This is a genomic window from Devosia alba, assembly GCF_039938915.1.
GTDB classification, from domain to species: Bacteria; Pseudomonadota; Alphaproteobacteria; order Rhizobiales; family Devosiaceae; genus Devosia; species Devosia alba.
Map to the genome: position 1 here is coordinate 113,903 of NZ_JBDUUI010000007.1, position 56,299 is coordinate 170,201.

Here is a 56,299-nt window from a genome sequence, read left to right on the forward strand (position 1 = left end):
CCGCGCCCAAGGGCGTTGAGGCCGATATCGTGGCGCGCTCCTTCGTCAAGGTTGGCGACTATTACAAGCAGGGACTGCCGGACGCCGGGATTCCTGCCGATGCCAATCGCTCACACGCCCTGCTGCTGCACGCCGCCACCTATTTCGGTGATGCCGATGCACAATATCGCGTTGGCCTGCTGTATCTGCGGGAAGACGAACTGGGTGTAAACCCGTTGCAGAGCGCCCGTTGGTTTTCGCTGGCGGCCCGCAAGGGCCATTGTCCGGCCCAGGCCCAGCTCGGCGAATTGCTGTTCAACGGGGTTGAAGGGATCGCGGCCCAGCCAGTGGAAGGCTTGATGTGGCTGACGCTCGCCCAGGAGCGTTGCCTGGGCACGGCTGACGCTGGCTGGATCGATGAAAAACGCAATCACGCGCTGTCGCTGGCGGCCCCCGATGTGCAGAGCGAGGCCGCCGCACTGGCGCTCTCCATTGCGCCGCAATTCGCCGGCTTCTGATGGCATGGCGCTTGCCGCCTGCCAGCGCACCTGGAACCAGCGCACCTGGAACCAGCGCTTCTAGAAGCTGAACTGACCCTCAACCGGCACGTGGTCGCTCGGCCTGTCCCAGCCCCGGACATCCTTGTGGATGCGCACGTCGTCAAGCCGGTCGGCCGCCTGTGGCGAGAGCAGCAGATGGTCGATGCGAATGCCCGCATTGCGCCGCCATGCGCCGGCCTGAAAATCCCAGAACGTATAGACCTGCTCACTCGTGGTGGCCCGCAGCGCATCGGTCAGACCCATATTGGTCAGGGTGCGGAACCGCTCAAGGCTCTCGGGCCGGTACAGCGCATCGCCCCACCAGGCCTGGGGATCATGCGCATCGATCGGCGCCGGAATCAGATTGAAATCGCCCAGCAGCACAAACGGCTCTTCCAGCAACAGCCGTTCGGCGACATAAGCTTCGAGCCGCCGCATCCAGGCCAGCTTGTAGGGGAATTTCTCGCTATCGACCGGATTGCCGTTGGGCAGGTAGATGCCGCACACCCGCACCACGCCGGATACGACTGAAAATACCCCCTCGATCAGCCGCGCCTGCTCGTCGCTGTCATCGCCCGGCAGTCCGCGGCTCACCTCGTCAAAGGGCAGCAGCGACAGGATGGCCACGCCATTCCAGCTCTTCTGGCCATGGGTTTCCACATTGTAGCCCAGCGCCTCGATCTCGGCCCGGGGAAAGCCCTCATCGACCGATTTGATCTCCTGCAGCACCACGATGTCGGGCTTTTCCTGGCTCAGCCAGGTCAGCAGGATTTCGAGCCGGGCTTTGATGCCGTTGATGTTCCAGGTGGCGATGCGCATGAGAAGTCTCCGTTGCCGAACGCTACTTCTCCAGCGGGCAGGGGGCAACACTAGAGCGCGGCATAAACCGCGTTACGCACCGCGTCGACATAGGCGCCATCGACACCTGCCGGCGCGGTATTGCTCATCATCAGTACGGTCAGCTCCCGCGCCGGGTCGACAAACCAGGAATGGCCATAGATTCCGCCCCAGCCCAGCGTGCCGACGCTTTCGGGCGTCCCGGCCGCGACGGGATCAACGATGATGTCGGAAAAATAGCTGAACTTGCAGCCGGCCACCCGAAATACCTCTCCGGTCTGGGGGCTGGCGGCTAGCGCGAAGGTCTCGGGTTGGAGCAGGTCCGGGGCGCCGGCTCGGATATGATCGAAGAATCTGAACATGTCGTTGGGCGTGCCCACCATGCCGGCCCCGCCCGCCTGGAAAGCCTTGGGGTTGAAGGCCCGACAGGGCGAAAACAGCACTTCGGTACCATCTGCATTGCGATGCCGGTAGTGGTCGCCCATGGGCACCGGCCCGGTCGGCGTATTGGCGTAGTTGGTGGCAAGCCGGGCCTTGTCCTGCACGAAAAAGGCGGTGTCCATCATGCCCAGCGGGCGCGTCACATAGTGCGCCACGGCCTCTTCCAGCGTCCCGCCGGTCACTTTGGCGACCACGGCGCCCAGCACGTCGATGGCCACCGAGTATTCCCAGTGCGTGCCCGGCGCATAGCGCAGGTCCTGCGCCGCCAGCCGCGTGAAATTGGTTTTGTAGTCAAGGCTGTCATCGGCCAGGCCAGTCGCCACGCCGGTTTCGGGCGGATAATTATAGCTCAGCCCGGCCGTGTGGGTCAGCAGGTGGCGAATGAGGATGGTCGGGGTCCTCCCCTGATAGCGCGGGGTGAAGTAGGGCAGGTGATCGGCCACCGCATCCTCAAGCGACAGCTTGCCCGCGTCGCACAGCGCCAGGGCGGTCAGCGAAACCATGGGCTTGGTCAGCGAGGCCAGCCGGTAAATCGTGTCGAACCCAGCCTCTTCTGCCTTTTCCCGATCAGCCAGCCCGAAGCTGTGCCGATAGAGTGTCTGGCCAGCCTGCGCCACCAGGACGGCGCCGCCAACAAGCGTTCCCTTGGCAATGGCCGTGCTGGTGATTTCGTCGAGTCTGGTCTGCAAATCCATGGCGTGGCTCCGGTTTTTGCCCGGAGCATAGAGCGGCCAATAGCCGCTGCCTGCCTGGTATGGAAGTTTTCAGACCGCGAAGCTTGTGCCGCAGCCGCAAGAGGCCACTGCGTTGGGATTGCGGATTTCGAAGGCCTGGCCGATCAGATCGTCGACGAAGTCGATCTCCGATCCGCCCATGAATTCGAGACTCATCGAATCGATCAACACAACGGCGTCGCCCTTTTGCAGAACGGTGTCGTCGCTGCCGGGCTTTTCCTGTACGAGATTGTATTCGTACTGAAAACCGGAGCAGCCGCCACCAGCCACCGAAATGCGCAATACCGTCCCCTCGGCCTCCTTGGCCAGAATCCGCGACACACGTTTCGCGGCGCGGTCGGTCAGCACGACTTGGGTGGGGGCGAGGGCGATATCGGTCATAGGGATTCCCGTGCCGTTTGGTAATGTCATAACGGTCAGGCTAAAATAGTAACTCTGGACCGGAATGAAAAGGGCCTTGTCATCAACGATGAGCGATACCGCTGCCTACGCCTCCAAACCCGACCATTCGCTCGGCCGCATTGACGGCACCGGTCCCAGCCCTACCCGCAGCGAGTTCCAGCGCGACCGGGACCGCATCATCCATTCCACGGCATTTCGCCGGCTGCAGCACAAGACCCAGGTGTTCTTCGAGCATGACGGCAATCACTTCCGCAATCGGCTGACCCATACGCTCGAAGTCAGCCAGATGGCCCGCTCCATGGCCCGGGCGCTGCATCTCAATGAAGACCTCGCCGAAGCCATCGCCCTGTCGCATGATCTGGGGCACACCCCGTTCGGGCATGCCGGCGAGCGTGCGCTGCATGCGGCCATGGCCCCCTATGGCGGCTTTGACCACAATATCCAGGCCATGCGCGTCGTCACCCGGCTGGAAAACCGCTATGCCGAACATGACGGGCTCAATCTGACCTGGGAAACCCTGGAAGGCATTCTCAAGCATAATGGCCCGCTGACCAATCCTGATGGCACCCCCTATGGCAAATATGCCGAGGAAGGGCTGCCGAGCGGTCTCGACGACATTCCCGCCGTTGCCGATCTGCGCCTCTCGAGCTTTGCCTCGCTGGAAGCCCAGACTGCCGCCATTGCTGACGATATTGCCTATAATGCGCACGACATTGACGACGCCTTGCGCGCCGGCCTGCTGACCTTGCCCGATCTGCTGGAAGTTCCATTGGCTGGCCCCATCGTGCACGAGGTGCTCGCGCTCTATCCCCATGTCGCCCCGAAACGGCAGGCCCATGAGGTGCAGCGCCGCCTGATCACCCGCAGCATTGAAGATGTCATCGCCACCACTGCTGCCAATATCGCGGTGGCCGGTGTCCACTCGGCCGAGGATGTGCGAATGGCGGGCAAAACCCTGGTGGCCTTCTCGCCGCGCATTGCCGAGGCGGTGGCTGGGCTCAAGGCGTTTCTGTTTGCCCGGGTCTATCGCCATGAATCGGTGATGGTATCGGTGCGACAGAGCGAGCAACTGGTGAGCGAGCTGTTCGCGCGCTACATGGATAGCCGGGATCTGCCGGGCCGCTGGGGTGTGGCGGCACAGGCGGCATCCAGCGATTCCGAGCTGGCGCGCATCGTGGCCGATTTCATTGCCGGCATGACTGATCCCTATGCCCTGGACGAGCACGCCCGGCTGTTTGACGCTCGCCCGGATTTCCGTTAACCCCGGCGCACTTCAATAGTCAGGTCTATCATGGACGTTTTCGCTCTGTTTTCCGCGCGTGTCGCCAATGCGATGCATGTTCTCTACCCCGAAGTCGGTGCCGATCTACTGGCCCGCATCGTGGTCGAGCCGCCGCGCGATGCCGCCCATGGCGACCTCTCCACCAATGCCGCCATGGTCGTGGCCAAGCCGCTGGGCAAAAACCCGCGCGACATCGCCAATGCGCTGGTGGAACACTTCAAGCATGACAGCGACGTCGCCAGCGTGGAAGTGGCCGGGCCCGGCTTCATCAATTTCCGCCTTGAGGCGCCGATCTGGCATCAGGTGCTGCGCGCCATTGCCGAGCAGGGCGCCGATTATGGCCGGTCCACGCTAGGTGGCGGGGCGGCGGTCAATATCGAATATGTGTCGGCCAATCCGACCGGCCCCATGCATGTCGGCCATACCCGCGGCGCGGTGTTTGGCGACACGCTCGCATCGCTGATGGCCTATTCGGGCTATGAGGTGACGCGCGAGTATTACATTAATGACGCCGGCAGCCAGATCGACACCCTGGCCCGCTCCACCATGCTGCGCTACCGCGAAGCGCTGGGCGAAAGCATCGAAATCCCCTCCGGCTTCTATCCAGGCGACTATCTGGTGCCGGTTGGCGAGGCACTCAAGGCCGAATTTGGCGACAGTCTCTTGGGCAAGCCCGAGGCCGAAGCCCTGGCCATCGTCCGGGAGCGGGTGCTGGTGGCCATGCTTGAGCTGATCAAGAGCGACCTGGCCCTGCTGGGCATCCACCACGACGTCTTCTTTTCCGAGCGGCAATTGCACGGTCCGGGCGGCGATATCGAACTGACACTGGCCTGGCTGCGCGACAAGGGCATGATCTATGAGGGCCGCCTCGAAGCCCCCAAGGGCAAGACCCCCGAAGAATGGGAAGACCGCGAGCAGACGCTGTTCCGCGCCACCGACTTCGGCGATGATACTGACCGGGCCCTGATCAAGTCCGACGGCTCCTATACCTATTTTGCCGCCGACATTGCCTATCACCGCAACAAGTTTCTGCGCGGCTTCAACCACATGATCAATGTGCTGGGCGCCGACCATTCCGGCTACGTCAAGCGCCTGCAGGCTGCCACCAAGGCGGTCTCGCTCAACGCTGCCGATATGGATGTGCGGATCTGCCAACTGGTGCGCCTGCTCAAGAATGGCGAGCCGTTCAAGATGTCCAAGCGCTCCGGCGATCTGGTTACCCTGGCGGACGTGGTCGAGGAAGTTGGCGCTGATGCGACTCGCTTCATGCTGATGTATCGGCGCAATGACGCGTCGATGGATTTTGATTTCGCCCTGGTCAAAGAGCAGACCAAGGACAATCCAGTGTTTTATGTGCAGTATGCGCATGCCCGCGCTTATTCGATCTTCAAGACTGCGGCGCGCGAGCTGCCAGAGCTCGACTTTTCTGCTGCGGCATTGGCCGGTGCCGAGATCGAACGCATTGTTACGCCTGCAGAACTTGAGCTGGTGCGGGTGCTTGCGGCCTGGCCGCGCACGGTTACGGCGGCCGCTATTGCGCATGAGCCGCACCGTATTGCATTCTATGTGCATGAACTGGCAGCAGCCTTCCATAGCTTCTGGGCCAAGGGTAAGGATGATGTGCAGTTACGTTTTGTTAACCATGACGACCCAAAGCTGACATTTGCCCGACTCGCCTTGGTCGATGCTGTCCGTCAGGTTATTGTGAACGGCCTTGGCATTCTGGGTGTGTCCGCTCCGACGGAGCTTTCATAATTCGGGCGTAATACTGTGATGAATCGCGCAAAATTGCCCAAGATGGGCGCCGTTTCAGGAATTTAGAGGGCGCTGCTTTATGCTGGCGAAATCGTAACGAATGGCCGGAAAATCCGAAGCCGCAGACGACCTGATTGCTGAACTTGCCAAACTGATGGCGCAGGACGCCCAAGGTGACCGTGAGGCAAACCCGTCCAAACCGGCACCGGCGCAGTTTGTTCCTGTCCGCATTCCAGGTGACGCGGTGCCGAATGCACCCGGCAGTGCGCCAACGGCGTTCCTGCGCTCGCTGTCGGCTTCGACGGGCGATGCTTCCAATCCCAAGACTGGTGAGGATATTGCCGACACCGCCGCCAGGGCGCCCGCAGAGCCAATTGTGGCCCCGGCAGAGCCAGCGCCGGAAAGTGCGCCATTCCAGTTTGATTTCGGCATTCGCGGTGCCGCTTCGGCTGTCGCAGCTGAGGACGCTCCGGCCGCTGCCGCCGCGCCGCCGGCGCCGCCCGTGTCAGCCCCACAGGGCGACGAACATGACGCTATTGCCGATCTGATTTCTGCCGAGCTGTCGGCGGAACCAGCCGCCGTGTCGCCGGAATCAACGCCCCGGAACGTGCCCCAGACGCCGCCCGCGCCGGCTCAGCCGGCAAGCGCGGGCCCGGCTGTGATGGCCACAGCGGTCGCGGCCCACAACGGCGCCCCGTATGGGGAGAGCCCGGCTTCGTCACGGGTCGACCAGGACCGCTTCAGGGTGCCGCCAGTGTTTGGTCTTGGCTCGACGCCCGCCCGGCCCGCGTCGGGGACCCCCGCTGCACCAGCCGAACCCACGCTTGGCTTGCACCAGCCAGCGGCACCCAGCGTTGTGGTGCCGACCGACAGTGCCGATGATTCTCCCGGGACCGACCCGATCGACGAGATCGAAAGCCTGATTGGTCGCGCCATGCGCGTCGAATTCGATCTGCCGGCCGACGCGGCGCCACCAGCACCAGCATCGCCAGAGGCAACGACACCGAAGCCGGCGAGCCCGGCCCTGCGGAGCCTGGCAACGCCCACACTGCCGGCCGGTGAGGCCAGTGACGGGATGTCGGCAGCCGATCAGACAATTTTTGCCGCGGCCCATGCCACGGGCGCAAATCTGGGGTGGGTCAACGAGCCCGCAGATCAAACCGAAGCCGACTTGTACCCGGCTGCGCCGCGCCAGCGTCGCGGCCTCGGTGTGTCGCGCGCGCTGGCCGGTCCACTGGTGGCCATCACGCTGCTACTGGCCGCCGGTTTCGGCCTGTATTGGGTGCTTGGCTTGGGCAGCCGTGATGCTGGTCCAGCGCCACTGCTGACTGCCGACACCGAACCGGTCAAGGAAGTTGCACCGGTTGCTGCGGACGAAAGCAGCGCGCCGCAGTCGATTGTCTTTAATGAGATCAATGGCGTGACCCCGGGCGCCGATGAACAACTGGTTTCGCGCGATCAGAGCGATGTCAATGAAGTGACCCAGGAGGCCACTGCAGCGGTTGATTTGAGCGACGAAGGCCTGGCCAATCGCAAGGTTCGCACCGTCAAGGTCCGTCCAGACGGCACCATTGTCAGTGGCGACGACGGCGTCGCGGGCAGCGCCATTCTGCCAGTGGACCGCCCCAATGTGCCGGCAGTGCCGGGTGCTGCAACCAGCGCGCCCGAGCTGCTTGCCGATATTGCTGCCGTTGAACCAACGCCGGCTGCAACTGTCGCAGAGCCAACGGTCTCTCCGGTGGAGCCGGGCTCGACGGTCCCTGCCGTTGATCAGGCGGGCAATCTGATCGCCGGCAAGTCGGCGGTGGTGCCGCTGCTGCGCCCCGCCGGTCTCCGGCTGCCCAGCGGCTCGCCAGCCCCCGCCGAGGGTGCTGTTGCCACCGATGCCTCGGTTGCTCCCGTTGTTGCGGCGACGCCATCGCCGACCATTCCGGGCGCCACTGAAGTGCCGGCTCTGGCCGATAGCGCGCCCGCCTATGTGCAACTGGCGTCCCAGCGCAGCGAGGCCGATGCGCGCCAATCTGCCCAGAACATGGTGACCCGCTATGGTCCGCTGTTTGGTGGTGCCAATCTGGAAGTGCAGCGCGTCGATCTTGGGACCAAGGGCATCTATTACCGCGTGCGTGTCCCGGCCAATTCACTCGAAGAAGCCAATATGATCTGCACCAATGTCAAGGCGGCGGGCGGCGACTGCTTCACCCTGTGAGCGGGCGTCGTCTGGCCACCCATCGCTGAGGCGCAGCAGGGTTGACGCTCACCCGGACAGCGGCCAAGGATGGCGCGATGTTTCAGCAGCCCGGCGTGCTTTGATGAATTCTGCCCAGACCAACTGGTTTGACACGCCGGCCCCGCCCGCCGATGACGACATTCTGTTTGTCGATGTCGGCGGCTATGAAGGCCCGCTTGACCTGCTTCTTGATCTGGCGCGCCGTCAGAAGGTCGATCTGGCCGCCATCTCGATCCTCGCCCTGGCCGAGCAATATCTGCTGTTCATCGACAAGGTGCGCGAGAAGCGCATTGAAGTGGCCGCTGATTATCTGGTGATGGCGGCCTGGCTTGCCTATCTCAAGAGCCGCCTGATGGTGCCGCAGGTCGCCTCCGATGACGAACCCTCCGGCGAAATGCTGGCGGCGATGCTGCAGTTTCGGCTCAAGCGCCTCGAAGCCATGCGCGCGGTCGCCAGCCAATTGATGAATCGTCCGCGCCTCGGATTGCAGGTTTATGCCCGGGGCATGCCGGAGCCGATCCAGATTGACCGCAAGAGCTTGTGGGAGGCCTCGCTCTACGAGCTGCTCAGGGCCTATTCGGTCCAGCGCGAAAAGGGCGTCGTCACCGACTACACCCCCATCCAGCGCACGGTGTGGTCACTGCAGGACGCCCGCGACATCCTCCAGCGCCTGATCGGTGATAGTTTTGACTGGGTGCCGATGGATAGCTATCTGATTGACTATCTGGCGACGCCCACCGAGCGCGCCACCATTCGGGCCTCGACCTTTGCCTCGAGCCTTGAACTGGTGCGGCAGGGACAGATCGATATTCGCCAGAGCGAGACCTTTGGTCCGCTCTTCGTCCGCCGTCACCGGAGCAATCCGTCGTGAACGAACTGGCCGCCGACAGCCTCCAGCTTGATGAACGCCATTTGCGTGTGCTTGAAGCGGTGCTTTTCGCCTCGACGGAGCCGCTCGATGTGCACAGTCTGCTCACCTATGTGGGGGAAGGGGCAGATATCGCCAGCCTGCTCGTCACCCTGCAGCAGCGCTATGCCGGTCGCGGGGTGAACCTGGTACAGCGTGGCGACAAATGGGCGTTCCGCACCGCCGAAGACCTTGGTTTTCTGCTGCGACGCGAGGATGAGGAAACCCGGCCACTGTCGCGGGCGGCGCTCGAAACCCTCTCGATCATCGCCTATCACCAGCCCGCCACTCGCGCCGACATCGAAGCGGTTCGCGGCGTTGCCACGGGCGGGGGGACCATTGATCTGCTGATGGAGGCAGGCTGGATCCGCATGCGCGGGCGGCGCCGCACGCCGGGTCGACCGGTCACTTATGGCACCACCGACGCTTTTCTCGACCACTTTGGGCTGGAAAGCCTCGGCGATCTGCCGGGGCTGGAAGAGCTCAAGGGCGCCGGCCTGCTATCCAACCGTCTGCCGCCCTCCATGCAGATCCCGCTTCCCTTTGATGGCGCTCTGCGCGATGACGAGGATCCACTCGATCCCGATGATCAAGACGGCGAGGATGAAAGCGCCTGATGACTGAAGAACCAGCGGGCTGGGGGACGCGCGGTACCACCGGCGTCAGCTTCGCCGCCACGCTCGAATTCGATGCCGTTGACGTTCGCCTTGGGGGCAGGGCGGTGCTCAGCCAGTTCAGCCTGACCTTGCGGCCGGGTGAGATCGTCTGCCTGCTGGGCGAATCGGGTTCGGGCAAGTCCACCGCCCTGCGGGTTGCCGCCGGGATCCAGCCAGTCTCCGCCGGTGTCGTGCGCATCAATGGCGAAATCGTCTCGGCGCCCGGCATGACCGTGCCGGCTGATCGGCGCGGTATTGGCCTGATGTTTCAGGACTTTGCGCTGTTTCCCCACCTTACGGTGCTGCACAATGTGCTGTTCGGCCTGCGCAAGCTCGGTCGTAGCGCGGCCCTGGCGCAGGCGCGCGCGGCACTGCGCCGCGTGGGATTGGGGGATCGCGAAGCCGACTACCCGCACATGCTCTCGGGTGGCCAGCAGCAGCGCCTGGCACTGGCGCGCAGCGTGGCGCCGCGCCCCGGCGTGCTGCTGCTCGACGAGCCATTCTCCAGCCTTGACGCGCGCCTGCGTGAAACGGTGCGCGAGGAAACCCTGGCGGTGCTGCGCGAAACCAATGTGACCAGCCTGATCGTCACCCACGATCCCGAAGAGGCCATGGTGCTGGGCGATCGTGTCGCCCTGCTGCGGCACGGATGCATCGCCCAGATCGGCACCGGGGCAGAGATCTACAGCCGGCCCATCGACCTGAGTGCAGCGCGATTCTTCTCGCCGCTCAGCGAGATCGAGGCCGTGGTAAGCAGGGGCATGGTATCGACGCCACTTGGCGACATATTGACGCCCGATCTGGCCGATGGCACGGCCGTCACTGTCGCCATCCGCCCCGCCGGTGGGGCCCGTCTGAGCCGGACCGGGCCTGGTGCGCCCGGCCGGATCATCAGCAAGCGGGATGCTATCGGCGAAGACATCTGCGAGGTCACAGTGGCCGGCCTCGACGCGCCGCTGGGCGTCCGCCAGCCTGCCAGCACATCCCTGGCGGTTGGTCAGGATGTATACGTCACCCTCAATCGGGAACACGTTCTTGTGTTTCCCCGCGTTTGAACCTATTTCTGGCCTATATCTTCGCGTGTAACGCGTTCTGAGAAAAATCTAGGGAGTCCAATATGCACGCGCCAGGAATTTGGGGCATTCTCGTTGTTGCCGTCGTTGTCATCCTGCTGTTTGGCCGCGGCAAGATCTCCGGCATGATGGGCGAAGTGGCCTCGGGTATCAAAGCCTTCCAGAAGGGTATGAAAGACGACGACAAGCCAGTCGAGCGCGTCGCCACCACGACCGAGACTGCGCAGCCTGAGAAAAAGGACGTCTAGGAACGTTCGCCCGTCGCGCCTTTGCTTTGAGGAATAAACACTATGCTCGGCTTGGGCTGGACAGAAATGCTGGTGATCGGCGTCTTGGCGCTGATATTCATCGGGCCGAAAGACCTGCCTGTGGTGATGAATCGCCTTGGCAAGGTCTTGGGGCAGGTCAGGCGCCTGGGCACCGATTTCCAGCGCGAGATCAACAAGACCACCGGTCTGGACGAGGTGCGCAATCTGCGCAATTCGATCACCGCCCCGCTGAAAAAGACCAGCGATGAGATCCGCAAGGAATTCAACGCGATGACGCCAACGGGGGCGAAACCCTCGGGCGTCATCAAGCCGACCGATCCAGCGGCGGAAAGCGTCGTCGACGAAATCAAGGCAAAGGCCGGCATGAGCCAGCCGGCGGCGCGCCTGACCGCGGACGAAACCGCCAAGGCAGCAGGCTTCAAGCCCGCCGGTCCGGCGCCATCCGCGTCCTCGGCGACCTTTGGCAAGCCGGCCACGACTGCTGCCAAAAAGCCGGCTGCCAAAAAAGCGGAATCCAACAGGGCTCCCGCCAAGGCCAAGGCGGCGCCAACCAGTCCGGTAGTCACCAGTGAACTCGCGCCCATCGATGCGCCGGCTCCGGTGGCCAAAAAGCCGGCGGCGAAGAAAACTGCTAGCGCCCAAACGCGCAAGCCCGCTGCAGCCAAGCCCGCTGCAGCCAAGCCGGCTGCCGGCAAAGGAGCGGCAATTGGCGCGAATTCGGACAGCACGCCTGCCGCCACGACCAGCAAGCCGGCTCGCGCCGCTGCACCCAAGCCAGCACCCAAAAAGCGCCCGCCGGCCAAAGCCGTGCCAGCGACAGAAGCCGACAAGGCCGGGGACGAATAGACCATGGCCGATCCCAAGCAGATTGAAGACAAGGGCGCAGCGGCGCCAGATGAACTCGCCGGCAGCGAAGCGCCCCTGCTCGAGCACCTGGTCGAATTGCGCAAGCGCCTGATCTATTCGGCGATCACCATCGTAGTGCTGATGGCGTTCTGCTTTATCTTTGCCAGCACGATCTACGACTGGCTGCTGATCCCCTATAAACGGGCCGTTCCAAACGCCAGCCTGATCTTTACGGCGCCGCAGGAGCTGTTTTTCACCTATCTGAACGTGGCGCTGTTTGGCGCGATCTTCCTTGGTTTCCCGATTATCGCCAGCCAGATCTACATGTTTGTGGCGCCCGGGCTGTACAAGCATGAGCGCAAGGCCTTCATTCCCTATCTCGTCGCCACGCCCGTATTTTTCGTTGCCGGGGCGGCGCTGGTTTATCTGGTGGTGTTGCCGATGGCGCTGCACTTCTTTGCCGGCATGCAGACCGATGACATCCAGATGCTGACCAGCGTCAGTGAGTATCTTGGCCTCGCCATGCTGTTGATTCTGGCGTTCGGCATCTGCTTCCAGCTGCCCGTGGTGCTGACGCTGCTGGCCCAGATTGACCTGGTTCATGTCGACATGCTCAAGAAGGGCCGTCGCTATGCCATCGTCGCCATTCTGATCTTTGCCGCCTTTATCACCCCGCCTGATCCGATCTCCCAGCTTGGTCTTGCCCTGCCAATGTACCTGCTCTACGAACTCTCGATCATCTCCGTTCGGTTGGTCGAGCGCCGTCGCGCAGCGAGTCTGGCAGCGCAGGAAGCGGAACTCTCCGGCTCATCCTCCGAATAGACCCTCTGCCTTTCCGGGGCGGGGGGTAGATACCCCTCGTGACCTCGCAGGCGCGCCACGAGCCAAAGTCAGCCTGTACCAATCAGAGGCGGGCGGTGCCCGTAACAGCCATGTTCGATATCAAGTGGATCAGAGCCAACGCCGAAGCCTTCGACGCCGCTGTGTCGCGGCGCAAGGGGAGTGTCGCGAGCTCTGCTGATCTGCTCGCCATCGACAATCGTCGGCGCGATATCATCACCCGGCTCAACGAGGCGCAGGAGCAGCGCAATGCGCTGTCCAAGCAGATCGGTCAGGCCAAGGCGCAGAAGGACGAGGCCCGGGCGGCCGAACTGATGGCCGAAGTGGCCCGGCTCAAGGCGTTTATTCCGCAGGGCGAAGCCGATGAGCGCGCCGTCGAGGCTGAATTGCACGCCGCCCTCTCGGTGATCCCCAATCTGGTGTTTGATGATGTGCCGAGCGGCGCCGATGAAGCCGACAATGTCGAGTATTTCGGCCGCAATGGCACCGCCGAGACGGCCGCTTTGCAGCGCGCCCCCAAGCCCAGCTTCAGCTTTGCACCCAGGGAACACTACGACGTCGGCGTCGCTGCCCGCGAGATGGATTTTGAAACGGCGGCCAAGCTTTCCGGCAGCCGCTTCGTTGTGCTCAAGGGCCAAGTCGCCCGTCTCGAGCGGGCGCTTGGCCAGTTCATGCTCGACCTGCACACCACCGAGCATGGCTATCTCGAAGTCCAGCCACCGTTGCTGGTCAAGGACACCGCTCTCTACGGAACAGGCCAGTTGCCGAAGTTCTCAGAGGACTTATTCTCGACGAAACACAATGTATTCAGCGCGTTGATGTCCGAATTGGTTGATGAGGATGATTGGAAAAATATATGGCATGGTGATGCTAAGTTCAAAGACGATGCCAAGCAGGCGGAGTTCGATGCTGCAAAGTCGCAGGGTAGGATGTCGCTTGTTCGCCTGGGACCAGGGGACGCACCGGGCATTGAGATCAACCAGTCGCGCTTTCTAATTCCGACTGCTGAAGTTCCGCTCACTAACCTAGTCAGCGGGTTGATCGTTGACGAGCGCGAACTGCCGCTGCGCCTGACCGCATTGACGGCCTGCTTCCGCTCGGAAGCTGGTTCGGCTGGGCGCGACACGCGTGGCATGCTGCGCCAGCACCAGTTCAACAAGGTTGAAATGGTCTCGATTACCACGCCCGAAACCTCGGTGGACGAGCATGAGCGCATGCTTGGCTGTGCCGAGGCCGTGCTGCAGAAGCTGGGTCTGCACTATCGGGTGATGAATTTGTGCACCGGCGATGTCGGGTTCGGTGCCAAAAAGACCTATGACCTCGAAGTCTGGCTGCCGGGGCAGAATACCTATCGGGAGATTTCCTCGGTCTCGGTCTGTGGCGATTTCCAGGCGCGCCGCATGGAGGCCCGCTATCGTCCGGCTGGCGAAAAGCAGGCGCCGCGCTTTTTGCACACGCTCAATGGCTCGGGTACAGCCGTTGGCCGCTGTCTGATCGCCGTGCTGGAAAACTATCAGCAGGAAGATGGCTCGGTGCTGGTGCCCGAAGTGCTGCAGCCCTATATGGGTGGCCTCAAATCCATTGGCGGACAGGGATGAGCCTGCGCATCCTCATTACCAATGACGATGGCGTGGACGCGCCGGGCATTGCCATCATGGCCGATATTGCCCGCGCGCTCAGTGATGACGTCTGGATCGTCGCGCCCGATGGCAACCAGTCCGGGGCAGGGCACCGGCTCAGCTTCGGCACGGAGCTGACCATTGACCGGCGCGACGCCCGCACGTTTGCAGTGATCAACGGCTCGCCAGCCGATTGCGTCGTCGCGGGCATGACCCATCTGCTGGGCGACAAGCCTGCCGATGTGGTGCTGTCGGGCGTCAATGCCGGCCAGAATCTGGGCGATATCGTCAATTGTTCGGGCACTGCTGCCGGGGCCCGCGAAGGCGCCATGCAGGGGGCCATCGGCATCGCCATGAGCCAGGGCGTCGACTACGAGATCAGCCGGGATGTCGACTGGTCCAACGCCCGAACGCACGGCCTGGCCGCCGCGCGGGCCGTTATTGCAGCCGCCACGGGGCGCGGACACTACTACAACGTCAATTTCCCGTTCTGCGACCCGACTGCCACCAAAGGCATTGCAGTTGTGCCGCTGCAGCGCTTCTCGACTTCGCCGTTCCGCTATTATCCCAGTGACAATGCCGGCAAGTTCTTCGTCGCCATTCCTGAAACCCCGCTGCCGCTGGATCGCGATGCCGATTTCGAGAGCCTGCGCCGCGACGGCTATGTCACGGTCACGCCGCTCATGCTGCAGCAAACGGATATGGCCCTGGCCGCACAACTCAACGGCACACTCAAGCTGTAGCGGCAAGCCGCGCGTGCGGTTCTGCACCGTCTGCAAAGTTTAACCTTACCCAATCGAAAATCACGTCGTACCGATTTTGCTCAAATCGCATCGACTTTAAACTCGTCTTTACCTTACCGGCCTAGATTCAGTCTCGTGTTGAGTACCTGCGTACGAGTAAGCTGATGAGTATCCGCGTATCCCGTCGGGCGCCTAAGGGCGCCGTTGCGATGGCTGGCCTTCTGATTGCTGCCGTTGCCCTGTCCGGGTGTTCCAGTCTGGGTAGTCGTGCCTTTGGCGACCCCACCACGACCGGCTCGCTGCCACAGGCCGCTCCCCAATCCATCAATCAGCCCATGCCGGCTAGCCTTGGCGCACCACAGACTTTGGTGGCTGAATCCCAGTTTATCCCGCCGGCCAATATTGGTGGCGGCGTGGCGCAACCCCAGGCCATTCAGCCACTGTGGGGCCAGCCAACACAAACGGCATTCAGTCAGCCCGCCGCGCCGATGGCGGGCAGTGGCGCTGTGCCGACTGTTCAGTCGCAAAATCTGCCAGTTCTGAGTAATTCGCCCCAGGGATCCGTTCCAGCCATGCAAGCACAACCCGCTTTCGCTTCAGCGCCCATGCCGTCACCTGCTGCCCTTGGCAGCATGCCAACCAATAGCTCGATGCCTACGCTGGCCGCAGCCACTCCCGATGCGTCGGCGTCCGGTAGCGCCTTTACGCACACTATCGCCAGCGGTGAATCGCTCTACACCATTGCCCGTCGCTACGAAGTGACGACGCAGTCCTTGGTGCAGGCCAACAATCTGGCCTCGCCCGACAAGATCGTGGTGGGTCAGAAGGTCATCATTCCGGGCCGCTCCGATCTGCTCGCCAACAAGGCGCCGACTATCAAGCTTGCCTCCACCGACAGCACTGCCGCTGCGGCACCGGCCCAGCAGGTCTTGCCACAGGCGGCGCCCAATACGCTGCAGGCCAGCACAGCGCCAGCCGCTACGCCTGCGCCAGTTGCCGCCCAGCCAGTCGAAATTGCCAGTGCACCCGCAGCCGAGCCGGTCATGTCGGGCAGCGACAAGTTCCGCTGGCCCGTCAGCGGCCGCGTGCTGGTTGATTTTGCCGCATCCAAGGGCACTGGCATCAATATCGAGGCTGCCGAGGGCGCTGCCGTCAAGGCCGCCGAGAATGGCACGGTCATCTATGTCGGCTCAGGCGTTGAAGGTTACGGCAATCTGATCCTGATCCGTCACCCCAATGGCTATGTCTCGGCCTATGCCCATCTGGGCACGATGAATGTCGCCAAGGGCACCAATGTTGGTCGTGGCGATACCATTGGCGCCGCCGGCAAGACCGGCTCGGTGACCAAGCCACAGCTGCACTTCGAGCTGCGCAAGGGCGCTACCCCGGTTGATCCCGTGCCACTGCTCGCCAGCTAAGACACTTCGAAAATCCCCGTATAAGCCCCCGCCAGGTGCGGGGGCTTTGCCTTATGGGGCTGATTTGCCCATTTCGCCGGCCAGGCTGCGCACCAGCTGGATGGCAACACGCCCCGAGCGGGCGCCGCGCGTCGCCGCCCATTCGATGGCCCGCGCCTCCAGTGCAGCGTCGTCGATTTCGAGGCCGTAGTGGCCCGCATAGCCGCGAACCATGGTCAAAAAGGTCGGTTGATCGCAGTTGTGAAAGCCCAGCCACAGCCCGAACCGGTCGGACAACGACACCTTTTCCTCCACCGCCTCACCGGGATTGATCGCGGTCGACCGCTCATTCTCGATCATGTCGCGGGGCATCAGGTGGCGGCGGTTGGAGGTGGCGTAGAACAGCACATTGTCTGGCCGGCCCTCCAGCCCGCCATCGAGAATGGTCTTGAGCGATTTGTAGCTGGTCTCGCCATTGTCAAAACTCAGATCATCGCAGAACACGATGAACCGGGCGGGTTCGTCGGCAATGCGGCGCATCAGGGCCGGCAGGGTGTCGAGATCCTCGCGCGCGATCTCGATCAGCACCAGCCGCGTAAACCCGGCATTGCCGCGCGTGATGATGTCGCCGTGAATGGCCTTGACCAGGGAGCTCTTGCCCATGCCGCGCGCGCCCCACAGCAGCGCATTGTTGGCGCCGTGTCCGCGGGCGAACTGTTCGGTGTTGCGCAGCAGGATGTCCTGCACGGCGTCAATTCCCTTGAGCATGGCCAATGGCACGCGACTGACCTGGGGAACTGCAACCAGTTGTCCCGAATCGCCATCCCAGTGATAGGCATTGGCGGCGCCCAGTGCGGGCGCGTCAGTCTCGGTTGCAGGAGCCAACGCCTTCAATGCATTGGCAATTGCCTCGAGTTTGGCACTGATTTCGGCCAGGTATGCTTTGCTGTTCAACGCAGTCTATCCTCTCGTTCGGCGCGGCAATTTGGGGCACCCGGAATGCCTTTGCAATCAACGGGGCGCAAATGTATAGTCCGCCCGATTTTGACCGGGGCGCAAGTGCAACTGACCCCACATGCGTCCAGTGGCATTGTGCCGTGATTAACTTCGGCTGGCGCAGCCTCTCCCAAACCAAGAAAAAACCAAGGAAATCGCCATGTTCGTAACACCCGCATTCGCCCAGGCAGCAGGCGCCGCCGCTCCCGCAGGTGGCATCGGTGACATCTTCATCCAGCTCATGCCGATTCTGCTGCTGGTCGTGATCTTCTGGTTCCTCATCTTCCGCCCGCAGCAGAAGCGTCTGAAAGCCCAGCAGGCCATGCTGGCTGCCATTCGTCGCGGCGACACCGTCGTCACCACTGGCGGTATTGTCGGCAAGGTGACCAAGGCTGTTGACGGCGAAGATCTCGAAGTGGAAATTGCCACGGGTGTGAAGGTCAAGCTGGTGCGCGGCATGGTTGCTGACGTGCGCACCAAGGCCGAGCCGGTCAACGACAACAAGCCTGCCTAATAACTGCCTCCCGCATATCGCCGGAGCCTCATGGCTCCGGCTTTTTTCCTTTCAGGACGACATAAATGCAGTTCTCGCCGGCTCGTACCGCCATCATCATTGCTGTTACTCTGCTGGGCTTCCTGTTCGCCTTGCCGAGCTTTTTGCCGCAAGCCGCGCGGGACGCATGGCCGAGCTGGCTGCCGTCGCAAACCATCGTGTTGGGTCTCGATCTGCAGGGTGGTTCGCACCTTCTGCTCGAGGTCAATCAGGAGGGCATTGTCACCGAGCGGTTGGCGGACCTGCGTCGGGACGCCCGCAGCATACTGGCCAATGACAATGGCATCGGCAATCTGATCACCACCGATCCGGTGAGCCGCTCGATTTCCATCGAGCTGACCGACCCGACCCAGGCCGACGCCGCGCTGGCTGCCCTGCAAGGTCTGCAGAATGCCGTCGGCAATACGCTGTTCTCCAATTCAGGCGTGCAGGAACTCACCATCGAGCCGGTTGCCAATGGCCGGATCAGCATTGCGCTGACCCAGGACGGCATTGACGACCGCATGTCGGCGCTGGTGGCGCAGTCCATCGAAGTTATCCGCAACCGTATCGATGAGCTCGGTACGACCGAGCCAAGCATTCAGCGCCAGGGCAATAATCGCGTGCTGGTCCAGGTGCCCGGCTTTGGCGACTCCACCCGGCTCAAGGACATCATTTCGCGCACCGCGCGCCTGACGTTCCACATGGTCTATCCCGGCATGACCGCCGCTCAGGCGGAAACGCAGGGTCTGCCCGCCGGCACCATGATCCTGCCCAGTCAGGATGGCGGCAGCGAACTGCTCTATGAGGACATTGCCCTGGGCGGTGAATCGCTCGTGGATGCCCAGCCCAGCTATGATCAGCAACGCTCCATGCCGGTCGTCAGCTTCCGCTTTGACACGCGGGGCGCCATCACCTTTGGCCAGATCACCTCCGCCAATGTCGGCAAGCGCTTCGCCATCGTGCTGGACCATCAGGTCATTACGGCGCCCGTCATCCAGTCAGCCATTACCGGCGGCTCGGGTCAGATCAGCGGCAGCTTCACCACGGCGACGGCGAACGATCTTGCCGTGCTGCTGCGTGGTGGTGCGCTGCCGGCCAGTCTCGACATCGTCGAGGAACGCTCGGTCAGTGCCGGCCTTGGCGCCGACTCGATCCGCGCCGGCATCACCGCTGGTATCATCGGCGCCATTGCCGTAGTCGTGTTCATGGTGCTGGCCTATGGCCTGTTCGGTGTGTTCGCCAACATTGCCGTGCTGCTCAACGTGGTGCTGATCCTGGCCGCTCTCTCCATGCTCGGCGCTACGCTGACCTTGCCCGGCATCGCCGGTATCGTGCTGACCATCGGCATGGCTGTGGACGCCAACGTGCTGATCTTTGAACGAATCCGCGAAGAACTGGCGGCGGGACGCAGCAAGATATCGGCCATTGAAGCCGGGTTCCAGCGCGCCATGGGCACCATTTTGGACGCCAATGTCACCACGCTGATTGCCGCCATTGTGCTGTTCTATCTCGGCTCCGGCCCGGTGCAGGGCTTTGCCGTTACCCTGGCACTGGGCATCCTGACCACCTTGTTCACCGCCTATATGGTGACGCTGTTCATCGTCGGCCGCTGGTACAATTGGGTGCGCCCCAAGACCCTCAAGATCCAGCTCATCCGCCTGATCCCCGATGGCACCAAAATCTCGTTTATGGGCATTCGCAAATATGCGATCGCCTTTTCGATCATCACCTCGCTGCTGTCGCTGGGCTGGTTCGGCTATCACGGACTCAATCTGGGCATCGACTTCCGGGGTGGGTCTTCCATGGAGATTCAGGCCACGGACGGCACGGCTGATCCCGGCGCCATCCGTGAGGCGCTGTCGGCGCTCGATCTGGGCGAAATCCAGGTACAGGGCTTCGGCGAAGCCGATCGTTTGCTGGTCCGCGTGCAAACGCAGGATGGCGGACCATCTGCACAGCAGGAGGCCGTCGCCCAGATTCAGCAGACCATTGAAGCGGCCGGCTATGAAACGCGTGGTACTGAAACCGTCGGCCCGACCGTCTCGAGTGAACTGGCGCTGACCGGGGCGCTCGGCCTCGGCGTCGCCCTGGTCGGCATCCTGATCTATCTGTGGTTCCGCTTCGAATGGCAGTTCGCCGTCGGTGCTATCGTTTCGACCGCGCATGACGTCATTCTGACCATTGGCCTGTTCGCATTCGCCGGCCTGGAGTTCAACGCCTCCAGCATTGCGGCGATCCTGACCATTCTGGGCTACTCACTTAACGATACCGTGGTGATTTATGACCGTATTCGCGAATATCGCCTGAAGTACAAAAAGATCGGGCTGCCCGAGATCATCGATATATCGATCAATTCGACCTTGCCTCGCACCATCCTGACGGCGACCACGACCTTCCTGGCTCTGATGGCTCTGGTGGTGTTTGGCGGCGAGGTCATCCGCAGCTTCACCATTTCGATGGCCTGGGGTGTGTTTGTCGGTACCTATTCGTCAATCTTCATTGCTGCACCCATCTTGATCTACCTTGGTCTGACCACCCGGTTGGACCATGCCGGCGACGACAATGGCGATAAGCTGCCCAAACCGGCCGATGGTGCGTCGGTCTAAGGGTCAATCATGACAGAGGGTGCGCCGGGCCATTTCCCGCAGCAGGTGGGGATTGACGCCTATGGCAATGGCGGCTTTCGCTTTGCCGAGATGTCGCATCGCGGGTCGCTGCTGTGTCTGCCTGGCGGCATGTTGGGCTGGAGCGTGACGACAGCGGCTGAGATCACGCTGGAGAGCCTGGCACCCGTACTGGACTCCGCCGGTGATATCGACGTGCTGATGATCGGGTTGGGCCACGACATTGCCGGTCTGGCGCCCGAAATCAGGGCGGCACTGCGCGCGCAGGGGATCATCGTTGAGGCGATCACCACTGGCAGTGCGGTGCGCACCTACAATGTGCTGCTTGCCGAACATCGCGCCGTGGCGGCGGCATTGATAGCCGTCGACAAGGTTCGCTGAGATGAGCGCCGAGAGCTTTTCCCACGCCGCAGAGGCGCTGCGCAGCAGTGATCGCGACCGCTATCTGGCCACGCTGGTATTGAGCGGCGCACACCGCGATGCGGTTACCGCGCTCTATGCCTTCAATGCCGACGTCGCCTCAATCCGTGACCGCGTATCTGAACCGGCGCCCGGCGAAATGCGCCTGCAATGGTGGAGTGATGCGCTGGAGGGCAAGGAACACGGCGCTGTGCGGCAGAACCCGGTCGCCGATGCGCTGCTCGACACCATTGACCGCTACAGCATTCCCGCCGGTACCCTGTTGCGTCTGCTCGGCGCGCGGCGCTTTGACCTCTACAACGACCCCATGCCGGATCTGCAGAGCTTTGAGGGCTATGCCGGCGAAACCGTTTCCACGCTGTACCAGCTGGCCGCCATGATCCTCAATGATGGGGAGACTATCGAAACCGGAGACGCCGCCGGCCATCTCGGTGTCGCCCACGCCATGATCGGCCATTTGCGGGCATTTGGCCATTTTTCCGCGCAGGGCCGCATCATGTTGCCCTGGATGGTTTTCGAGGCCAATGGTGTGCGCGAGGGCGAGATTTTCACCGGGACGGAAAGCGAGGGGCTGGCCGCGGCCTTGGGGCAGATCAGCGAACTCGCTGCCGATCACCTCGCCAAGGCGGAGACGGCCATTGCCCAATTGCCTGGCCAGCTCAAGCCGGCTTTTGCGCCTCTTGCCGTTCTCAAGGCGCAGTACGACCTGCTGCAAAACCACGCCACCGGCCTGTTTGCCCCGGTGCCCGATGATGCCGATTGGCGCAAGATCACCCGGCTGACCTGGTGGAATTGGCGCAATCGCTAGAGGCGGTCCTGGCCAAAGGCGACGAAGTCGCCCGTCAACCGCCCGGCTGTGACGCCGGCGTAATCCAGCACAGCGTCCACCTTGATCCGGGCCACACCCTTGCGGGTCAGCATGGCCATGAATCTGTTCCAGTCCTCTCCCGGCGCTAGCGCCGAGCGGGCCGTAAAATCGCCGGCGATTGGCGCGAGGTAGTCCATGCTATTGCGCTGGATTACCACGCGGCTCGGATGGCCCAATGCGCTCAGCCGCACATGCAGCAGGCACCAGGCCGCCAGAATGGCGACGGCCGAGGCGCTGCCACCAAAGACAGTGTCGCGATGATTGATATTGGGCGCCAATGGCGCCCCCAGCACCACAGCATCCTCGGCAATCGACACCACCCGCACCGCCATCGCCTTCGAGAGGGGAATGTGGTCGTGCAGATAGTGTTCGAGCGCGACAGGGGTCATGCCCAAGCTTTCAGATCCTCAAGCGCCCTAGAGGTGATGGCCTTGCGCTTGGCTTGGGTTTTCTCCGGTCCGCGCCAGCGTCCGGCGCCCTCGGGCTTGGTGATGGTAACGGGCGGAAACAGACCGAAATTGATATTCATCGGCTGGAAGCTGCGCGCGCCGCTATAGCTGTCGGACTCGATGTGCCCCCCGGTGATGTGGGCGATCAGGGCACCCAGCGCCGTGGTATTGGGGGGCGTCGGCAGCGTCTGCCCTTGCGCCTCGGCAGCAGCAAGGCGGCCGGCGATCAGCCCGACGGCAGCGCTTTCCACATAGCCTTCCACGCCCGTGACCTGACCGGCAAAGCGGATTCGCGGATCGGCCTTCAGCTTGAGGTCTGGCCCCAACACCTTGGGTGAATTGAGGAAGGTGTTGCGATGCAACCCACCCAGCCGGGCAAACTGGGCGTTTTCGAGCCCGGGGATCATGCGCAGGATCTCTGCCTGCACGCCGTAGCGCATCTTGGTCTGGAACCCGACCATGTTCCACAACGTCCCCAGCGCATTATCCTGCCGCAACTGCACAATGGCATAGCTCTTGACCAGCGGATCGCGTGGATTGGTCAGGCCGACCGGCTTCATCGGCCCATGCCGCAGCGTCTCGACACCGCGCTCGGCCATCACTTCGATAGGCAGGCAGCCGTCGAAATAGGGGACCTTTTCCCAGTCCTTGAATTCGTGCAGCGGTGCCACCTTGAGTGCCTCGACAAAGGCCAGATACTGCTCCTTGTCCATGGGGCAGTTCAGGTAGTCGGCGCCGGTGCCACCCGGGCCGGCCTTGTCGTAGCGCGACTGCGCCCAGACAATGTCCATATTGATGCTGTCATAATGCACGATGGGCGCTATGGCGTCGAAAAATGCCAGCGCATCTTCGCCAGTCTTGGCCAGGATGGCCTCAGCCATTGCCGGCGAGGTCAGCGGGCCAGTGGCAATGATCACATTGCCCCAGTCTGCGGGCGGCAGGCCCGCCACTTCCTCACGCGCCATGGTGATGTTGGGGTGGCCTTCAATGGCTGCCGTCACTGCCGCCGAAAAGCCGTGCCGATCAACGCCCAGGGCGCCACCGGCTGGAATCTGGCTCTTGTCGGCGCAGGCCATGATGATCGAATTGCAGCGCCGCATCTCTTCGTGCAGCAGCCCCACGGCGTTCTGCTCGGCATCGTCCGAGCGGAAGCTGTTGGAGCATACGAGCTCGGCCAGGCTGTCGGTCTGGTGTGCGTCGGTGCCGCGAACGGGGCGCATTTCGTGCAGGATAACTTTGACGCCGGCCTGCGCGGCCTGCCATGCAGCTTCCGAGCCGGCAAGGCCGCCGCCAATGATATGAATAGGTTCTGATGTGGACATGAAAGCCAGATAGCAAGCGCCGCAGAACGGCGCAACCGATCTTGCGGTCTACCAGACGAGCGCTAGCATGGCGCAGGGAATTGGGGGACTGTCATTGAGTCGAAATCTCGTGCTGTGGGGGCGGGCAAGCTCTGCCAATGTGCAGAAGACGCTCTGGGCCCTGGAAGAACTTGGCCTGCCTTATAAGCACCACCTGGTGGGCGGCGCATTTGGCGGGCTGGATGATCCGCAATATCGGGTCCTGAACCCGAATGGGCTGGTGCCGACCCTGCAGGATGGTGATCTCACCGTGTGGGAGAGCCACGCGACCCTGCGCTATCTGGCGGGCGCGTACGGCCGGGATACCTTGTGGCGCCACGATCCGCGTGAGCGGGCCATTGTCGATCAATGGACCGATTGGACGGCCTCCACCTTCCAGCCAGGCTGGATCGCGGTGTTCTGGCTTCTGGTGCGCACGCCGCCCGAACAGCACGATGCCAAAGCCATCGCGGCGGCGCATGCCAGAACGGTTGCGGCGTTGCGCATCCTCGACGCGAACTTTGCGCATCGGGATTATGTCGCTGGGAACCGTCTGAGCTACGCCGATATCGCAGCCGGCGTGGCACTTTATCGCTGGTTTACCATGGACATAGATAGGCCAGCTATGCCGGGGATTGAGAACTGGTATCGGCGGTTGCAACAGCGGGAGGCGTTTCGGAAGGTGGTTATGGTCAGTTATGCAGAATTGGTCGGCAGGCTGGCATTCTAGAAAAGAAAAACACCCGCGTCTCAGAGAGATGCGGGTGTTTGGACTGGGTCGGTGGTAATATCTGTGAGGTAATTCTTACAGAGCACTGGCATGATCACGAGCAACGCGATTGATGTCGGTGCGCGAAATGCCCAGGTCGTTGAGCTGACGATTGTCGAGAGCGGCGAGTTCACGAACGGTCTGCTGGTAAGCGGCCCATTTCTTGAATGTTTTACGAATGTCCATCTGGAAGTCTCCTTGTGTTTGCAAGACTATATTTAGGGCAGGTGAGGTCGAATGAGCAGTGGGCTATTGGTCAAGTGAGCTATGCGTTTTTTGCTGGGCTCAGCGAATTGTGGTTACGAAAAGCTTAAGCCCTGCGCGGCGGCGATGGCCACTGGATATCCGCCTGGCGGCCATCGAAGAATGCGGGCAGCAAGAAAGGCTAGCGGTCGAACAGTGACCGGGTCATCTTGGAGAAGTCGGGGCCGGAGATCCCCAGTAAATCGGCATCACGCGTCGAGGGAACGTCCATTTCCCGCAACGTCTGCTTGATGTCGACCAGGCGCTTGATGCGCCAGACGGCTCGTACAAACATCGGAATATCCCCTTTGGCAGTCGGATTGACGAGCTCAAGATGGGATGGTTCGGGCGGAAGCGCCATACCCTTAACGTCAAGCGCTTCATGCACCAAACGCATGGCGTTTTCATAGTTTTGTCGTCATTGCCGCAATTGGCATCGCGGCGAGGCGCGTTTTTGACCCACTCACCGTTTTGTAACACTGTGCGCAACGGACGCCCGCAAAACCGGGCGTCGCGTTAGCAGATGCGTTAGCAATAATGTAGCCATTTGGCGCCTTGCGGTGAAGAAAACGCCTACTCCGCCGCCTCGGTGGCGAAATGGGGCCGACGCGACATGATGTCCTTGAGGAAGTGGCCAGTGTGCGAGCGCGCATTGGCCGCCACATCCTCGGGCGTGCCGATGGCCACAATCTCGCCGCCGCCATCGCCACCTTCCGGCCCCAGGTCGATGAGCCAGTCGGCGGTCTTGATCACTTCGAGGTTGTGCTCGATGACCACGACGGTATTGCCGCCATCGACCAGTTCGTGCAGCACGTCGAGCAGCTTGGCCACGTCGTGGAAGTGCAGGCCCGTCGTCGGCTCGTCCAGCATATAGAGGGTGCGCCCGGTGGCGCGCTTGGAGAGTTCCTTGGACAGTTTGACGCGCTGCGCCTCGCCACCCGAGAGCGTCGTCGCCGGCTGGCCAATCTTGACATAGCCCAGGCCGACGCGCTGCAGCGTGGCGAACTTGTCGCGAATGGTCGGCACCGCCGAAAAGAAGTCGACGCCTTCGTCGATGGTCATGTCCAGGATGTCGGAGATCGACTTGCCCTTGAACTGCACTTCGAGCGTTTCGCGGTTGTAGCGCTTGCCCTTGCAGACATCACAGGTGACGTAAACGTCGGGCAGGAAGTGCATTTCGATCTTGAGCAGGCCATCGCCCTGGCACTTCTCGCAGCGCCCGCCCTTGACGTTGAAGCTGAAGCGGCCGGGGCCATAGCCCCGGGTCTTGGCTTCGGGCAGCCCGGCAAACCATTCGCGCAGCGGCGTGAAGGCGCCGGTATAGGTGGCCGGGTTGGAGCGCGGTGTGCGGCCAATCGGGCTCTGGTCGATGTCGATGACCTTGTCGAGGAATTCCAGCCCCGTCAGCGATTCATGCGGGGCAGGGACCACGCGCGCGCCATTCAGACGGCGGGCAATGGCCTGGTACATGGTGTCGATCATCAGGGTGGACTTGCCGCCACCACTGACGCCGGTAATGGCGACGAACAGGCCGAGCGGCACATCGACCGACACATTCTTCAGATTATTGCCGGTGGCGCCCTTGATGCCGAGCGCCTTGCCGGGCGTGCCGACACGGCGTTCGGCCGGCATGGCAATGCCCATGCGGCCCGACAGATACTTGCCGGTCAGCGAGTCGGGGTGATTGAGAATGTCCTGGGGCGTACCCTCGGCGACGATATGGCCGCCATGCACACCGGCGCCGGGGCCGATATCGACCACATAGTCGGCGGTCATGATGGCGTCTTCGTCATGCTCGACCACGATCACCGTATTGCCGATATCGCGCAGGCGCTGCAGGGTTTCGAGCAGGCGGGCATTGTCGCGCTGGTGCAGGCCGATGGAGGGCTCGTCGAGCACGTAGAGCACGCCGGTCAGGCCCGAGCCGATCTGGCTGGCCAGCCGGATGCGCTGGCTTTCGCCGCCCGACAGCGTGCCCGAATTGCGCGCCAGGGTGAGATAGTCCAGGCCCACATCGATCAGGAAGTTCAGCCGCTCCCGGATTTCCTTGAGGATGCGCTCGCCGATCAGCTGCTGATTGGGGGTGAATTTGGCCGGCAGGGCGTCAAACCAGGCGGCGGCGCTGCGGATCGACTGTTCGGTGACCTGGCCAACGTGAAAACCATCAATCTTGACGGCCAGCGATTCCGGCTTCAGCCGATAGCCGCCACAGGCGATGCAGGGCTTGGCCGACATGTATTTTTCGATTTCTTCGCGCATGCCAGCGCTTTCGGTTTCCTTGTAGCGCCGCTCCAGATTGCCGATGACACCTTCAAAGGCCTTGGAGGTCTTGTACTGGCGCAGACCATCGTCATAGACGAAGTCGACCTGCTCGCGGCCGGTGCCATACAGCACCGCATGCTGCACCTCGAACGGCAGGTCGCTCCACGGCGTCTCGGTGGAGGCGCCGAACAGTTTCACCACCGCCGACAGCGTCTGAATGTAATAGGGCGCACTGGTCTTGGACCAGGGCAGGATGGCCCCGGCGCGGATCGACAGGCTGGAATCGGGCACGATCTGGTCGGCGTCGATCTTGCGCTCGGTGCCCAGGCCGTCACAGACCGGGCAGGCGCCAAAGGGATTGTTGAACGAGAACAGGCGCGGTTCGATCTCGGCAATGGTGAAGCCGGAGACCGGGCAGGCGAATTTTTCCGAAAACGTCTGCTGCCGTGCCGTGCCGTCTTCGTTCTGCTGGTCGGCAAATTCGATCAGCGCGATGCCATCGGTCAGCTTCAGCGCGGTTTCAAAGCTCTCGGCCAGCCGCCCGGCAATATCGGGCCCGATCACCAGGCGATCGACCACCACTTCAATGTCGTGCTTGAGCTTCTTGTCGAGGGCAGGGGCATCCTCGATTTCGTGATACTCGCCATCGATCTTGACGCGCTGGAAGCCCTTGCGCATCAGATCGGCCAGTTCCTTCTTGTATTCGCCCTTGCGACCGCGCGCGATGGGCGCCAGCAGATAGACCCGGGTGCCCTCGGGCAGCTCCAGCGTCTTGTCGACCATCTGGGTGACGGTCTGGCTCTCAATGGGCAGACCGGTGGCGGGCGAATAGGGCACGCCGACGCGGGCAAACAGCAGGCGCAGATAATCGTAGATCTCGGTGACCGTACCGACGGTGGAGCGCGGATTGCGGCTGGTGGTCTTCTGCTCGATGGAAATGGCCGGGCTGAGGCCCTCGATGTGCTCGACATCGGGCTTCTGCATCATTTCGAGGAACTGGCGGGCATAGGCTGACAGCGACTCCACATAGCGGCGCTGCCCTTCGGCATAGATGGTGTCAAAGGCCAGCGAGGACTTGCCCGAACCACTGAGGCCCGTCATGACGATCAGGCTGTCGCGCGGCAACTTGAGGTCGATGCCCTTGAGATTGTGCTCGCGGGCACCGCGCACGATGATCTCTCGGTTCAGGCTGGGCTTTGGCGTCATCAATCAAGTCCATGGCTCGGTGCGCCAGAGTGTTGGCAGCACAGCGGTCAAACGGTCGTCGGCAGGGCGGGAAGCTCCAGAAAATAGGCATTGCGGGCCACTGCCGCAAGTTGGCTCCGCGCATGGCGGCCCGGCGCTGCAGTCACCTTAGCGTGTCCACTCCACCTTGCCAAAGCGGCATATAACACCCGGAACATAAGCGGAACAATACAGATTCGGTCAAGCGCGACATGCCGGTTCACGCCATGCCCGGCACCACCATGATGCCGAGCAGCATAACGGCAAAGAGCCGGAACGGTTGGTATAGTCCATGCACGATTTCCCATGAGCGGCTCTGCCATTGGGGCAGGGCTGCTGACAAGCTGTGTCAGCAGCGTGAGGCAAGGGGCATCTGCCTTGCTTTGGCCGCAAGTTCGCGCTCGGGCGCCAGCCATGTTAGGGTTTTGCCGTGGTCGCAATACTGCGGCCTTTACCGATACAGATCGGACTTTCATGCAAATTCCCGAATGGACGAAACCCGCACTTTACGGTGCGGCGACCGGTGCCGTCGCCCTTGCCATCATTGGCTTCAGCTGGGGTGGCTGGGTCACTGGCGGTAGCGCCCAAGAGCTTGCAGCCAAACAATCGGCGAGCGATGTCACCGCGGCCCTCACCCCCTATTGCGTGGAGCAGTCCACCAGCGACAGCAACCGCGTGGCGGTGATGGCCGAGCTGGGCAAAGCCTCGACCTATGCCTGACGCGGCATCATCGAAAAAGCGGGTTGGGCGACGCCTTTGGGCGCCGACGCGCCCAATCGTGACCTTGCCAACGCCTGCGCCCAGGCGCTCAAGCCAGCCTGATCCCGCGCCGTCAAGCGTCCCGCGCCGGCTGGCACGGGACGCTTGACAATTATCCGCAGCAGAACATAACATGAACCCAAGGCGCGATCGGCAAGCGGCAGTCGTTTCTTAGGTGTTTAAAACATGCTGTTCAGGCGCGCGCCCGGTCGGGCGAAGCGCTAGAACAGAGCGGCGTGCGGACTCCGATCAAGCAGCCGCGTCCGGGGTGGACTGGTCCGCAACCATCAGTAAGTAAGCGTCCCGCGACCACGCAGACCGGGACTGAATTGAAAAAGGAATGAGCGATGGCAGGCAGTGTCAACAAGGTGATCCTGGTCGGCAATCTTGGCGCCGATCCAGAAGTGCGGAATTTGCCCAGTGGCGGCAAGGTGGTCAATCTGTCGATCGCCACCTCCGAGAACTGGAAAGACAAGAATACCGGCGAGCGCCGCGAAAAGACCGAATGGCACCGCGTGGTGATTTTCTCGGAAGGTCTGGCCCGGGTCGCCGAGAGCTATCTCAAGAAGGGTTCCAAGGTCTATATCGAGGGCCAGTTGCAGACCCGCAAATGGCAGGATCAGTCGGGCGCTGACAAATACAGCACCGAGATCGTGCTGCAGGGTTTCAACTCCAACATGACGCTGCTTGATGGTCGTGGCGACAGCGGCGGCGGCGGCGGCGACGATGGTGGCGGCTTCCGAGGCACCGGTGGTGGCGCCGGTGGCGGTGGGGCCCGTCGGCCGCAGGCCAACGCCCCGGCCTTCGAGCCCGGCGGCATGGACGACGATATTCCGTTCTAGGGCGTATCACCGTTTCGCAGAGACGGCGAAATCGCTCTAGGTCTTTGACGGTCGTCTTTCGAGTGCGACAGTGGAGCCATTGCGGGGCCCATTCGCTCCGGCCTTCGCCGCCGAGCAAAATATATCAAAGGGGTCGCATCAGCGGCCCCTTTGCCCGTTCTGGTCAACCAGATCAGTCGGCGTGCCGGCGCATCGTATTGCGCCCGGCCGCCTTGGCCGCATAGAGCGCGATATCGGCTTTGCGGAACAGGTCTTCGGGCGAACCGCCGGTGTTCAGGGCTACCCCAACCGAGGCGCTCAGCGTTATGGTCTGCCCGTTGCGCAGATACGGCCCGCCCACCGCATGCACGATGCACTGGCCCAAGGCGTCGAGATCGGCCACACCATGATCGCCGGCTGGCAATACGGCAAATTCGTCGCCGCCAATGCGGGCCACCAATGCGGCGCCCTGACAGCAGGCGACCAGCCGCGCCGCAGCCTCCTTGAGGCAGTCGTCGCCCACGGCGTGGCCATGGGTGTCATTGATCTGCTTGAAGCCATCGAGGTCGATCAACAGCAGGCTCGTGACGGGGGCACCATGGGTGACGCCGCTCAGGTCGGCGAGCTGGTTCTGGAACTGGCTGCGATTGGCCAGTCCGGTCATCACATCGGTTTCGGCCAGATAGCGGGTCCGGTCGGCGAGCAGTTTTTCTTCGGTGATGTCCTGCTTCATGCCGAAAATGCGCCGGGCCACGCCATCGTGCGCCTCGACCGAGCCGGTCAGCCGCATCCAACGGCGTGTGCCCTTGGCAGTGATGATTTCCGCGTCGACGCAGAAATCGCTGCACTCGGCGATAGCCTTGGCGCGCGCCGCTTCCATGGCGATGCGGGATGCCGCCGTGTAGCACTCGACGGTTGCAGCACGCTCGAGGGGTGCGCCGCGCGGCAGCTCGAACAGATCATAGACACTGTCGGTCCAGGTCAGGCTGTTATCGGCCAGATCGCAGGCCCAGACGCCGATTCTCGCGGTCTGGGAGGCGAGATTGAACATCTCGCGTTCCTGTTCCTGTTCGCTCCGCAGCACCGTGATCTGTCGGGCCTGGCGAGCGATGGTGGCCGCACTGGTGACGTCAATGGCCAGGGCCGCCAGCCGATAGGCCATGGCCGGGCTGCGGGGTTGACGATCGACCAGGCTCAGCAGCAGCGGGGCGCCGGGGTCGCCGGCAGGCAGGATCAGGCCGGCATAAAAACGCGCCACAGGGGCGGCAGCGTCCAGGCTGGTGGTGTCGGCAATGATCAGCGGTCCCGTGTGGCGCAGGGTCTGCAGTTGCAGCGGCTGCAGGTCGGTCAGCAGGTCTGTCGCGCCAGCTGCCGCCAGCACCCGCAATCTGTCCGCGTCAACCCGGGTCAGGCTGGCGCTTTCGACGCCAAGCAGCACCCGCAGCCGGTGCAGGGTCGACAGCAGCGGATCGGGGGGCGCGGTCTCCGTCTGGGACGGGGCCCATCGCGCATGAATGGCGTGCTGACTGGTCAATAGGGGGACTCGGTGTTCAGGACCGCGTCAACTTAGCCAGCGCCCGTTAACACTTCTTCGTCTTTGCGATGAAAATGCGCGGCTGTACCCTTTATCGGCTGAACGGCACGTCAGCGCGCAGGCTGTCGCCATTCTCCACATAGATCACTTCAAACACCACATTGATGGCGTCGCGCGCCAGATTGATCTGGGCGGTGATCGCCAGTTCCTTGCCCTCTTCATCCTGGTCGCGTTCGCGCAGATTGAAGATCAGCCCATTGCCGCGCTTCTGGCCGATGGCTACGCCGGTAAAGGTGGCGTTGGAACTCATCACCGCCTCGTAGCGCTTGCTGGCGGCGATATAGGCCATGGTGCCCGCGACCGAGAGCTGGGTGCCGGCCAGGCTGCAGCGGCCGCTGTAATTGACCTTGTCCTGATTGCCTGGCTTGAGCGACAGGCGGCACAGGACGGTTTCGGTATTGGCGCCCACCAGCACGCCGCGCCCGCGCCAATCGCCCAGATAGGATTGCAGCAGGGCCAGTTCGGCCGGCCCGGCATAGGCGGGGGCGGCGGCCGCACCACCCATGGCCAGCAGGCCGATGGCGGCAATCGCCCGGGTCAGCTGATAAAAACCGTTCATCGCGTCACATCTCCAGTTGAAGCATGGCCCGGCCATGCGGGGGGCGCAAACCGATGCGGCGCAGCTCTGGTGGCGCGCTGCCGGCCAGAATCATGCCGCCCTCAATGTAGCTGCGCCCGCCATTTGCTCGCAAGCGGCAGTCAGCCCGGTGGCAGCAGGCGGCCCGTGCGCGTATCGCCGGCGGGATCATCGGGTGTGGCGTCGTGGTCGGCGGTGCGGACCCGAATCCTGGCCAGCGGCTGAAAGAAGCGCGCCCCGGCCACCAGAATGGCCGGCAGCATGAACAGATCCCCGATCAGCGCCAGCGCCAGTGACAGCACGAACAGCCGGCCGAACAGCGCCACCTGCGGCAGATCGGAATATGCCACGATGGCCGTGCCGACGCACAGGATCACCGTGGTGGCGACGATGGCCCCGCCAATGCGCTCAAGGGTGTTCCTGATCGCGCCGATATGGTCGCGATACTCCTCGCGCCGCCCATGCACATAGTGGCTGAGGAAATGGATGGTGTCGTTGACGGCAATGCCAAAGGCGATGGTCAGCGCAATCACCGTGGTCAATTGCAGCCCGGCCCCGCTGACCCACAGATAGGCCTCGGTGCCCAGGATCGGGAACAGATTGGGGACAATCGAGGCCATCGCCACCCGCAGCGAACCGAAGGCGAAGCCGATCAGCGCGATATTGAGGATGACGCTGACCGCCAGCGAGGCCTGCAGCGAGCGAACAATGTCATCGGTGGCAAAGGTGGTCAGCACGCGAAAGCCGCCGATCTCGGCCCCGGCAATGCCGGCCGCCAGCAGCTCGGCATCGATCCGCGCCACCATCGCCTTGAGCGCGTCGCTCTGGATGATGGTGGGCATGAAGCCGGTCACCAGGCCCTGCGTGCCGTCATCGGTGACGAAGCGCCGCTTCATGAAGGGGCCGATGGAATCCAGCACCTCCTCGCGACTGAACCCGCTATCGGTGTAATTGGACATGCTGGCCACCGAGATGACCTTGTTCTCACCCAGTTCGGCCTCGACGATCGCGTGCACGCGGCGCAGCGTCTCGATGTCCCGGGCGCCGACATTGGGATCATTGTCGCGCAGCGGCACCCGCACATAGAGCGGCGCCACCCCGCCCACGCCCTGATCGATTTCCGCCGCTGCACTGAGCGCATTGGAATCGGTGGCCATGAAATCCTCAAACGAGAACCGTGGCTGGATCAGGAAATACGGCACCACCAGCAGCAGCACCAGCAGCGCCGACAGCACGGTGATCGGCCGCCCGAAGCGGGCCGCCAGGAACCAGGCCAGCGGCACGGGGGCATTGAGGGCAAAACTGGGGGGCCTGGGCAGCCTGAAGCCGAGGTGCAGCGCCGCCTTGAGCAGCAGCGGCATGACGGTCATCAGGCAGACGAACATGATGGCGCTGCCCACGGCGCCGGCTATGGCGAACTCCTGCACGCCCTGGCCGGGCGAAAAATACAGTGAGGCGAAGGCCACCAGCGTGGTCAGCGTGGTCAGCGCCGTGGCCGGGCCGACCAGCTTGAGCGTGGCATCGACCGCCTTGTGCGGTTCCATGCCATCGCGCCAATAGGCCAGCCAGTTGAAGATGAAGAACATCGACTCGGCAAACGCCATCACCAGCACCAGCGTGGTGACGATAATGGTCAGAAACGAGAATGAGCCGAACAGCATTAGCACCGTGCCCATCGACCACATCACCGCGACGAACGGGGTGGCCGCGACCAGCAGCGCCCCAGTGAGCGAGCGCAGCGCCAACAGCGCAATCACCGCGCCCAGGGCAAAGCCGTAAACGGTGAACTTGATCTGGTCATCAACCGCCGCATTGAGCATTTCGGAGGTCCAGATCGGCGGCCCGGTCAGCTCGATCTCGAGGTCGCCGCCCTCGTAATAGGCCAGCATGTCGCGCAGGCTGGCCAGCATGGCCTTGGTGCCGTCGCCCCGGGTCATCGCCTGATTGGGGAACATGATCAGCACCATGCCGGTCAGGTCCGGGTTGATCAGATTGCGCATCATCGGATCGTTCTGCTGCAGATCGGTCAGCGCCAGCGCGACCTCGTCAACATCGGTCATCCCCTCGGGCACCGCCGGCATCGAGCCGCCATTGCCGACCGGCTTGCGCAGCGAGAACGGCGACATGGTGCCGACGGCGAACTCGTTGAGCTCGAGATCAAAGGCCAGTTCGCGCACCTTTTCCAGCGTGGCCGGCTCGGTCAGCGTGGGCGAGCTGACCAGCAGATAGATGTCGTTCTCGAACGTACCAAAGGTGTCCGACAGCCGCTCATAGGCGTCGTAGTAATGGCCGGAATCGGCATAGACCCGCAGCAAATTGCCATCGACATTGGCCCGCGGCAATTGGGTGAAGCAGAGCAGGGTGAACGCCAGGGCGACCAGGGCCATGATGCGGGGAAAGCGCAGCGTGGTCAGCCCGATATGCTCAAAGCCGAAGCCAATCGAGCGATCGTGCACGACCCGCGCCCACAGGCGACGGCGCAAAGACCCTTCAGACACCGTGCAACTCTCCCCAACGCGCTCCCTGTGGTGATTGGTACGGGGTTGCAGGAGAGGCGTCCAGCAGCGCGAGCACCGCTTGGTCCGGCTTGCACAGCTGGTTGCGGGTCTGCGGGCGAGACTGCCCGAGCGACTGCGCTGCAGGCAGGGCGGATAACGGGCGCTGTCTCAGCCAGAGGCCGTGCTGGCGGATCCGCGCCGGGGGCGACGGTTGGGCGGGGGGGAGTGCCGCAATTGTGCGACCCCTTCACCCCCACACCTGCTCCCGCAGCGTGCGGGAGGGCTTAGCCGAGGGCGGCGCGGTTGGCCGCGAGGAAGTCGGCCAGGGCCTGCGGCTTGCGGCCGGAGAAGCGCTCCACCGTGTTGGTCGAGACGGCGTGGTAGCCCTCGGCGGCATCGAGGTCGAAGGCCACCAGCAATTGCGCCATGAAGCTGGGGACGCCCGCTGCGGCAAGGCCACCAAGCAGTTGTTCGCCGCTCAAACCCACCCGTGCCACCGGCTTGCCGGTCAGCTGGGTATAGAGAGCGGCGAGTTCTTCCTGGGTCACCGGCGCCGGACCGGTGACGTCATAGACTTCTTTGCCGGTGGCCCCCAGCAGGGCACCGGCAGCGGTGCGGGCGGCGTCGGCGCGGGTGACGTAGTTGCGCCCGGCACCGGCAGTGGCGTCGAACAACTGGCCGCTCGCCAGTGCCGATGCCGCGCCGAAAATCGTCATGTCGGCATAGATATTGTTGCGCAGCAGGGTGAAATCGAGGCCGGCGGCAGCGATGGCCTGCTCGGTCCAGAAATGGTCGGCAATGCCGCCGCCGCTGGCATTGGGGCGCGGGTTGGGCGCGGAGGTATAGACCATGTGCTGCACGCCAGCGGCGGCGGCCGCCGCAACCGCCGCGCGCTGCTGAACCGTGCGGTTATCGGCGACAGTGCTGATGATGAGGGCCCGATCAACCCCGGCAAAGCCTGCTGCCATCGATGCCGCATCGTCAAAATCGAGGCGGCGGACTTCGACGCCGCGCGCGGCCAAATCCTCCAACTGGGACGGGTCACGGGTACCGGCCACGACGCGGGTTGCGCCGCGCTCCAGCAAATCCGCCACGGCAAGCCGGCCAAAATGCCCCGAGGCGCCGGTAACCAGCAGCGTCTTGTCCTTGAATTGCGTCATCTGCATCTCCTGATTGCCCCGCTTGAACTGATGGCCAGCGGAGAGTAAGTATCGAAAAGAGAGTGCTATCTAGTACACCCGCGACGGGTCGGAAAGGAGGCACCTTTGCCGCATAACGTCACCTGGAGGTAACCGCCATGTATGCAGTCGACGCAACTGCAGCCCTGTTCGTGCAGCGCTGGAACGAGGCCGCCGGCCTGCCGCTGGGCGATTGCCCGGTACGCGGCGTGCTGGACCGTATCAGCGACAAGTGGAGCATGCTGCTGGTGATGACGCTGGCCGACGCCCCCAAGCGTTTCAATCAACTGCGCCGCGAAGTGCCCGATATTTCCCAGAAGATGCTGACGCAGACGCTGCGGACCTTGCAGCGCGACGGCATGGTGGCGCGCCAGGTTTTCGACACCAAGCCGCCCGCTGTTGAATACCGGCTGACCCCGCTGGGCCAGTCCATCATCGTCCCGGTGGGATATCTGATCGACTGGGCCTCGAAGAACCATCCCCGGATCGATCAGGCAAGAGTGGCATTCGACGCGGCGGCCTAAGCCGCGCAACCGGCAAGCGCGGCGATCAGCAACAGCGAATTGCCCAGCAGATGTATGATCATGGACGCCATGAGGCTGCATCGCCCCAGTTGAGGCGCTGCAGCCCGATCGAGGCCAGCGGCTGGCGCTTAAGTTTCAGGATCACAAGGGCAAGCGCACCGACGGCCAGCCTGTTCCAGACCAGTGCCGCGGGCGGCCTCTGGATGAAGCTCCAGTCCACATCGAGCATGTCGACCTCCCGTCCTGCATTTCTGGATGGGTCAGGCGATGGTTACGCCCATCGCAGGGCTGCGACTGACATTGCTACAAACCTGCGGGCGATCATGCCAATTGCTTTACCACTTCTGCTGTTGTGACCCGCATCTGCCTCCCAAGCAGGGCAATGTAATGGTTTGGCAAGCCCTTGGGTTGAAGCTCGATACTGAGGTGCTGCGTATGAGGTGTCCCGATGAGATTGGTTCTCAGTCTGCTGATGTTGTTTATTGCAGCGCCCATCGTCGCCGACGAGTGGGAGGTGAGCCGGGTTCGCGGCGAGGTGAACCAACAGGTGAGCGGCAAGTGGCAAGCGATTGCCCGAGGTGATGTGATCGCTGATGATCGCTTGCTGCGAACGGGCAGCGATGGCCGCATCGGCTTGTCGCGTGGCGCCGAAACCATTGAATTGCAGGGCGATACCCAGATCCGGATCAAGGATGCTGGCGATGATTTAATGACTTCGGTGTTGCAGGACTTCGGCGCGGTATCGATCGACGTGGAACGCCGCAATGTCCAGCATTTCTCGGTGCAGACGCCGTTTCTTGCCGCAGTGGTCAAGGGAACGCGGTTTACAGTGCGCTCAGACCAGCGTGGCGCGAGCGTCGACGTCAGTCGCGGTGTGGTGCAGGTACAGGACACCATCAATGATCTGGTCAGCGACATCCGCCCCGGGCAGGAGGCAACGGTGACCACAGAGACTCCGCTGCTGGTTGATGGCATGGGCACCAAATCGGTGTGGAGCTTTGAGGGTGTCTCCGTCATCAACGGCACGACGACCGAAACTACCCTGTCCAATAATGGCCGCGGCAACGGCAATAGTGGCTCCAGCAATGCCGGTGGCAACGGCAAAGGCAATAGTGGCTCCAGCAATGCCGGTGGCAACGGCAAAGGCAATAGCGCGTCCAGCAATGCTGGTGGCAATGGTAACGGCAATAGCGTGTCCAGCAATGCTGGCGGCAATGGCAACGGCAATAGCGTGTCCAGCAATGCTGGCGGCAATGGCAACGGCAATAGCGCGTCCAGCAATGCCGGTGGCAATGGGAACGGCAATGGCAAGCCAAGGGGTTGAGCAAGGACCAGCGCCTCGCCGGTTTCTGTTGAGACCTGACCCAGGGGAAGAGGCCCGATGAGAGTCGCCGTGCGGATCGCCAGCCTGATCGTGCTGCTTGCCGGGCTATGGGGCGCCGTCGGGCTCGGCTGGTTCGCTACTGTCGACCAGGCCCTGCAGGGATGGCGTTTTGAAACGTCCTCACGGCCAGTCAGCGGCGACATGGTGCTGGTGGAGATTGACTCCGCGAGCCTGCAGGCTGTGGGCGTCTGGCCCTGGCCGCGCACTGTCCACGCCGAATTGCTCGATCGCCTGATGGCCTATGGGGCGCTCGATGTCGTGTTCGATGTTGATTTCAGTGCGGCGTCCACCCCCACCGCCGATGCGGCCTTTGCGGCGGCTTTGGAGCGGGCCGGGGGCTACGCTTATCTGGCGGCGTTCCAGCAGAACTCAACGGGCGGCGAAATCCTGCTCAACCGGCCCCTGCCACAGTTGGAGGCGCTTGCCCGGCCAGTGCTGGTCAATGTGGACGGCGACGGCACAAGCCTGCTGAAATCGGTTCCGGCCATGTTGTGGTCGATCCCCTCGGTGCCGTTGACCCTGGTGCCGGATTCCGAACTGGCCACCCCATCCATCATGATCGATTACAGTATTGATCTGTCTGCCATCCCCCGCCTGTCGGTGGCCGCCATTCTCGATGGCTCTGCAGATCCCGCCCTGCTGAATGGCAAGCAGGTGATCATCGGCGCCAGCGCCATCGAGTTGCGCGACTTTTTCCGGGTGCCGCGTTTCGGTGTCATCGAAGGCAGCATGGTGCAGATTGCGGCCACCGAAACGCTCAAGGCGAGGCGGGCACTGACCGATTGGGGCATTTACCCGGCAGGTCTGCTGGGTTTGCTGATGGCTTGCATCCTGGCGCTGACGCAGCGGCGATTTTCGCTGCCCCAGCAGGCCGCCGCTGCGCTGGTTGCCAGTCTCGTTGTCGAATGTGCAGCGTGGCTGGCGCTGAATCTGGCCGCCGTGGTGCTGGAGACGGTCCTGTTTCACGCCATTGTGGTCGGCGTGGTCGCCCTCGGTTTCCTTGACGAGCGGGCCCGGCGCTGGTGTCAGAGCAAGCGACAGCAGGCTCGACTGGCCTATCTGGCGCGCCATGACGAGGCCACCGGCGCCATGTCCCGCCATGCCTTTGTCGAGGCGGTCACTGCAGCGCCCACGAAAGGCGTGCTGGTGGTGGTCAGACTGCAGCGGCTGGACGGCATCAATGCCAGTCTTGGACATGAAGTGTTCAATCAGGTCGCGGGAGAAGTCGTGGCGCGCCTGACCCGCCTGCACAAAGCCCTGCCGGCGCGGCTGCACAGCGATGTCTTTGCCTTTGTTACCCGCCAGGGCCCCACGGGCAGCGCGATGAATCCAGCGATTGCCGAGGCCATGGCCAGGCTTGAACGGCCCTATGAAATTGCCGGGCACACCATCATGTTGAGCACCGTATTTGGCAGTGCCGCCCTGGACAGCCCGGACAACAGTGTCGATGCAGCGCTTCAGGACGCCGAAATCGCCTTGACGGTTGCGCAGTCCCGCCAACTGCCGACGGTGCACTACGAGGCCGCGCATGGCCACCAGATACGACACCGGCGCCTGCTCGACCTGGCCTTGCGACAGGCGCTGCAGCGCAACGAGTTCTTTCTGGTGTACCAGCCCCAGATTGAACTCAAATCGGGCAAGATGGTCGGGGTGGAAGCTCTGCTCCGCTGGCGTCACCCACAGCTTGGCCTGGTCTCGCCGGCCGAGTTCATCCCGCTGGCCGAAGAAACCGGCCTGATCGTGGAGATTGGCGACTGGATTCTGCACGAGGCTTGCCGAGAGCGCGCGCAATGGCACTGGCAGGGAAAGCTATCGGTGAATATTTCCGCCCTGCAAATCACGCGTGGCGATCTGCTGGGCTCGATCAAACAGGCCCTGCAGGCCTCCGGTCTGTCGCCACAGCGACTGGACATCGAGCTCACCGAGTCGGTCGATATCGCCTCTGACCCCGCAAACCTCGATATCCTGCACTAGATCAACGCCATGGGCATTACCATCTCCATCGATGATTTCGGGACCGGCTTTTCCTCGCTGAGCTATCTGACCAGCCTGCCGCTCGACATTATCAAGCTCGATCAGTCTTTCGTCCGCAGCCTGCCCAGTCCCAAAGCTGCGGTGGTTATCGAGACGACGGTGCTGATGGCCCATCGGCTCGGCAAGATCGTGGTCGCCGAGGGTGTGGAAACGGAGGAGCAGCGCGCCTTTCTCGAGGCGGTTGGCTGCGATATTGGCCAGGGCTATCTGTTCGGCCGACCCAGCCTGGCCAGCGCACTGGACCTGACGCTCAATTCTGCCGCCTGAAGCCGCGCCAAATCCGCGTCGGGAGCGCAGGGCGGCATGGGCGGGGCAGGCTTTTTACCCTGCCGGTTGATCGCAAAAGCCTCTCCACAGCTTCCCCGCGCGGCAAATTGGCAATTGCTGCCGGAATCGCCTATCAATCGGGTAACAAAACCAACATAGAATCACCCCAGTGACCGATACGACCGACAACGGAACTGGCGCGCTGCCGCCCTCCGATATTTCGCTGATTTCCATCACCGATGAAATGCGGAAATCCTATCTCGATTACGCCATGAGCGTGATCGTCAGCCGCGCGCTTCCCGATGTGCGCGACGGGCTTAAGCCGGTGCATCGCCGCATCCTGTTTTCGATGAGCGAGAACGGCTACGAGTACAACAAGCCCTATCGCAAATCGGCCCGTGTGGTCGGCGACGTGATCGGCAAATACCATCCGCATGGCGACCAGTCGGTCTATATGGCGCTGGTCCGCATGGCGCAGGACTTTTCCATGGGCCAATTGCTGGTGGAAGGGCAGGGCAATTTCGGCTCGGTCGACGGCGATATGCCCGCCGCCATGCGCTATACCGAAGTGCGGATGCAGCGGGTCACCAATTCGCTGCTCGACGATCTCGACAAGGACACCGTCGATTTCCGCGACAATTATGACGGCTCCGAGCACGAGCCAACGGTCCTGCCGGCGCGCTATCCCAATATGCTGGTCAATGGCGGCGGCGGCATTGCCGTGGGCATGGCCACCAATATTCCCACCCATAATCTGGGCGAGACCATCGACGCGGCGCTGCTGGTGCTCGACAATCCATCGGTCACCTTTGACGAACTGCTGGCCGTCATGCCGGGCCCGGATTTCCCGACCGCTGGCGTAATTCTGGGCCGGGCCGGCATCCGCTCGGCCTATGAGACCGGTCGTGGCTCGGTGATGATGCGCGGTCGCGTCGCCATCGAAGAGGTCCGCAAGGAGCGCGAAGCGCTGATCATAACGGAAATTCCCTATCAGGTGAACAAGGCCTCGATGGTGGAAAAGATTGCCGAACTGGTGCGCGACAAGCGCATTGAAGGCATTGCCGACATGCGCGACGAGTCCGACCGCAACGGCATGCGCGTGGTGGTGGAAATCAAGCGCGACGCGCTGCCCGAAGTGGTGCTCAACCAGCTCTATCGCTTCACCCAGCTGCAATCCTCGTTCGGCTGCAATTTCGTGGCGCTCAATGGCGGCAAGCCGCAGCTGATGAACCTGCGCGAAATGCTGCAGGCCTTCATCGATTTCCGCCACCAGGTGGTGACGCGCCGCGCCCGCTTCCTGCTCAACAAGGCCCGCGACCGCGCCCATATCCTGGTCGGTCTGGCCGTGGCCGTGGCCAATATCGACGAAGTCATTGCCCTGATCCGCACCGCGCCCGATCCGGCAACGGCGCGTGAGCAGCTGATGACCCGCCGCTGGCCCGCCCAGGACGTGGCGCCGCTGATCGCGCTGATCGATGATCCGCGCCACCGTATCAATGAAGATGGCACCTTCAACCTCTCCGAGGAGCAGGCCCGCGCCATTCTCGAACTGCGTCTGGCCCGCCTGACGGCGCTGGGTCGCGATGAAATCGGCGAGGAACTGAACGGTCTGGGCGCCCAGATCGAGGACTATCTCGATATCCTGCGCAGCCGCGAACGGGTGGTTGAAATCATCCGCCAGGAACTGACCGAGATCAAGGACCAGTTCGCCATTCCGCGCCGCACCGAAATCTCGGAATCGCTGGGCGATTTCGACGACGAGGACCTGATTGCCCGCGAAGACATGGTCGTGACCGTGAGCCACGAAGGTTATATCAAGCGCGTGCCGCTCTCGACCTATCGGGCCCAGGCCCGTGGCGGCAAGGGACGCTCGGGCATGGCCACGCGCGACGAGGATTTCGTCGCCCGGCTGTTCGTCGCCAATACCCATACCCCGGTGCTGTTCTTCACCAGCCGCGGCATTGCCTACAAGCTCAAGGTCTGGCGGCTGCCGCTGGCCCAGGCCAATGCGCGCGGCAAGGCACTGATCAACATCCTGCCGCTCGAGCAGGGCGAACGGCTGACCACCATCATGCCGCTGCCCGAGGACGAGAGCAGCTGGGCCAATCTCGACATCATGTTCGCCACCACGCGCGGCACGGTGCGCCGCAACTCGCTGGCTGACTTCATCGAAGTGCGCCAGAACGGCAAGATCGCCATGAAGCTCGACGAGGGCGACCAGATCGTCGGCGTCGAGACGGCGACGGTCAATGACGACGTGTTGCTGACCACGGCAATGGGCCAGGCGATCCGCTTCCGCACCGACGATGTACGGCTGTTCAAGGGTCGCGATTCGATGGGCGTGCGCGGCATCAATCTGGCCAAGGACGACGTGGTCATTTCCATGGCCATCATCAACCACTCCGATGCCAGCGCGGAAGAACGCGCCGCCTATCTCAAGATGAGCCGTGCCGTACGTGGCGAAGAGCAGAGCGACGAGACCAATGCGGACGAATCCGACGTGGTCGCCGGCGATCTGCCACAGGAACGCTACGCCCAGATGAGTGCCACCGAGCAGCTCATCCTGACCATTTCCGAAAACGGCTATGGCAAGCGCACCTCCAGCCACGAATACCGGATCACCGGACGCGGCGGCAAAGGCATCGTCGCCATGGCGGTCAACAAGCGCAACGGCCTGCTGGTGTCGAGTTTCCCCGTGGAAGACGATGACCAGATCATGCTGATCAGCGATGGCGGCCAGACCATTCGCCTGCCAGTGGGTGGCGACAAGCCGATCCGCATTGTCAGCCGCGGCAGCCAGGGTGTCATCGTGTTTGACACCGCCGAGGGCGAGAAGGTGATGTCGGTCGAGCACATCCGCGAGCCCGAAGCTATCGATGAGGACGAAGTGGCCGAGGCTGCCGAGGGGACTGATGGCGCTGTGCCGCCCCAGAGCGCCGACGACACCACGCCGCCCGAGGCGCCGGACGCTCCCGAAGCGCCCGATGAGCCGACCGAGGAGTAGTCCCGAGCGGCAACGAATGAGAACAGGGGCGCCCACGGCGCCCCTTGTCATTTCCGGTCCACAATGGCTTGCTGAGCTTTCCCAGGAGAGTCGGCCATGTTCAGCCTCACCACCCTCATTCCCTATCTTGGCGCCTGTTTCCTGCTGGCCATCGTGCAGGGGCCGACCGTCACGGTCATCGTTGCCAATGCGCTGGCGCGCGGCACCGGCGCGGGCCTTGCCATTGTCGCGGGCACCCAGGCGGGCTTCCTGGTGATGACGCTGGTCGTGGCCCTGGGCATGCAGGCGCTGGTGGCGTTCATGGGCTGGGCCTTCGACTGGATCAAGCTGCTCGGCGCCGCCTACCTGGTCTGGCTGGGCTGGAAGATGTGGCGCTCCGATGGTGATCTGGGCGCCGCCCGCGCCGAAAAGACCAAGTCGCGACGCGCCATGGCAGTCGAGGGTTTTCTCGTCATCCTCTCCAATCCAAAGGCACTGATTTTTCTCGGTGCCTTCCTGCCGCAATTTGTTGACGTGACGCAGCCCACCTTTCCCCAGGTGATGGCGCTGGGCCTGTTCTTCATGCTCGTCGCCGGCTCGACGGATGCGGTCTATGCCATCGTCGCCGGTCGCGCGCGCCACCTGCTCAGCGCTGGCCGCGTGCAAGCCATATCCCGCGTCTCGGGCCTTATCCTGATGGCCGGCGGCGTGTGGCTGGCGCTGCAGAAACGGGCCTGAACTGCTTAGGCGGCTGCCTGCCAACTACCAGCCTAGTGGCTTGCTTTGCTGATGGGGAGATAGCAACCGATGACGCAAGCGAAAGCCGAAGGTTACCGATCCCTGCTGGCGCTGCCAGCGCCCCGCCGCCTGGCGCTGGCCTGTGTCCCGGCGGATTTCGCCGACTGGCTCGACTACGCCGCCATCGTGGCGCTGCTGGTCTATGGTTGGGGGCAGGGGCCGGTCACACTGGCGCTGTTCGCGCTTGCGCTGAGCCTGCCCTATGTCATTATTGGCCCCCTGCTGGCCGTTTTGGTCGATCGCGCGCCGCTGCGTGGCGTGCTGTTCGCCACCAATCTCGGTCGCGCTCTGGTCACCCTCGCCTTCGCCTTTAGCGGTGATGCCGGAGTTTTGCTCGGGTTGGTATTCCTGCGCGGCTGCATCGACAGCGCCTTCACCCCAGCCCGGCAGGCCGCTATTCAGGCGACCACGCCGGTCTCGTTGCTCGGCCATGCGCAGGGACTGCATCAGGCGATCAACCAGACGTCCAAAATTGCCGGACCAGCCATCGGCGGCGCCTTGCTGGCCTTCTGGCCGGCGCAGAGCGTCTTCCTGTTCAATGGCGCGCTGTCGCTGCTGGCGGCAGCTATCATCCTGGGCGTCGCTGTGCCAGAACGCGCGACGGATGCTGAAGGGATGGAGCCCTTCGCCACGCGTTTACTGGCCGGACTTGCCGAATTCCGGCGCAGTCGTCGGCTGCTGATCGCGTTGATCTTTTCAGCCAGCGCCTATTTTTCTTTCTTCCTCTATGACGCACTGATTGCGTTATTGGCCGAGGGGCTTGGCTTTGACGCAACGGCTTTCGGCCTCTCCATCTCGGCGTCGGGGCTGGGGGGCCTGCTCGGCGCCTTGTTGGCCGGCCGCATAGCTGCCAGCCACCCCATGCGATCGATGGCGCTGGCCGCGACGGTGTCGGGCCTTGTCACCAGCACCATTGCGCTTATTGCCATGTTGGGTTTTGCCGTGCAGCTACCGGCATTTCTGCTTGTGCTGGGGTTCATTGGCGGCGCCACGGCCTTCATGCTGGTGCCCTATCGCACCATCGTGCAGGCCGAAGCGCCTGCTGACCGGATTGCCCGGGTATTTGCCAGTGGTGAGGCGGTGATTGTCACCGCCATGCTGTCGGCCCCGTTGATCGGCAGCGCCATCGCTTCCCGCTGGGGCACCCCGGCGGCGTTTCTCACCGGTGGTGTGTTGTTGATCTTGCTGGGCGGTGCCACCCTTGCCTCGACCCGGCGCCCGTGACAAAACCGCCCTAACAACAAGGGGAGCGCGGCGTGAGCAAGCTGGTGGGGTTTTATCCGGGGTCATTTGATCCGCTGACCAATGGGCATCTGGACGTCATCGAGCGCGCCTGCAAGCTGGTGGACACGCTGGTTGTCGCCGTTGGCGTCAATCCGGGCAAGAAGACGCCGCTGTTTGCCCATGCCGATCGGTTGCTGATTCTGGAGCAGGCGCTGGGCCCGGTCGGCAGGCGTACCGACACCGAATTCAAGATTGTCGATTTTGCCGGGCTGATGGTCAATGCCGCGCGCGAAAACGGCGCCACGCTGATCATTCGCGGGCTGCGCGACACCACCGACTACAATTATGAAATGCAGATGGTGGGCATGAACGCGCAGATGGCGCCGGACCTGCAGACGGTTTTCCTGCCCTCCAGCCCGCCGGTTCGGCATATCTCGGCCACATTGGTGCGGCAAATCGCTGAAATGGGCGGCGATATCTCCGCCTTCGTCCCGCAAATCGTTCTCAAGGCCCTGAAATAATCATGACCGCATTCACCCGTCGCCTATTCGGCGCGCTCGTTATCGGCGCCACCGCCCTGACCGCTGCTCCTGCCTTCGCCCAGTCCGGCGCGCCCCATCTGATGCTGACGCTGGAAGCCGGCGTGGTCGATATCGAGCTGCTGCCGGCCCTGGCGCCCAAGCATGTCGAGCGGATCATCGCGCTGACCGAGCAGGGTGCCTATGACGGCGTGGTGTTCCATCGCGTCATCGACGGCTTCATGGCCCAGACCGGCGACGTCAAGTTTGGCAAGACCGGCGCGGCCGATTTCGATCTGTCGCGCGCCGGCATGGGTGGCTCGGATCTGCCCGACGTCGAAGCCGAATTCAACGCCGAGAGCTTCCAGCCCGGCGCCGTTGGCGCGGCCCGCTCGCAGGACCCCAACTCGTTCAACTCCCAGTTCTTCGTGGTGACGGCGGATGCCAGCTTCCTTGATGGGCAATACACCGTGTTCGGCACGGTGATCAGCGGCATGGATCTGATCAATGGCCTGGAAAAGGGCCCCAAGGAACAGAACGGCGCGGTCGCGAACCCCGACAAGATCGTTGCCGCCAAGATTGAATATAAGTAAGCCGCTCCCCCACCTAACCTCCCCCTGAAGGGGGAGGGACCGCGCGGTGGGTTTGGCTCGATTGTGCCTCAAACTCGATCTGTCCCTCCCCATTCTGGGGGAAGATGGGAAGGGGCAGGCGATCGGCCGACCTTGCACCCGTCGCCCTTTGGCCTTACATGCGGGCCACAAATTTCCAACCGAAAGTTGCTGACACATGGCTGAATATGCGGATCCCGAAAACACCCTCGTCATTGAAACCACCCAGGGCGAAGTGGTTATCGCCATGCGGCCGGACTTGGCGCCAAACCATGTCGAGCACATCAAGAAGCTGGTACGGGAAGGCTTTTACGACGGCATCGTGTTTCACCGCGTGATCGAGGGCTTCATGGCCCAGACCGGCTGCCCCGACGGCCGCGGCACCGGTGGCTCGAAATACCCCAATCTGAAGCAGGAATTCAACGATGAGCCGCATGTGCGCGGCACCGCCTCGATGGCCCGCGCCCAGAGCCCGGACAGCGCCAATTCGCAGTTCTTCATCTGCTTCGGCGACACCCCGTTCCTCAACAAACAGTACACTGTATGGGGCCAGGTCATTGAAGGCATGGACAATGTCGACAAGATCAAGCGCGGCGAGCCGGTCAGCAATCCCGACAAGATGGTCTCGGTCAAGGTTGCCGCCGACATCGCCGCCTGAGCCCGACTCATCGCGTGAATGGCAGACCCCCGGGGCATGGGCCCCGGGGGTCTTTTTTTTGACTCGCTGTTGCCGGGCCGGGTAGGGAGCAGTGCTGCTGCTCCCCGGGGCGATGAGGGTCCGCCTGCCAGCACTCAAAGTCGACCGGGAAAGGCCCGGCTGCCGCCAATGGTGGGGCGCTAGTTGCGCGGGTACTTGTAAAAGCCTTCGCCAGTGGTGACGCCCAGCTTGCCCTTGTCGATGTAGTTTTCCTTGAGGTAGGCGGCGAAGTTCTCCTGGCCGCTGCCGGGTGTCGAGGACACGGCATAGGCGGTGTTCAGTCCGATAATGTCATAAATCTCAAACGGCCCCTTGGGTGATTTGGTGGCGATTTTCCAGGTTTTGTCGATCGCCTCGGGGGTGGCCACGCCCTTTACCAGCAGCTGGCCCGCTGCGGACAACAGGGGCACCAGCAGCGAATTGAGCACATAGCCCGGCTGCTCCTTGTGGATTTCGATCGGTACCATGCCGATGTCACGGGCGAACTCGACCACCGTCTGGAAGACCTCGGGCGAGGTATCCGGATGCCCCATGACCTCGGCGATATTGTTGCTCCAGATTTCATTGGCGAAGTGCAGGGCAAGGAACTTCTCGGGCCGGCCGGTGGATTGCGCCATGGCGCTGGGCAGCAATGTCGAGGAATTGCTGGCAAAGATGGCTTTGGCCGGCGCCACGGCACCAAGCTTGGCGTAAATCTCCCGCTTGAGCTCGATTTTCTCGGGCACAGCCTCAATGATCAGGTCGGCGTCTTTGGCCGCAGCGGCCAGATCGGTCACGAAGGTCAGGCGGGACCGGGCGGCCGCGATGGTGGACTGATCTGCCCCCTTCACATCGGCAAGGTAGCGCCCGGCAACATAGTCGAGAAAGGTCTTGGCCTTGACGACTGCCGCATCGCTGATGTCGTAGGCGGTGACCGAAAAGCCCTTATAGGCAGTCTGGAAGGCGATCTGCGCGCCCAGTACGCCTGTACCCAGCACGGTTACATTCTTGATGGTCATTTGTGGCTCCTTTGAATGGTCGTTGGTGCGTCGTCGGTGCGGCCTGTGTGACCGTTGTCGGGCTGGCCACCAGCCAGCGCCATGAAGAAGGCGAGCACCAAGCGCTCGCTGGACGTCTCGGTGTCTGCTGCGGACTGCACTGCCATACCGGTCCACAGGGCGTGCAGGCCCCTGGCCAGTTCGCGCGCGGGCAGCGCCGGGCTCAGGCCGTGGCGGCTCATCCCCGCACCGATGACGCCACCAAGTGCATCGAGATAGCTGCTGCGCGTTGTGTCGAAGCGGGCGGCAAATGCCGGGTCGCGCAGGGCGTGCACCTGCAGTTCCACCGATAGCAATGATCCGTCGGCGTCTGCAGCAAGTTCGGAAAAATGGGTGGCCAGAGCCTGGTTGAGCTCATCAAGGTTCCCTTTGGTCTTGGCATCGATCAGGGCATTGAGCTTGTCGATCTCAGCGGCCAGTTGCCGCTCCATCAGTGCTAGCAGCAACGCGTCCATATTATCGAAATTGGAGTAGAATGCGCCCTGGCTGTAGCCAGCCGCCTCGCAGACCGATCGGGTCGACAGGGCCGCAATGCCCCTGCGCACGGTCAGGCTTCTGGCGGCGTTCAGCAACTTCTCGCGTGTTTCGCGCTGGGCCTGTTTGCGGGCGGTGGCCATGAATGTCTCCTACCCTCTCAAATCTCACTTGAGATGCGAAGTTTCAAGGGCAGGGGTCGTGTATTTACGGCATGGCGGCATGACCAAGGCAGGCCGGATGGCATTGCCCTTGCGAATTTGCCTTGAAATGCTAGGCAGGACCGATGCTAGTTTCCGATTTCGATTTCGTGCTCCCCGAAGAACTGATTGCCCTGCATCCCGCCGAGCCGCGCGACAGTGCGCGACTGCTGCTGGTCGATCCAGTGGCCGGGCTGAGTGATCTGCACATCCCCGACCTCCTGACCCTGCTCAGGGCCGGGGACGTGCTGGTGGTCAACGATACCCGCGTGCTGCCCGCCGAACTGCATGGCAGTCGGATACGCGGGGAGTTCCGCGCCAATATCTCGTTCAACCTGCACAAGCGCGTCGACGCCACGCAGTGGAAGGCTTTTGCCCGCCCGGCAAAGAAGCTGGCCGTGGGCGATGTGCTCGAGCTGGGCAATGGTCAGGCCGATGCCCTGACGGCGCGGGTCGCCAGCAAGGGCGAGACCGGCGAAGTGACGCTGCAGTTTGATCTGGCCGGCGCGGCGCTGGACGAGGCCATCAAATCGCACGGCGCCATGCCGCTGCCGCCCTATATCGGGCTCAAGCGCGGCCTCGAGGAGCGCGACAAGGTCGACTATCAGACCGTCTATGCCGCCGAGGACGGCGCCGTGGCGGCGCCGACGGCGGGGCTGCATTTCACCGAGCAACTGCTGCAAAAAATCGCCGGTATGGGCGTCAGCATTGAGCGCGTCACGCTGCATGTCGGGGCCGGGACGTTTCTGCCGATGAAGGTGGACGATACCGAGGACCATGTCATGCACGCCGAATGGGGCGAGATCGACGCGGCAACGGTGGCGCGCATCAACGCTGCCCGCGCCGCCGGCGGACGGGTTGTCGCCGTGGGGACGACAAGTCTGCGCCTGCTCGAAAGCGCCGCGCGCGCGACGGGCACACTGGCGCCATTCTGCGGCGACACCGACATCTTCATCACCCCCGGCTACAAATTTGCCGCGGTCGACCTGCTGATGACCAATTTCCACCTGCCCAAATCGACCCTGTTCATGCTGGTCAGCGCCTTTGCCGGTTTTGACGTGATGAAGGCCGCCTATGCCCACGCGATACGTGACGGTTACCGGTTCTATTCCTATGGGGACAGCTCGCTGCTGATCCGGGCAACCTAGGACGGCATCGCAACGCCGCCCAGTTGTGTCCCCCGCACCAACCCGCTAGAACCCGCTCCATGAGCACGACCAGCAAACAAGTTACCTTTACCCTTTCGGCCACCGATGGCCTGGCGCGGCGGGGGCGGATTGATACGCCGCGCGGCGATATCCAGACCCCGGCCTTCATGCCCGTCGGCACGGCGGGCACGGTCAAGGCCATGTATCCCGAACAGGTGCGCGAGACCGGCGCCGATATCTTGCTGGGCAATACCTATCACCTGATGCTGCGGCCCGGCGCCGAGCGGGTGGCCAGCCAGGGCGGGCTGCATGACTTCATGGATTGGCAGCGGCCAATCCTGACCGATAGCGGCGGCTTTCAGGTGATGTCGCTGGCGCAATTGCGCAAGCTGACCGAGCACGGCGTTACCTTCAAATCCCATATTGACGGGTCGAGCCATGAGCTGACGCCGGAGCGCTCGATCGAGATCCAGACCCTGCTCGACAGCGATATCATCATGCAGCTCGACGAGTGCATCAAGCTGCCGGCCGAGCGCAAGGAAATCGAACGGGCCATGGAGTTGTCGCTGCGCTGGGCCGAGCGCTCCAAGGCGGCGTTCAACAACCAGCAGAACCGGGCGCTGTTCGGCATTGTGCAGGGCGGCGACGACGCCGATCTGCGCCTGCGTTCGGCCCAGGGACTGAAGTCGATCGGCTTTGACGGCTATGCCGTGGGGGGCCTGGCCGTCGGCGAGCCGCAGGACGTGATGTTTCGGGTGCTCGAAGAGATCACCCCCGAACTGCCGACCGACCGGCCGCGCTATCTGATGGGCGTGGGCAAGCCGGACGATATTCTGGGCGCCATCGGCCGGGGCATCGACATGTTCGACTGCGTCCACCCCACGCGTGCCGGCCGGCATGGCCATGTTTACAGCCGCTTTGGTGTCATCAATCTGAAGAATGCCCGGCATAGGGATGACCATCGGCCGATCGACGAGGCGTCGCCCAACCCCAATTGCCGCCGCTGGAGCCGCGCCTATTTGCATCATCTCGTTAAGACAGAAGAGATTTTGGGCGCAATGATCCTTTCCCAGATCAATCTGGCCTATTATCAAGAGCTGGTGCAGGGCTGTCGCGGTGCGATCGAAGGCGGCCGCTTTACCGATTATGCGGCAGAGACGCGCGCGGCCTGGGCCGCTGGCGATCTGCCGGTTCTCTGATTTCCTGAAGGGCTTCTTCGACATGGCTAAACCTGGACGCAAGGCAAGTTTTTCGAACCTGGGCAAGCACCGCAAGCGGCTCGAAGAGCAGCCGATGCGCGTGCAGTTCGCCGTCGACCCCAACCGCTTCAAGCGCTACTCGACCAGCGGCGCCGGCATCCTGCTCGATTATTCCAAGAACCGCATCGACGAAGACGCTATGGCCGCGCTGTTCGATCTGGCGCGCGCTGCCGGGGTCGAGGAACGGCGCGACCAGATGTGCGAAGGCGTGCACATCAACCTCACCGAAGACCGCGCCGTCATGCATATGGCGCTGCGCTATCAGGGCGATCAGCCGGTGCCGGTGGACGGCAAGGACGTCATGCCTGACGTGCGCGCCGTGCTGGCGGCGATGGAAAGCTACAGCAACGATATCCGCAGCGGCGCCATTCGCGGCCATGGCGGGGCCCAGTTCACCGATATCGTCAATATCGGCATTGGCGGCTCCGACCTCGGTCCGGCCATGGTGACCCTGGCGCTCGAACCCTATACGCGCGCCGATCTGCGGGCCCATTATGTGTCCAATGTCGATGGCGCCCATATCCATGACACGCTCAAGCGCCTCGACCCCAAGACCACGCTGTTCATCATCGCTTCCAAGACATTCAGCACCGACGAAACCATGACCAATGCCGGCACGGCGCGCGACTGGGTCGCCGATACGCTGGGCGAAGAGGCGGTGCCGAACCATTTCGCGGCGGTCTCGACCAATATCCCGGCCTGCGCCAAATTCGGCATCCGTGAAGACCGCATCTTTGGCTTCTGGGACTGGGTTGGCGGGCGCTATTCGGTATGGTCGGCCATTGGCCTGCCGATCGCCATTGCCGTGGGCTACGACAATTTTGCCCGCTTCCTCAAAGGCGCCGACGCCATGGACCGGCATTTCCTCAGCGCGCCGCTGGAGGAAAACCTGCCGGCAATCATGGCCGTGCTGGGCGTGTGGTATCGCAATGTCTGGGGCTTTTCGACCCATGCCGTGCTGCCCTATGACCAGCGGCTGGGCCGTTTTGCCGCCTATCTGCAGCAGCAGGACATGGAATCCAACGGCAAATCGGTCACCTTGGCCGGCAAGCCCGTCGGCTGGTCAACCGGTCCGATCGTCTGGGGCGAGCCCGGCACCAATGGCCAGCATGCCTTTTACCAGTTGATCCATCAGGGCACCGACGTGATCCCCTGCGACTTCCTGATTGCCGCCAAGCCACATGAAAGCCTGCCGCCGCACCATGACAAGCTGGTGGCCAATGTCCTGGCGCAGTCCGAGGCGCTGATGCTGGGCAAGACGGCCGAGGAAGTGGTCGCCGAACTCAAGGCGCAGAGCCTGAGCAAGGCCCAGATCAAAGAGCTGACACCGCACAAGCTATTCCCGGGCAATCGCCCGTCCAACACGCTGTTTTATGAGCAGCTGACGCCGGAAACGCTGGGGTCACTGGTGGCGCTCTATGAGCACAAGGTGTTCATCCAGGGCGTGATCTGGAACGTCAATTCCTATGATCAGTGGGGCGTGGAGCTGGGCAAGCAGCTGGCCAAGGCGCTGCTGCCCAAGGTGGAAGGCATTCAGAGCGGGGAAGGGCACGATAGCTCGACCCGGGGTCTGCTCGCCTATTATCTGGCCAACAAGGGCTGATCGCTTGACCATCACCACCGAAGAACAGCTTGAAAAGCTCAAGGCCATCGGCCGCATCTGCGCCCTGACCCGCGACGCCATGGCGTCGGCCATGCGTGTTGGCATGACAACCCTCGAGCTTGATGAGATCGGCCGCAAGCTGCTGACTGAACACGGCGCCTTGTCAGCCCCCGAAGTGACCTATGATTTCCCTGGCGCAACCTGCATTTCGGTCAATGAGGAAATCGCCCACGGCATTCCGGGCGATCGGGTGCTGGGCGCGGGTGACCTGGTCAATATCGACGTTTCCGCCGTCAAGGACGGCGTCTTTGCCGATTGTGGTTCATCCTTCATCCTGGGTGAGGGCGACCGGCGCCTGGTGACGCTGTGCCGCGACGGCAAAAAGGCCATGTGGGCCGGCATTCGCGCCGTCAAGGCCGGGGCGCCACTGGCCGATATCGGCACCGCCATCGGCCAGTTTGCCAAGAAGGGCGGCTATACGCTGATCAGCAATCTGGCCAGCCATGGCGTTGGCGACAGCCTGCACGACGAGCCCGGCGAGATTGCCACCTGGCCCGACAGGTCCGAGCGCCGGCGCATGACCGACGGGCTGGTATTCACCATCGAGCCGTTCCTGTCACTGGGTGGACGCATGGCCGATCAGAAGTCAGCCGACGATGAATGGACCCTCACCAGCAAGCCTTCGGCGCCTTGCGTGCAATATGAACACACGGTGGTGGCGACGCCACGCGGGGCCATTGTGGTGACACTGGCGGCTTAGGCTGGATACCCGGGTGATAACCGAATTGCCCTGGCCCCTTGAGGAAGGGGATGGTTTTCTGCGCCTTCCATGCTCCAGCGCCAATGGATGGCGCGAGACCTCCTCATCCGCCCTTCGGGCACCTTCTCCCGCAAGGGGAGCATGGAGAGAGCCGCAAGAGCGCCCTAAAGCCACACCAACAGCATCGGGCCCATCACCACCATGCCGACCGCCACAACATAGCGCAGATTGCCCAATTGGCGCAGGCTGGGCAGGCTGAGAAATGACGACAGCAGCAGAAAGCCGAGCAGGGCGATAAAGACCGGGGTAAGCGGCGTCAGATGGATGGCGGCGCCTTCGGTCAGTTGCAGATAAATCATGTGGCCGCCGACAAAGCCGAGCAGGGCCGTTATCACCACGGTGACGGCCTTGGCGGTAATCAGCAGGGCCATGTCGATGGTATGGGCCGTCAGCAGCAGCGCCAGGCCGGTGGCGGTGACATGCACGGCCGCCAGGGTGGGCAGGATCTGGTTGTGGGCCAGCAGGGGCACCATTTCCGGCGGCGCACTGAGCGGCAGCGAACCGATCATCGGCAGGTTGGCGCCATATTGGGCCAGCAGATAAATGATATAGAGCATCACCAGCGTGCTGGCGGCAAAGGTCACCAGCGTCGCGGCGAGGACCTTGAGCAGATCGATGGTATCCTGTGACACTGCAGGGGCCCGATCAGATGAAGGAAGAAAGCTTGGTATGCCGGGAGGGGGTCGAACCCTCGACCATTCGATTAAAAGTCGAATGCTCTACCACTGAGCTACCGGCACGCACCAAGAATGACGCCATGGGCGTCGCGGCGGAACATAGAGACGTGGCTTGCGCTGTCAACCGCAATTGCGAGGTTCTCAGTCGCCCAGCGGTGTTCCGGTATAGGGCATGGGTAGACATGAAATTGAAATCCGCTCCAGTCGAACACACAATGCGGTAGCCTCGGAGAGTTCGGCAATGGGACCGAGGACAATGCGCTTGTTGGCGTCAGTGTCGGTGTCGGCCAGAACCGGCGACAGGCCAAACAGCAAGGGCCCCAGCTTCATCGACAACTCGTTCCAGGCGCCGGGGGCCTGGTCGGCGGGCACGGCTGTGCCCAGCGCAATGCCGAAGGCCGAACTGTCTGGCTGGGACAGGCTGGCCGCCTCCAGTGGCTCAGGCAGAGCCTGAGTCTGATCGCTGGCCGGGGAAGCGGCGGCCATGGGCTGCTGGCGGATCATTACCGAACCGCCATCAGCATCGTAAACCAGCGCCTCGCCAATCGAGGCGGTTACCGCGGAGCGGTCAATCTGGGCGGTGTCGGGCAGCGCTTCGAGCAGGTGGGGCAGGCTGACCTCCAGCGCGCCCACCCGATGCTGGACGGCGTTGCCTTGCTGCTCGATCAGCGCAAAGCGGCTGGTCAACACAGTATTGTCGCGTTTGAGCTGCAGCGTCTGCGCGCGAAGATCGGCGACCTGCAGCCGCAGTTGATCCAGGGAGGCGCCTTCAATGCGGGTCTTGTGCAGCCCGCCCAAAATACCAGAAGGGATCGTGGCGGAAATATTGGCCCCCAGCACCGCAATAGCGCCGAACACCAGCGCCACGACGGCCCAGGTGGTCACGTCCGACTGCCGGAACTGTTCCGATGCCTTGGCCAATATCAAAAACCCCGAGAGCGCAGTCGAATCAGATATTGCGCAGTGATAGAACAATGGGGCCCTGCTTAGGGGTTCGCCAACTCTTGTTTGCCATAAATCTGTGCAGATGCGCAGGAATAGCCAGTGCGCAGTGGAGACTACCATGACCGAATTGCTGTCGATCATTCTGGCTGCTGGCGAAGGCACCCGCATGCGCTCGGCGCTGCCCAAGGTTTTGCATCCTGTTGGCGGGTTGCCGATTATCGGGCACGTTGCCCAAGCCGCGCGCGATGCCGGCTCAAGCCAGATTGCGCTGGTGACCGGGCCAAAGCACGAGGCCATTCGTGCGGCGGTGTCGGCCATGCAGCCCGATGTCGTGCATTTTGAGCAGACCGAGGCCAAGGGAACAGCCCATGCCGCCGCCATGGCGCGTGACCTGTTTGCCAAGGCGCAGGGCTATGTGGCGGTGGTCTATGGTGATCACCCGCGCCTGCGTGGCGAGAATTTCAGGGTTGTCCTCGATCGGCTTGATGCCGGTCTGGATGTGGCCATTCTCGGCTTTGAGCCCAAGGACCCCACCGGCTATGGCCGGTTCATCACTGATGGCGAGACCCTGCTGGCCATCCGCGAGCACAAGGACGCGACGGAAGAGGAGCGCGGCATCGGACTGTGCAATGCCTGCATTCTGGCGTTCCGCGCCGATGTGTTCCGCGAACTGATCGACAAGGTCGACAACAACAACGTCCAGAACGAGTACTATCTGGGCGATCTGGTCGGGCTGGCCAACAAGGCTGGCAAGAAGGTCGGTTTCGGTATTGCTCCGGAAGACGACGTAATCGGTGTCAATGACCGCAGCCAGCTGGCTCATGCCGAGGCCCTGTTTCAGGAGATGCGGCGTGACGATTTCATGAAGGCCGGCGTGACGCTCAAGGACCCCGGCAGCGTCTGGTTTTCCTATGACACCGAAATCGCCCAGGATGTGACCATTGAACCCAATGTGGTGTTTGGACCCGGCGTCAGGATCGAGAGCGGCGCGGTGATCCACGCCTTCAGCCATATCGAGGGGGCCCATGTCGGCCCCAACAGTTCGGTGGGGCCATTTGCGCGGTTGCGCCCCGGCACCAATCTGGCCGAGGGCGCCAAGATCGGCAATTTTGTCGAGATCAAGCAGGCCGAGATCGGCAAGGGCGCCAAGGTCAGCCACCTCAGCTATATCGGCGACGCGAGCATCGGCAGCGAGGTGAACATCGGCGCCGGGGTAATCACCGTCAATTATGATGGCTATAACAAGCACCGCACAAATGTCGGCGACAATGCCTTTATCGGCTCCAATAGTTCGCTCGTGGCGCCCCTTACCATTGGCACAAGCGCGCTGGTCGGCAGTGGCAGTGTGATCACCGAGGATGTGGAAGCTGATGCCCTGGCGCTGGGCCGCAGC

At 62.8% G+C, this 56,299-nt stretch carries 52 protein-coding genes, 1 tRNA gene and 1 pseudogene (2 of these 54 cut by a window edge); 34 read left to right on the plus strand and 20 right to left on the minus strand.

Going from position 1 to position 56,299, the window contains the following annotated elements:
- Window positions 1-497 carry the 3' portion of a tetratricopeptide repeat protein gene (locus tag ABFY71_RS11975; protein WP_347946218.1) on the plus strand. Its footprint begins 313 nt before the window's first position, so 497 of the gene's 810 nt are visible here — the last part of the coding sequence; the start codon falls outside the window, past its left edge; it ends in the stop codon at window positions 495-497.
- A 60-nt stretch (window positions 498-557) separates the two neighbouring features.
- On the opposite strand, the gene xth is transcribed toward ABFY71_RS11975, so the two are convergent.
- From xth to ABFY71_RS11990, 3 genes are all read right to left on the minus strand, one after another.
- Window positions 558-1,337: an exodeoxyribonuclease III gene (xth, locus tag ABFY71_RS11980; RefSeq protein ID WP_347946219.1), complete on the minus strand. Its 780-nt coding sequence runs from the start codon at window positions 1,335-1,337 to the stop codon at window positions 558-560.
- A 50-nt stretch (window positions 1,338-1,387) separates the two neighbouring features.
- Window positions 1,388-2,491, minus strand: coding sequence for a serine hydrolase domain-containing protein (locus tag ABFY71_RS11985; protein WP_347946220.1), 1,104 nt, complete (start codon window positions 2,489-2,491; stop codon window positions 1,388-1,390).
- Between the two features lie 69 nt (window positions 2,492-2,560).
- Window positions 2,561-2,911 carry a HesB/IscA family protein gene (locus ABFY71_RS11990; protein ID WP_347946221.1) on the minus strand — a complete coding sequence of 117 codons (351 nt, stop codon included), beginning with the start codon at window positions 2,909-2,911 and terminating at the stop codon, window positions 2,561-2,563.
- An 88-nt stretch (window positions 2,912-2,999) separates the two neighbouring features.
- Between ABFY71_RS11990 and ABFY71_RS11995 the strand changes: the two genes are divergently transcribed.
- From ABFY71_RS11995 to ABFY71_RS12050, 12 genes are all read left to right on the plus strand, one after another.
- The gene (locus tag ABFY71_RS11995) at window positions 3,000-4,193 is read left to right on the plus strand and encodes a deoxyguanosinetriphosphate triphosphohydrolase (RefSeq protein WP_431021531.1); all 1,194 of its coding nucleotides are present in this window, start codon (window positions 3,000-3,002) and stop codon (window positions 4,191-4,193) included.
- 30 nt (window positions 4,194-4,223) lie between these two features.
- Complete coding sequence (gene argS / locus ABFY71_RS12000; protein ID WP_347946223.1) at window positions 4,224-5,969, plus strand: arginine--tRNA ligase; 1,746 nt, start codon at window positions 4,224-4,226, stop codon at window positions 5,967-5,969.
- 100 nt (window positions 5,970-6,069) lie between these two features.
- The gene (locus tag ABFY71_RS12005) at window positions 6,070-8,175 is read left to right on the plus strand and encodes an SPOR domain-containing protein (RefSeq protein ID WP_347946224.1); all 2,106 of its coding nucleotides are present in this window, start codon (window positions 6,070-6,072) and stop codon (window positions 8,173-8,175) included.
- A gap of 103 nt (window positions 8,176-8,278) precedes the next feature.
- The gene (locus ABFY71_RS12010) at window positions 8,279-9,067 is read left to right on the plus strand and encodes a segregation and condensation protein A (protein ID WP_347946225.1); all 789 of its coding nucleotides are present in this window, start codon (window positions 8,279-8,281) and stop codon (window positions 9,065-9,067) included.
- Window positions 9,064-9,720, plus strand: coding sequence for an SMC-Scp complex subunit ScpB (gene scpB / locus ABFY71_RS12015; RefSeq protein ID WP_305576557.1), 657 nt, complete (start codon window positions 9,064-9,066; stop codon window positions 9,718-9,720). Before ABFY71_RS12010 ends, scpB begins: the two co-directional genes overlap by 4 nt.
- Window positions 9,720-10,814 carry an ABC transporter ATP-binding protein gene (locus ABFY71_RS12020; protein WP_347946226.1) on the plus strand — a complete coding sequence of 365 codons (1,095 nt, stop codon included), beginning with the start codon at window positions 9,720-9,722 and terminating at the stop codon, window positions 10,812-10,814. Before scpB ends, ABFY71_RS12020 begins: the two co-directional genes overlap by 1 nt.
- A gap of 62 nt (window positions 10,815-10,876) precedes the next feature.
- Complete coding sequence (tatA, locus tag ABFY71_RS12025) at window positions 10,877-11,080, plus strand: twin-arginine translocase TatA/TatE family subunit (protein WP_347946228.1); 204 nt, start codon at window positions 10,877-10,879, stop codon at window positions 11,078-11,080.
- Window positions 11,081-11,122: 42 nt separating this feature from the next.
- Window positions 11,123-11,947, plus strand: a complete 825-nt coding sequence (gene tatB / locus ABFY71_RS12030; protein WP_347946230.1) for a Sec-independent protein translocase protein TatB — start codon at window positions 11,123-11,125, stop codon at window positions 11,945-11,947.
- A 3-nt stretch (window positions 11,948-11,950) separates the two neighbouring features.
- Window positions 11,951-12,769: a twin-arginine translocase subunit TatC gene (tatC, locus tag ABFY71_RS12035; RefSeq protein WP_305576548.1), complete on the plus strand. Its 819-nt coding sequence runs from the start codon at window positions 11,951-11,953 to the stop codon at window positions 12,767-12,769.
- Window positions 12,770-12,879: 110 nt separating this feature from the next.
- The gene (gene serS / locus ABFY71_RS12040) at window positions 12,880-14,385 is read left to right on the plus strand and encodes a serine--tRNA ligase (protein WP_347946231.1); all 1,506 of its coding nucleotides are present in this window, start codon (window positions 12,880-12,882) and stop codon (window positions 14,383-14,385) included.
- Complete coding sequence (gene surE, locus ABFY71_RS12045) at window positions 14,382-15,149, plus strand: 5'/3'-nucleotidase SurE (protein ID WP_347946232.1); 768 nt, start codon at window positions 14,382-14,384, stop codon at window positions 15,147-15,149. Before serS ends, surE begins: the two co-directional genes overlap by 4 nt.
- A 209-nt stretch (window positions 15,150-15,358) precedes the next feature.
- Window positions 15,359-16,567, plus strand: coding sequence for a peptidoglycan DD-metalloendopeptidase family protein (locus tag ABFY71_RS12050; RefSeq protein ID WP_347946233.1), 1,209 nt, complete (start codon window positions 15,359-15,361; stop codon window positions 16,565-16,567).
- Between the two features lie 51 nt (window positions 16,568-16,618).
- On the opposite strand, the gene ABFY71_RS12055 is transcribed toward ABFY71_RS12050, so the two are convergent.
- The gene (locus ABFY71_RS12055) at window positions 16,619-17,500 is read right to left on the minus strand and encodes an ATP-binding protein (RefSeq protein WP_347946234.1); all 882 of its coding nucleotides are present in this window, start codon (window positions 17,498-17,500) and stop codon (window positions 16,619-16,621) included.
- A 202-nt stretch (window positions 17,501-17,702) separates the two neighbouring features.
- Between ABFY71_RS12055 and yajC the strand changes: the two genes are divergently transcribed.
- The 4 genes from yajC (at window position 17,703) to ABFY71_RS12075 (ending at window position 21,929) form a co-directional block, all read left to right on the plus strand.
- Entirely contained in the window at window positions 17,703-18,056 is a 354-nt protein-coding gene (yajC, locus tag ABFY71_RS12060) for a preprotein translocase subunit YajC (RefSeq protein ID WP_305576536.1), read from the plus strand.
- A gap of 65 nt (window positions 18,057-18,121) precedes the next feature.
- Window positions 18,122-20,683 carry a protein translocase subunit SecD gene (secD, locus tag ABFY71_RS12065; RefSeq protein WP_347946235.1) on the plus strand — a complete coding sequence of 854 codons (2,562 nt, stop codon included), beginning with the start codon at window positions 18,122-18,124 and terminating at the stop codon, window positions 20,681-20,683.
- 9 nt (window positions 20,684-20,692) lie between these two features.
- On the plus strand, window positions 20,693-21,082 hold the full coding sequence (locus ABFY71_RS12070; RefSeq protein ID WP_347946237.1) for an Mth938-like domain-containing protein: 390 nt from the start codon (window positions 20,693-20,695) through the stop codon (window positions 21,080-21,082).
- Window position 21,083: 1 nt separating this feature from the next.
- Window positions 21,084-21,929 carry a phytoene/squalene synthase family protein gene (locus tag ABFY71_RS12075; RefSeq protein WP_347946239.1) on the plus strand — a complete coding sequence of 282 codons (846 nt, stop codon included), beginning with the start codon at window positions 21,084-21,086 and terminating at the stop codon, window positions 21,927-21,929.
- Here the strand turns inward: ABFY71_RS12075 and ABFY71_RS12080 are convergent.
- Together ABFY71_RS12080 and trmFO are read right to left on the minus strand one after the other, a co-directional pair.
- Complete coding sequence (locus tag ABFY71_RS12080; RefSeq protein WP_347946240.1) at window positions 21,926-22,378, minus strand: YiiD C-terminal domain-containing protein; 453 nt, start codon at window positions 22,376-22,378, stop codon at window positions 21,926-21,928. The two genes, ABFY71_RS12075 and ABFY71_RS12080, sit on opposite strands and share 4 nt — an antisense overlap.
- Window positions 22,375-23,760 (minus strand): methylenetetrahydrofolate--tRNA-(uracil(54)-C(5))-methyltransferase (FADH(2)-oxidizing) TrmFO, encoded by a 1,386-nt coding sequence (gene trmFO / locus ABFY71_RS12085; protein ID WP_347946241.1) that lies wholly within the window; start codon window positions 23,758-23,760, stop codon window positions 22,375-22,377. The genes ABFY71_RS12080 and trmFO overlap by 4 nt, the downstream gene beginning before the upstream one ends.
- Before the next feature lie 67 nt (window positions 23,761-23,827).
- On the opposite strand from trmFO, the gene ABFY71_RS12090 reads away from it, so the two are divergent.
- Window positions 23,828-24,508, plus strand: coding sequence for a glutathione S-transferase family protein (locus ABFY71_RS12090; protein ID WP_347946242.1), 681 nt, complete (start codon window positions 23,828-23,830; stop codon window positions 24,506-24,508).
- 75 nt (window positions 24,509-24,583) lie between these two features.
- Here ABFY71_RS12090 and ABFY71_RS12095 read toward each other — a convergent pair whose 3' ends face one another.
- The 4 genes from ABFY71_RS12095 to ABFY71_RS12110 all read right to left on the minus strand — a co-directional run bounded on the left by ABFY71_RS12095 (window position 24,584) and on the right by ABFY71_RS12110 (window position 28,619).
- Complete coding sequence (locus tag ABFY71_RS12095) at window positions 24,584-24,733, minus strand: DUF1127 domain-containing protein (RefSeq protein ID WP_193335839.1); 150 nt, start codon at window positions 24,731-24,733, stop codon at window positions 24,584-24,586.
- Between the two features lie 199 nt (window positions 24,734-24,932).
- Window positions 24,933-25,187 carry a hypothetical protein gene (locus tag ABFY71_RS12100; protein ID WP_305576520.1) on the minus strand — a complete coding sequence of 85 codons (255 nt, stop codon included), beginning with the start codon at window positions 25,185-25,187 and terminating at the stop codon, window positions 24,933-24,935.
- A gap of 176 nt (window positions 25,188-25,363) precedes the next feature.
- Window positions 25,364-28,258 (minus strand): excinuclease ABC subunit UvrA, encoded by a 2,895-nt coding sequence (uvrA, locus tag ABFY71_RS12105; protein WP_347946244.1) that lies wholly within the window; start codon window positions 28,256-28,258, stop codon window positions 25,364-25,366.
- Between the two features lie 238 nt (window positions 28,259-28,496).
- On the minus strand, window positions 28,497-28,619 hold the full coding sequence (locus ABFY71_RS12110) for a hypothetical protein (RefSeq protein WP_347946245.1): 123 nt from the start codon (window positions 28,617-28,619) through the stop codon (window positions 28,497-28,499).
- Window positions 28,620-28,750: 131 nt separating this feature from the next.
- Between ABFY71_RS12110 and ABFY71_RS12115 the strand changes: the two genes are divergently transcribed.
- Together ABFY71_RS12115 and ssb are read left to right on the plus strand one after the other, a co-directional pair.
- Window positions 28,751-28,996, plus strand: coding sequence for a hypothetical protein (locus ABFY71_RS12115; protein ID WP_347946246.1), 246 nt, complete (start codon window positions 28,751-28,753; stop codon window positions 28,994-28,996).
- Between the two features lie 386 nt (window positions 28,997-29,382).
- On the plus strand, window positions 29,383-29,877 hold the full coding sequence (ssb, locus tag ABFY71_RS12120; RefSeq protein WP_347946247.1) for a single-stranded DNA-binding protein: 495 nt from the start codon (window positions 29,383-29,385) through the stop codon (window positions 29,875-29,877).
- 172 nt (window positions 29,878-30,049) lie between these two features.
- Here the strand turns inward: ssb and ABFY71_RS12125 are convergent, their stop codons facing one another.
- The 4 genes from ABFY71_RS12125 to ABFY71_RS12140 all read right to left on the minus strand — a co-directional run bounded on the left by ABFY71_RS12125 (window position 30,050) and on the right by ABFY71_RS12140 (window position 35,685).
- Window positions 30,050-31,390, minus strand: coding sequence for a diguanylate cyclase domain-containing protein (locus tag ABFY71_RS12125; protein WP_347946248.1), 1,341 nt, complete (start codon window positions 31,388-31,390; stop codon window positions 30,050-30,052).
- Window positions 31,391-31,481: 91 nt separating this feature from the next.
- Window positions 31,482-32,009 carry a hypothetical protein gene (locus ABFY71_RS12130; protein ID WP_305577841.1) on the minus strand — a complete coding sequence of 176 codons (528 nt, stop codon included), beginning with the start codon at window positions 32,007-32,009 and terminating at the stop codon, window positions 31,482-31,484.
- Window positions 32,010-32,149: 140 nt separating this feature from the next.
- Window positions 32,150-34,525: an efflux RND transporter permease subunit gene (locus ABFY71_RS12135; RefSeq protein WP_347946250.1), complete on the minus strand. Its 2,376-nt coding sequence runs from the start codon at window positions 34,523-34,525 to the stop codon at window positions 32,150-32,152.
- A 284-nt stretch (window positions 34,526-34,809) separates the two neighbouring features.
- Entirely contained in the window at window positions 34,810-35,685 is an 876-nt protein-coding gene (locus ABFY71_RS12140) for an NAD(P)H-binding protein (RefSeq protein WP_347946251.1), read from the minus strand.
- A 137-nt stretch (window positions 35,686-35,822) separates the two neighbouring features.
- On the opposite strand from ABFY71_RS12140, the gene ABFY71_RS12145 reads away from it, so the two are divergent.
- On the plus strand, window positions 35,823-36,227 hold the full coding sequence (locus ABFY71_RS12145; protein WP_305577847.1) for a winged helix-turn-helix transcriptional regulator: 405 nt from the start codon (window positions 35,823-35,825) through the stop codon (window positions 36,225-36,227).
- Between the two features lie 58 nt (window positions 36,228-36,285).
- Here the strand turns inward: ABFY71_RS12145 and ABFY71_RS12150 are convergent, their stop codons facing one another.
- Window positions 36,286-36,456: a hypothetical protein gene (locus tag ABFY71_RS12150; RefSeq protein ID WP_347946252.1), complete on the minus strand. Its 171-nt coding sequence runs from the start codon at window positions 36,454-36,456 to the stop codon at window positions 36,286-36,288.
- Between the two features lie 219 nt (window positions 36,457-36,675).
- Between ABFY71_RS12150 and ABFY71_RS12155 the strand changes: the two genes are divergently transcribed.
- The 8 genes and pseudogenes from ABFY71_RS12155 to ABFY71_RS12190 all read left to right on the plus strand — a co-directional run bounded on the left by ABFY71_RS12155 (window position 36,676) and on the right by ABFY71_RS12190 (window position 46,704).
- Window positions 36,676-37,551: a FecR domain-containing protein gene (locus tag ABFY71_RS12155; RefSeq protein WP_347946253.1), complete on the plus strand. Its 876-nt coding sequence runs from the start codon at window positions 36,676-36,678 to the stop codon at window positions 37,549-37,551.
- A 57-nt stretch (window positions 37,552-37,608) separates the two neighbouring features.
- A pseudogene (locus ABFY71_RS12160) lies at window positions 37,609-39,912 on the plus strand (putative bifunctional diguanylate cyclase/phosphodiesterase).
- Window positions 39,913-40,156: 244 nt separating this feature from the next.
- Window positions 40,157-42,916: a DNA gyrase subunit A gene (gyrA, locus tag ABFY71_RS12165; protein WP_431021532.1), complete on the plus strand. Its 2,760-nt coding sequence runs from the start codon at window positions 40,157-40,159 to the stop codon at window positions 42,914-42,916.
- Between the two features lie 96 nt (window positions 42,917-43,012).
- Window positions 43,013-43,633 (plus strand): LysE family translocator, encoded by a 621-nt coding sequence (locus ABFY71_RS12170; RefSeq protein WP_347946255.1) that lies wholly within the window; start codon window positions 43,013-43,015, stop codon window positions 43,631-43,633.
- Window positions 43,634-43,702: 69 nt separating this feature from the next.
- Window positions 43,703-44,917 carry an MFS transporter gene (locus tag ABFY71_RS12175; RefSeq protein WP_347946256.1) on the plus strand — a complete coding sequence of 405 codons (1,215 nt, stop codon included), beginning with the start codon at window positions 43,703-43,705 and terminating at the stop codon, window positions 44,915-44,917.
- Window positions 44,918-44,949: 32 nt separating this feature from the next.
- Complete coding sequence (gene coaD / locus ABFY71_RS12180) at window positions 44,950-45,438, plus strand: pantetheine-phosphate adenylyltransferase (protein WP_305577924.1); 489 nt, start codon at window positions 44,950-44,952, stop codon at window positions 45,436-45,438.
- A 2-nt stretch (window positions 45,439-45,440) separates the two neighbouring features.
- Window positions 45,441-46,028 carry a peptidylprolyl isomerase gene (locus ABFY71_RS12185; protein WP_347946258.1) on the plus strand — a complete coding sequence of 196 codons (588 nt, stop codon included), beginning with the start codon at window positions 45,441-45,443 and terminating at the stop codon, window positions 46,026-46,028.
- Between the two features lie 196 nt (window positions 46,029-46,224).
- Window positions 46,225-46,704 carry a peptidylprolyl isomerase gene (locus ABFY71_RS12190; RefSeq protein ID WP_347946259.1) on the plus strand — a complete coding sequence of 160 codons (480 nt, stop codon included), beginning with the start codon at window positions 46,225-46,227 and terminating at the stop codon, window positions 46,702-46,704.
- Between the two features lie 179 nt (window positions 46,705-46,883).
- Here ABFY71_RS12190 and ABFY71_RS12195 read toward each other — a convergent pair whose 3' ends face one another.
- Together ABFY71_RS12195 and ABFY71_RS12200 are read right to left on the minus strand one after the other, a co-directional pair.
- Window positions 46,884-47,741 (minus strand): 3-hydroxyacyl-CoA dehydrogenase, encoded by an 858-nt coding sequence (locus ABFY71_RS12195; protein ID WP_347946260.1) that lies wholly within the window; start codon window positions 47,739-47,741, stop codon window positions 46,884-46,886.
- Window positions 47,738-48,397 carry a TetR/AcrR family transcriptional regulator gene (locus tag ABFY71_RS12200; protein ID WP_347946262.1) on the minus strand — a complete coding sequence of 220 codons (660 nt, stop codon included), beginning with the start codon at window positions 48,395-48,397 and terminating at the stop codon, window positions 47,738-47,740. Before ABFY71_RS12200 ends, ABFY71_RS12195 begins: the two co-directional genes overlap by 4 nt.
- 143 nt (window positions 48,398-48,540) lie before the next feature.
- On the opposite strand from ABFY71_RS12200, the gene queA reads away from it, so the two are divergent.
- From queA to map, 4 genes are read left to right on the plus strand one after another with little or no spacing between them, the layout of a single operon-like run.
- Window positions 48,541-49,602 carry a tRNA preQ1(34) S-adenosylmethionine ribosyltransferase-isomerase QueA gene (queA, locus tag ABFY71_RS12205; protein ID WP_347946264.1) on the plus strand — a complete coding sequence of 354 codons (1,062 nt, stop codon included), beginning with the start codon at window positions 48,541-48,543 and terminating at the stop codon, window positions 49,600-49,602.
- A gap of 59 nt (window positions 49,603-49,661) precedes the next feature.
- Entirely contained in the window at window positions 49,662-50,801 is a 1,140-nt protein-coding gene (gene tgt / locus ABFY71_RS12210; RefSeq protein WP_347946266.1) for a tRNA guanosine(34) transglycosylase Tgt, read from the plus strand.
- A 22-nt stretch (window positions 50,802-50,823) separates the two neighbouring features.
- Window positions 50,824-52,464: a glucose-6-phosphate isomerase gene (gene pgi / locus ABFY71_RS12215; RefSeq protein WP_347946268.1), complete on the plus strand. Its 1,641-nt coding sequence runs from the start codon at window positions 50,824-50,826 to the stop codon at window positions 52,462-52,464.
- Window positions 52,465-52,468: 4 nt separating this feature from the next.
- The gene (gene map / locus ABFY71_RS12220; RefSeq protein WP_347946269.1) at window positions 52,469-53,224 is read left to right on the plus strand and encodes a type I methionyl aminopeptidase; all 756 of its coding nucleotides are present in this window, start codon (window positions 52,469-52,471) and stop codon (window positions 53,222-53,224) included.
- 164 nt (window positions 53,225-53,388) lie between these two features.
- On the opposite strand, the gene ABFY71_RS12225 is transcribed toward map, so the two are convergent.
- The 3 genes from ABFY71_RS12225 to ABFY71_RS12235 all read right to left on the minus strand — a co-directional run bounded on the left by ABFY71_RS12225 (window position 53,389) and on the right by ABFY71_RS12235 (window position 54,882).
- Window positions 53,389-53,916: a hypothetical protein gene (locus ABFY71_RS12225; protein WP_347946270.1), complete on the minus strand. Its 528-nt coding sequence runs from the start codon at window positions 53,914-53,916 to the stop codon at window positions 53,389-53,391.
- 33 nt (window positions 53,917-53,949) lie between these two features.
- A tRNA-Lys gene (locus ABFY71_RS12230) sits at window positions 53,950-54,024 on the minus strand.
- Between the two features lie 78 nt (window positions 54,025-54,102).
- Window positions 54,103-54,882, minus strand: coding sequence for a hypothetical protein (locus ABFY71_RS12235; RefSeq protein WP_347946271.1), 780 nt, complete (start codon window positions 54,880-54,882; stop codon window positions 54,103-54,105).
- A 142-nt stretch (window positions 54,883-55,024) separates the two neighbouring features.
- Here ABFY71_RS12235 and glmU point away from each other — a divergent pair, with 142 nt between their 5' ends.
- A protein-coding gene (glmU, locus tag ABFY71_RS12240) for a bifunctional UDP-N-acetylglucosamine diphosphorylase/glucosamine-1-phosphate N-acetyltransferase GlmU (protein WP_347946272.1) crosses the window boundary here: on the plus strand, window positions 55,025-56,299 show its 5' portion. The gene runs 81 nt beyond the window's last position; only the first 1,275 of its 1,356 coding nucleotides appear in the window; its start codon is at window positions 55,025-55,027; its stop codon lies beyond the right edge, outside the window.

What these genes read in the sequence shown, in the direction of transcription:
- xth (WP_347946219.1), bottom strand. Translation starts at nt 1,337, where the DNA reads ATGCGCATCGCCACCTGGAACATCAACGGCATCAAAGCCCGGCTCGAA.
- ABFY71_RS11985 (WP_347946220.1), bottom strand. Translation starts at nt 2,491, where the DNA reads ATGGATTTGCAGACCAGACTCGACGAAATCACCAGCACGGCCATTGCC.
- ABFY71_RS11990 (WP_347946221.1), bottom strand. Translation starts at nt 2,911, where the DNA reads ATGACCGATATCGCCCTCGCCCCCACCCAAGTCGTGCTGACCGACCGC.
- ABFY71_RS11995 (WP_431021531.1), top strand. Translation starts at nt 3,000, where the DNA reads ATGAGCGATACCGCTGCCTACGCCTCCAAACCCGACCATTCGCTCGGC.
- argS (WP_347946223.1), top strand. Translation starts at nt 4,224, where the DNA reads ATGGACGTTTTCGCTCTGTTTTCCGCGCGTGTCGCCAATGCGATGCAT.
- ABFY71_RS12005 (WP_347946224.1), top strand. Translation starts at nt 6,070, where the DNA reads ATGGCCGGAAAATCCGAAGCCGCAGACGACCTGATTGCTGAACTTGCC.
- ABFY71_RS12010 (WP_347946225.1), top strand. Translation starts at nt 8,279, where the DNA reads ATGAATTCTGCCCAGACCAACTGGTTTGACACGCCGGCCCCGCCCGCC.
- ABFY71_RS12020 (WP_347946226.1), top strand. Translation starts at nt 9,720, where the DNA reads ATGACTGAAGAACCAGCGGGCTGGGGGACGCGCGGTACCACCGGCGTC.
- tatA (WP_347946228.1), top strand. Translation starts at nt 10,877, where the DNA reads ATGCACGCGCCAGGAATTTGGGGCATTCTCGTTGTTGCCGTCGTTGTC.
- tatB (WP_347946230.1), top strand. Translation starts at nt 11,123, where the DNA reads ATGCTCGGCTTGGGCTGGACAGAAATGCTGGTGATCGGCGTCTTGGCG.
- tatC (WP_305576548.1), top strand. Translation starts at nt 11,951, where the DNA reads ATGGCCGATCCCAAGCAGATTGAAGACAAGGGCGCAGCGGCGCCAGAT.
- serS (WP_347946231.1), top strand. Translation starts at nt 12,880, where the DNA reads ATGTTCGATATCAAGTGGATCAGAGCCAACGCCGAAGCCTTCGACGCC.
- surE (WP_347946232.1), top strand. Translation starts at nt 14,382, where the DNA reads ATGAGCCTGCGCATCCTCATTACCAATGACGATGGCGTGGACGCGCCG.
- ABFY71_RS12050 (WP_347946233.1), top strand. Translation starts at nt 15,359, where the DNA reads ATGGCTGGCCTTCTGATTGCTGCCGTTGCCCTGTCCGGGTGTTCCAGT.
- yajC (WP_305576536.1), top strand. Translation starts at nt 17,703, where the DNA reads ATGTTCGTAACACCCGCATTCGCCCAGGCAGCAGGCGCCGCCGCTCCC.
- secD (WP_347946235.1), top strand. Translation starts at nt 18,122, where the DNA reads ATGCAGTTCTCGCCGGCTCGTACCGCCATCATCATTGCTGTTACTCTG.
- ABFY71_RS12070 (WP_347946237.1), top strand. Translation starts at nt 20,693, where the DNA reads ATGACAGAGGGTGCGCCGGGCCATTTCCCGCAGCAGGTGGGGATTGAC.
- ABFY71_RS12075 (WP_347946239.1), top strand. Translation starts at nt 21,084, where the DNA reads ATGAGCGCCGAGAGCTTTTCCCACGCCGCAGAGGCGCTGCGCAGCAGT.
- ABFY71_RS12080 (WP_347946240.1), bottom strand. Translation starts at nt 22,378, where the DNA reads ATGACCCCTGTCGCGCTCGAACACTATCTGCACGACCACATTCCCCTC.
- trmFO (WP_347946241.1), bottom strand. Translation starts at nt 23,760, where the DNA reads ATGTCCACATCAGAACCTATTCATATCATTGGCGGCGGCCTTGCCGGC.
- ABFY71_RS12090 (WP_347946242.1), top strand. Translation starts at nt 23,828, where the DNA reads ATGGCGCAGGGAATTGGGGGACTGTCATTGAGTCGAAATCTCGTGCTG.
- ABFY71_RS12095 (WP_193335839.1), bottom strand. Translation starts at nt 24,733, where the DNA reads ATGGACATTCGTAAAACATTCAAGAAATGGGCCGCTTACCAGCAGACC.
- ABFY71_RS12100 (WP_305576520.1), bottom strand. Translation starts at nt 25,187, where the DNA reads ATGCGTTTGGTGCATGAAGCGCTTGACGTTAAGGGTATGGCGCTTCCG.
- uvrA (WP_347946244.1), bottom strand. Translation starts at nt 28,258, where the DNA reads ATGACGCCAAAGCCCAGCCTGAACCGAGAGATCATCGTGCGCGGTGCC.
- ABFY71_RS12115 (WP_347946246.1), top strand. Translation starts at nt 28,751, where the DNA reads ATGCAAATTCCCGAATGGACGAAACCCGCACTTTACGGTGCGGCGACC.
- ssb (WP_347946247.1), top strand. Translation starts at nt 29,383, where the DNA reads ATGGCAGGCAGTGTCAACAAGGTGATCCTGGTCGGCAATCTTGGCGCC.
- ABFY71_RS12130 (WP_305577841.1), bottom strand. Translation starts at nt 32,009, where the DNA reads ATGAACGGTTTTTATCAGCTGACCCGGGCGATTGCCGCCATCGGCCTG.
- ABFY71_RS12140 (WP_347946251.1), bottom strand. Translation starts at nt 35,685, where the DNA reads ATGACGCAATTCAAGGACAAGACGCTGCTGGTTACCGGCGCCTCGGGG.
- ABFY71_RS12145 (WP_305577847.1), top strand. Translation starts at nt 35,823, where the DNA reads ATGTATGCAGTCGACGCAACTGCAGCCCTGTTCGTGCAGCGCTGGAAC.
- ABFY71_RS12150 (WP_347946252.1), bottom strand. Translation starts at nt 36,456, where the DNA reads ATGCTCGATGTGGACTGGAGCTTCATCCAGAGGCCGCCCGCGGCACTG.
- ABFY71_RS12155 (WP_347946253.1), top strand. Translation starts at nt 36,676, where the DNA reads ATGAGATTGGTTCTCAGTCTGCTGATGTTGTTTATTGCAGCGCCCATC.
- gyrA (WP_431021532.1), top strand. Translation starts at nt 40,157, where the DNA reads ATGCGGAAATCCTATCTCGATTACGCCATGAGCGTGATCGTCAGCCGC.
- ABFY71_RS12170 (WP_347946255.1), top strand. Translation starts at nt 43,013, where the DNA reads ATGTTCAGCCTCACCACCCTCATTCCCTATCTTGGCGCCTGTTTCCTG.
- ABFY71_RS12175 (WP_347946256.1), top strand. Translation starts at nt 43,703, where the DNA reads ATGACGCAAGCGAAAGCCGAAGGTTACCGATCCCTGCTGGCGCTGCCA.
- ABFY71_RS12185 (WP_347946258.1), top strand. Translation starts at nt 45,441, where the DNA reads ATGACCGCATTCACCCGTCGCCTATTCGGCGCGCTCGTTATCGGCGCC.
- ABFY71_RS12190 (WP_347946259.1), top strand. Translation starts at nt 46,225, where the DNA reads ATGGCTGAATATGCGGATCCCGAAAACACCCTCGTCATTGAAACCACC.
- ABFY71_RS12195 (WP_347946260.1), bottom strand. Translation starts at nt 47,741, where the DNA reads ATGACCATCAAGAATGTAACCGTGCTGGGTACAGGCGTACTGGGCGCG.
- ABFY71_RS12200 (WP_347946262.1), bottom strand. Translation starts at nt 48,397, where the DNA reads ATGGCCACCGCCCGCAAACAGGCCCAGCGCGAAACACGCGAGAAGTTG.
- queA (WP_347946264.1), top strand. Translation starts at nt 48,541, where the DNA reads ATGCTAGTTTCCGATTTCGATTTCGTGCTCCCCGAAGAACTGATTGCC.
- tgt (WP_347946266.1), top strand. Translation starts at nt 49,662, where the DNA reads ATGAGCACGACCAGCAAACAAGTTACCTTTACCCTTTCGGCCACCGAT.
- pgi (WP_347946268.1), top strand. Translation starts at nt 50,824, where the DNA reads ATGGCTAAACCTGGACGCAAGGCAAGTTTTTCGAACCTGGGCAAGCAC.